This is a genomic window from Rhodococcus sp. 008 (assembly GCF_001682295.1).
GTDB classification, from domain to species: Bacteria; Actinomycetota; Actinomycetes; order Mycobacteriales; family Mycobacteriaceae; genus Rhodococcus_F; species Rhodococcus_F qingshengii.
This window is the reverse complement of record NZ_CP012749.1, coordinates 2,636,724-2,694,394: the sequence shown is the minus strand read 5'-3', so window position 1 is coordinate 2,694,394 and position 57,671 is coordinate 2,636,724. Positions and strand designations below refer to the sequence as shown.

Annotated in this window: 51 protein-coding genes, 1 tRNA gene and 1 other RNA gene (1 of these 53 only partly in view); 22 read left to right on the top strand and 31 right to left on the bottom strand. The window is 61.4% G+C overall.

Going from position 1 to position 57,671, the window contains the following annotated elements; translation table 11 throughout:
* Positions 1–48: 48 nt before the first annotated feature.
* The 4 genes from AOT96_RS12610 to AOT96_RS12600 all read right to left on the bottom strand — a co-directional run bounded on the left by AOT96_RS12610 (position 49) and on the right by AOT96_RS12600 (position 10,604).
* Complete coding sequence (locus AOT96_RS12610) at positions 49–1,605, bottom strand: hypothetical protein (protein ID WP_042922793.1); 1,557 nt, start codon at positions 1,603–1,605, stop codon at positions 49–51.
* The gene (locus AOT96_RS36025) at positions 1,602–4,277 is read right to left on the bottom strand and encodes an SDR family NAD(P)-dependent oxidoreductase (RefSeq protein ID WP_231917438.1); all 2,676 of its coding nucleotides are present in this window, start codon (positions 4,275–4,277) and stop codon (positions 1,602–1,604) included. The genes AOT96_RS12610 and AOT96_RS36025 overlap by 4 nt, the downstream gene beginning before the upstream one ends.
* A complete protein-coding gene (locus AOT96_RS36020) occupies positions 4,168–7,713 on the bottom strand; it encodes a beta-ketoacyl synthase N-terminal-like domain-containing protein (protein WP_231917437.1) in 3,546 nt (1,181 codons plus the stop codon). Before AOT96_RS36020 ends, AOT96_RS36025 begins: the two co-directional genes overlap by 110 nt.
* A 677-nt stretch (positions 7,714–8,390) precedes the next feature.
* Complete coding sequence (locus AOT96_RS12600; RefSeq protein WP_064073540.1) at positions 8,391–10,604, bottom strand: DNA polymerase III subunit gamma and tau; 2,214 nt, start codon at positions 10,602–10,604, stop codon at positions 8,391–8,393.
* 162 nt (positions 10,605–10,766) lie between these two features.
* On the opposite strand from AOT96_RS12600, the gene AOT96_RS12595 reads away from it, so the two are divergent.
* Positions 10,767–12,080: an ammonium transporter gene (locus AOT96_RS12595; protein ID WP_003943791.1), complete on the top strand. Its 1,314-nt coding sequence runs from the start codon at positions 10,767–10,769 to the stop codon at positions 12,078–12,080.
* A gap of 6 nt (positions 12,081–12,086) precedes the next feature.
* Here the strand turns inward: AOT96_RS12595 and AOT96_RS12590 are convergent, their stop codons facing one another.
* The 7 genes from AOT96_RS12590 to AOT96_RS12560 all read right to left on the bottom strand — a co-directional run bounded on the left by AOT96_RS12590 (position 12,087) and on the right by AOT96_RS12560 (position 19,140).
* Positions 12,087–12,458 carry a carboxymuconolactone decarboxylase family protein gene (locus AOT96_RS12590; RefSeq protein ID WP_003943892.1) on the bottom strand — a complete coding sequence of 124 codons (372 nt, stop codon included), beginning with the start codon at positions 12,456–12,458 and terminating at the stop codon, positions 12,087–12,089.
* An 8-nt stretch (positions 12,459–12,466) separates the two neighbouring features.
* On the bottom strand, positions 12,467–14,056 hold the full coding sequence (locus AOT96_RS12585) for a long-chain-fatty-acid--CoA ligase (protein WP_065351812.1): 1,590 nt from the start codon (positions 14,054–14,056) through the stop codon (positions 12,467–12,469).
* Positions 14,049–14,672, bottom strand: coding sequence for an RBBP9/YdeN family alpha/beta hydrolase (locus AOT96_RS12580; protein ID WP_065352836.1), 624 nt, complete (start codon positions 14,670–14,672; stop codon positions 14,049–14,051). The genes AOT96_RS12585 and AOT96_RS12580 overlap by 8 nt, the downstream gene beginning before the upstream one ends.
* Entirely contained in the window at positions 14,672–16,033 is a 1,362-nt protein-coding gene (locus AOT96_RS12575; protein WP_030535728.1) for an MFS transporter, read from the bottom strand. The genes AOT96_RS12580 and AOT96_RS12575 overlap by 1 nt, the downstream gene beginning before the upstream one ends.
* A gap of 97 nt (positions 16,034–16,130) precedes the next feature.
* On the bottom strand, positions 16,131–17,183 hold the full coding sequence (locus AOT96_RS12570; RefSeq protein ID WP_003943988.1) for a 3-keto-5-aminohexanoate cleavage protein: 1,053 nt from the start codon (positions 17,181–17,183) through the stop codon (positions 16,131–16,133).
* Between the two features lie 52 nt (positions 17,184–17,235).
* A complete protein-coding gene (locus tag AOT96_RS12565; protein ID WP_007731564.1) occupies positions 17,236–18,135 on the bottom strand; it encodes a TauD/TfdA dioxygenase family protein in 900 nt (299 codons plus the stop codon).
* A 30-nt stretch (positions 18,136–18,165) separates the two neighbouring features.
* Positions 18,166–19,140: a quinone oxidoreductase family protein gene (locus AOT96_RS12560; protein WP_058227143.1), complete on the bottom strand. Its 975-nt coding sequence runs from the start codon at positions 19,138–19,140 to the stop codon at positions 18,166–18,168.
* A 200-nt stretch (positions 19,141–19,340) separates the two neighbouring features.
* On the opposite strand from AOT96_RS12560, the gene AOT96_RS12555 reads away from it, so the two are divergent.
* Positions 19,341–20,345, top strand: coding sequence for an AraC family transcriptional regulator (locus AOT96_RS12555; RefSeq protein WP_007731570.1), 1,005 nt, complete (start codon positions 19,341–19,343; stop codon positions 20,343–20,345).
* Here the strand turns inward: AOT96_RS12555 and AOT96_RS12550 are convergent.
* Complete coding sequence (locus AOT96_RS12550; protein ID WP_081305321.1) at positions 20,338–21,384, bottom strand: YeiH family protein; 1,047 nt, start codon at positions 21,382–21,384, stop codon at positions 20,338–20,340. The two genes, AOT96_RS12555 and AOT96_RS12550, sit on opposite strands and share 8 nt — an antisense overlap.
* Before the next feature lie 101 nt (positions 21,385–21,485).
* Here AOT96_RS12550 and AOT96_RS12545 point away from each other — a divergent pair, with 101 nt between their 5' ends.
* Positions 21,486–22,394 carry a LysR family transcriptional regulator gene (locus AOT96_RS12545; protein ID WP_003943906.1) on the top strand — a complete coding sequence of 303 codons (909 nt, stop codon included), beginning with the start codon at positions 21,486–21,488 and terminating at the stop codon, positions 22,392–22,394.
* Positions 22,395–22,401: 7 nt separating this feature from the next.
* Here AOT96_RS12545 and AOT96_RS12540 read toward each other — a convergent pair whose 3' ends face one another.
* From AOT96_RS12540 to ffs, 4 genes are all read right to left on the bottom strand, one after another.
* Positions 22,402–22,983, bottom strand: coding sequence for an HhH-GPD-type base excision DNA repair protein (locus AOT96_RS12540; RefSeq protein ID WP_003943868.1), 582 nt, complete (start codon positions 22,981–22,983; stop codon positions 22,402–22,404).
* 18 nt (positions 22,984–23,001) lie between these two features.
* Positions 23,002–24,357 carry a glycosyltransferase 87 family protein gene (locus AOT96_RS12535; protein ID WP_064073546.1) on the bottom strand — a complete coding sequence of 452 codons (1,356 nt, stop codon included), beginning with the start codon at positions 24,355–24,357 and terminating at the stop codon, positions 23,002–23,004.
* 98 nt (positions 24,358–24,455) lie between these two features.
* Positions 24,456–25,748, bottom strand: a complete 1,293-nt coding sequence (locus AOT96_RS12530; RefSeq protein WP_003943985.1) for an aminotransferase class I/II-fold pyridoxal phosphate-dependent enzyme — start codon at positions 25,746–25,748, stop codon at positions 24,456–24,458.
* A 41-nt stretch (positions 25,749–25,789) separates the two neighbouring features.
* Positions 25,790–25,889: signal recognition particle sRNA small type (ffs, locus tag AOT96_RS12525), an RNA gene on the bottom strand.
* A gap of 136 nt (positions 25,890–26,025) precedes the next feature.
* Here ffs and AOT96_RS12520 point away from each other — a divergent pair.
* From AOT96_RS12520 to AOT96_RS12505, 4 genes are all read left to right on the top strand, one after another.
* Positions 26,026–26,113: transfer RNA gene (locus AOT96_RS12520), tRNA-Ser, on the top strand.
* Positions 26,114–26,471: 358 nt separating this feature from the next.
* Entirely contained in the window at positions 26,472–27,737 is a 1,266-nt protein-coding gene (locus AOT96_RS12515; protein WP_064073547.1) for a Fic family protein, read from the top strand.
* A gap of 26 nt (positions 27,738–27,763) precedes the next feature.
* The gene (locus AOT96_RS12510; protein WP_054800548.1) at positions 27,764–28,036 is read left to right on the top strand and encodes a hypothetical protein; all 273 of its coding nucleotides are present in this window, start codon (positions 27,764–27,766) and stop codon (positions 28,034–28,036) included.
* A gap of 56 nt (positions 28,037–28,092) precedes the next feature.
* Positions 28,093–28,911 (top strand): pentapeptide repeat-containing protein, encoded by an 819-nt coding sequence (locus AOT96_RS12505; RefSeq protein WP_065351811.1) that lies wholly within the window; start codon positions 28,093–28,095, stop codon positions 28,909–28,911.
* 61 nt (positions 28,912–28,972) lie between these two features.
* On the opposite strand, the gene AOT96_RS12500 is transcribed toward AOT96_RS12505, so the two are convergent.
* Positions 28,973–29,281 (bottom strand): DUF6191 domain-containing protein, encoded by a 309-nt coding sequence (locus tag AOT96_RS12500; protein ID WP_007731580.1) that lies wholly within the window; start codon positions 29,279–29,281, stop codon positions 28,973–28,975.
* Between the two features lie 134 nt (positions 29,282–29,415).
* Here AOT96_RS12500 and AOT96_RS12495 point away from each other — a divergent pair, with 134 nt between their 5' ends.
* Both AOT96_RS12495 and AOT96_RS12490 read left to right on the top strand, forming a co-directional pair.
* A complete protein-coding gene (locus AOT96_RS12495; RefSeq protein WP_007731581.1) occupies positions 29,416–30,087 on the top strand; it encodes a response regulator transcription factor in 672 nt (223 codons plus the stop codon).
* Positions 30,088–30,126: 39 nt separating this feature from the next.
* The gene (locus AOT96_RS12490; protein WP_003943809.1) at positions 30,127–30,906 is read left to right on the top strand and encodes a helix-turn-helix domain-containing protein; all 780 of its coding nucleotides are present in this window, start codon (positions 30,127–30,129) and stop codon (positions 30,904–30,906) included.
* Positions 30,907–30,928: 22 nt separating this feature from the next.
* Here AOT96_RS12490 and AOT96_RS12485 read toward each other — a convergent pair whose 3' ends face one another.
* Positions 30,929–32,218, bottom strand: coding sequence for an MFS transporter (locus tag AOT96_RS12485; RefSeq protein WP_054188622.1), 1,290 nt, complete (start codon positions 32,216–32,218; stop codon positions 30,929–30,931).
* Positions 32,219–32,244: 26 nt separating this feature from the next.
* Positions 32,245–33,432 carry an acetylornithine deacetylase gene (argE, locus tag AOT96_RS12480; protein WP_065351810.1) on the bottom strand — a complete coding sequence of 396 codons (1,188 nt, stop codon included), beginning with the start codon at positions 33,430–33,432 and terminating at the stop codon, positions 32,245–32,247.
* 111 nt (positions 33,433–33,543) lie between these two features.
* Between argE and AOT96_RS12475 the strand changes: the two genes are divergently transcribed.
* The 5 genes from AOT96_RS12475 (at position 33,544) to AOT96_RS12455 (ending at position 37,777) form a co-directional block, all read left to right on the top strand.
* Positions 33,544–34,611, top strand: a complete 1,068-nt coding sequence (locus AOT96_RS12475; RefSeq protein WP_231917436.1) for an Lrp/AsnC family transcriptional regulator — start codon at positions 33,544–33,546, stop codon at positions 34,609–34,611.
* 51 nt (positions 34,612–34,662) lie between these two features.
* Entirely contained in the window at positions 34,663–35,223 is a 561-nt protein-coding gene (locus AOT96_RS12470) for a TIGR03086 family metal-binding protein (RefSeq protein WP_065352834.1), read from the top strand.
* Positions 35,224–35,274: 51 nt separating this feature from the next.
* Positions 35,275–35,883, top strand: a complete 609-nt coding sequence (locus tag AOT96_RS12465) for a TetR/AcrR family transcriptional regulator (protein ID WP_019746515.1) — start codon at positions 35,275–35,277, stop codon at positions 35,881–35,883.
* Position 35,884: 1 nt separating this feature from the next.
* Positions 35,885–36,781 (top strand): tRNA glutamyl-Q(34) synthetase GluQRS, encoded by an 897-nt coding sequence (gluQRS, locus tag AOT96_RS12460; protein WP_065351808.1) that lies wholly within the window; start codon positions 35,885–35,887, stop codon positions 36,779–36,781.
* A gap of 255 nt (positions 36,782–37,036) precedes the next feature.
* Positions 37,037–37,777, top strand: a complete 741-nt coding sequence (locus AOT96_RS12455; RefSeq protein WP_003943863.1) for an EAL domain-containing protein — start codon at positions 37,037–37,039, stop codon at positions 37,775–37,777.
* A gap of 28 nt (positions 37,778–37,805) precedes the next feature.
* On the opposite strand, the gene AOT96_RS12450 is transcribed toward AOT96_RS12455, so the two are convergent.
* Entirely contained in the window at positions 37,806–38,474 is a 669-nt protein-coding gene (locus tag AOT96_RS12450) for a DUF4190 domain-containing protein (RefSeq protein ID WP_065351807.1), read from the bottom strand.
* Between the two features lie 130 nt (positions 38,475–38,604).
* Here AOT96_RS12450 and AOT96_RS12445 point away from each other — a divergent pair, with 130 nt between their 5' ends.
* The 3 genes from AOT96_RS12445 (at position 38,605) to AOT96_RS12435 (ending at position 41,084) form a co-directional block, all read left to right on the top strand.
* A complete protein-coding gene (locus AOT96_RS12445; protein WP_065351806.1) occupies positions 38,605–39,258 on the top strand; it encodes an RDD family protein in 654 nt (217 codons plus the stop codon).
* Between the two features lie 8 nt (positions 39,259–39,266).
* Complete coding sequence (locus AOT96_RS36015; RefSeq protein WP_223304518.1) at positions 39,267–40,232, top strand: hypothetical protein; 966 nt, start codon at positions 39,267–39,269, stop codon at positions 40,230–40,232.
* Positions 40,233–40,349: 117 nt separating this feature from the next.
* On the top strand, positions 40,350–41,084 hold the full coding sequence (locus AOT96_RS12435) for a queuosine precursor transporter (protein WP_030535741.1): 735 nt from the start codon (positions 40,350–40,352) through the stop codon (positions 41,082–41,084).
* Here the strand turns inward: AOT96_RS12435 and tgt are convergent.
* Complete coding sequence (tgt, locus tag AOT96_RS12430; RefSeq protein WP_007731594.1) at positions 41,075–42,364, bottom strand: tRNA guanosine(34) transglycosylase Tgt; 1,290 nt, start codon at positions 42,362–42,364, stop codon at positions 41,075–41,077. The two genes, AOT96_RS12435 and tgt, sit on opposite strands and share 10 nt — an antisense overlap.
* Positions 42,365–42,555: 191 nt before the next feature.
* Here tgt and AOT96_RS12425 point away from each other — a divergent pair, with 191 nt between their 5' ends.
* The 5 genes from AOT96_RS12425 to AOT96_RS12405 all read left to right on the top strand — a co-directional run bounded on the left by AOT96_RS12425 (position 42,556) and on the right by AOT96_RS12405 (position 49,338).
* Positions 42,556–43,347, top strand: coding sequence for an enoyl-CoA hydratase/isomerase family protein (locus AOT96_RS12425; RefSeq protein WP_064443463.1), 792 nt, complete (start codon positions 42,556–42,558; stop codon positions 43,345–43,347).
* 26 nt (positions 43,348–43,373) lie between these two features.
* Positions 43,374–44,345, top strand: coding sequence for an ABC transporter substrate-binding protein (locus tag AOT96_RS12420; RefSeq protein ID WP_007731596.1), 972 nt, complete (start codon positions 43,374–43,376; stop codon positions 44,343–44,345).
* A gap of 119 nt (positions 44,346–44,464) precedes the next feature.
* Entirely contained in the window at positions 44,465–46,801 is a 2,337-nt protein-coding gene (locus tag AOT96_RS12415) for a CaiB/BaiF CoA-transferase family protein (protein ID WP_231917435.1), read from the top strand.
* Positions 46,802–46,851: 50 nt separating this feature from the next.
* Positions 46,852–47,799, top strand: coding sequence for a quinone oxidoreductase family protein (locus AOT96_RS12410; protein ID WP_007731598.1), 948 nt, complete (start codon positions 46,852–46,854; stop codon positions 47,797–47,799).
* A gap of 15 nt (positions 47,800–47,814) precedes the next feature.
* Positions 47,815–49,338 (top strand): AMP-binding protein, encoded by a 1,524-nt coding sequence (locus AOT96_RS12405; protein WP_065351804.1) that lies wholly within the window; start codon positions 47,815–47,817, stop codon positions 49,336–49,338.
* Between the two features lie 11 nt (positions 49,339–49,349).
* Here the strand turns inward: AOT96_RS12405 and AOT96_RS12400 are convergent, their stop codons facing one another.
* The 10 genes from AOT96_RS12400 to AOT96_RS12355 form a co-directional block, all read right to left on the bottom strand.
* The gene (locus tag AOT96_RS12400; RefSeq protein WP_007731601.1) at positions 49,350–50,252 is read right to left on the bottom strand and encodes an IclR family transcriptional regulator; all 903 of its coding nucleotides are present in this window, start codon (positions 50,250–50,252) and stop codon (positions 49,350–49,352) included.
* Between the two features lie 167 nt (positions 50,253–50,419).
* Entirely contained in the window at positions 50,420–51,244 is an 825-nt protein-coding gene (locus AOT96_RS12395) for an alpha/beta fold hydrolase (protein WP_007731603.1), read from the bottom strand.
* The gene (locus AOT96_RS12390; protein ID WP_007731605.1) at positions 51,244–51,564 is read right to left on the bottom strand and encodes a DUF362 domain-containing protein; all 321 of its coding nucleotides are present in this window, start codon (positions 51,562–51,564) and stop codon (positions 51,244–51,246) included. The genes AOT96_RS12395 and AOT96_RS12390 overlap by 1 nt, the downstream gene beginning before the upstream one ends.
* A gap of 3 nt (positions 51,565–51,567) precedes the next feature.
* A complete protein-coding gene (locus AOT96_RS12385; protein ID WP_065351803.1) occupies positions 51,568–52,578 on the bottom strand; it encodes an NAD(P)/FAD-dependent oxidoreductase in 1,011 nt (336 codons plus the stop codon).
* Between the two features lie 150 nt (positions 52,579–52,728).
* Entirely contained in the window at positions 52,729–53,514 is a 786-nt protein-coding gene (locus tag AOT96_RS12380) for a class II aldolase/adducin family protein (protein ID WP_054188628.1), read from the bottom strand.
* Positions 53,515–53,527: 13 nt separating this feature from the next.
* The gene (locus AOT96_RS12375) at positions 53,528–54,364 is read right to left on the bottom strand and encodes an ABC transporter permease (RefSeq protein ID WP_019746502.1); all 837 of its coding nucleotides are present in this window, start codon (positions 54,362–54,364) and stop codon (positions 53,528–53,530) included.
* Positions 54,361–55,224: an ABC transporter ATP-binding protein gene (locus AOT96_RS12370; RefSeq protein WP_007731623.1), complete on the bottom strand. Its 864-nt coding sequence runs from the start codon at positions 55,222–55,224 to the stop codon at positions 54,361–54,363. The genes AOT96_RS12375 and AOT96_RS12370 overlap by 4 nt, the downstream gene beginning before the upstream one ends.
* Entirely contained in the window at positions 55,221–56,204 is a 984-nt protein-coding gene (locus AOT96_RS12365; protein WP_065351802.1) for an ABC transporter substrate-binding protein, read from the bottom strand. The genes AOT96_RS12370 and AOT96_RS12365 overlap by 4 nt, the downstream gene beginning before the upstream one ends.
* Positions 56,205–56,408: 204 nt before the next feature.
* Positions 56,409–57,365 (bottom strand): NAD(P)-dependent oxidoreductase, encoded by a 957-nt coding sequence (locus tag AOT96_RS12360; protein WP_019746501.1) that lies wholly within the window; start codon positions 57,363–57,365, stop codon positions 56,409–56,411.
* A 109-nt stretch (positions 57,366–57,474) separates the two neighbouring features.
* Positions 57,475–57,671 carry the final stretch of an alpha/beta fold hydrolase gene (locus AOT96_RS12355; protein WP_065351801.1) on the bottom strand. It continues 676 nt past the right edge of the window, so 197 of the gene's 873 nt are visible here — the last part of the coding sequence; its start codon lies beyond the right edge, outside the window; the stop codon is at positions 57,475–57,477.

Below are 57,671 nucleotides of genomic sequence, written 5' to 3'. Positions count from 1 at the left end.
AGGAAAACGCAACCCGTCTCTCCACTTCGATCTCGGAAAATCCCCCGCCTACTTTCCGTCGATCGCCTCCAGCACCGAATCGATCAGCGACTGTGGAAGTTTCGACGGCGGAGAGATTTCCAGTTCTCCCGGAGCGCCCGGCATCGTCCAGACAGTTCTGTGCCGAGCGATCGCGAGCTTCTCCCGTGATCCGTCCTCATTGACCTTGAAGTACTCGAACTCGAGGTCGATCCCCCTCTCGTAGAGGGCAGACAAGGACATCGTGACCAGGACGTCGTCGAACGGCATGACCTCGCGCAGATGCTCAACCCTGGTGTGCACACAACGAAGTTCCCCGAGAGCGCCTCTGGCCGCCATGGCCTCACGCTGAGAACGGACCAGGAACTTGTCCCGAACCCTCGACTGCCAGATGTAATAGTTGCCGAAGTAGATGTTGCCCACGACGTTTCCGTCCTGCAACGTCGTCGAGAACACCTCGGATTCGAGCAGGTACGGATTGCGCGGCACCATCGGAGCCGAGCGGATCACGGAACCACGATCGACGTTCTTCGGTTCGGTGGGAACAGCGATGTTCTTCGTCCCCGTCGGAATCGTCATCGGCTCGATGAAATCGTGGAAGTACTGCGGCATCGGCCGTGCCGCCACCACACCGTGGGAGAGGATTTCCACCCACGTCGTCTGCATCGCACTCCACCCGATGTGAGTGCGCGTCTCGCCGTCGACCCGGCACCATTCGACATGCAGATTGGTGGTTGCCCGATCCGGACCGGTGAGCTCGGTGATCCAGATCGTCCCCTCGACAATGTCGTCGGTGTACAGGTTCGCATCGATGAACACCTCGGAGTTGTTGGTCACCATGCCCCAACGACCCGTCGCCATGTCCTCCACGATCTGCTTCGAGATCGGTCCGGTTCCCCTCTCTCGCAAAGCGCCCAACCACAGCGCGAAGCTCGCGAACCCCACTGATCCACCGACGTTGCACGCGTCCCGGAACCCGACGGGGAACCGGATCGACACCGCCGGATAGCCGCTCCGGGCCACCACATGCACGTCGGAGCCGTAGGCCATCGGATCGAACTGCGCGAGAGACTTCGCCGACAACGGTCCGGAGTCGAACTGCGGTGCCGGGTCCTGCGCCGGTTCCTCCGCATCCTCCTCATGAGTCACAAACGCGAGAATCCGCTCCTCGTTGTCCGTCAACAGAGCTGGAAAAGTCAGAACCACCACGCTTCCCTCTGCGCCGCCGCGGAAGGTCACTGCGTCGTCCTCCCTGGCGCCCATCGCCAGAGAAACCGACATCTGCCCCGTGGCCTTTCGGATCGCCTCGGCCGCCGCCCACAGCCTGGTTCCCGCACGATCGAGTGATTCGCCGCCTGCGATCAACTCGTCCAGCAGCGGAATCCGCGCCGAACCCAGAAGCGCCTTCCACTGCACGGCGGTTCGGGAGCGAATCGGTTCGATGTCACACCCCTGAGGCCAGTCGCCGGCCGAACTGAGTGACTTGCTGCCGTCGTGCGAGAGCGAGACATCCACAGAGGGCGGAATATCACCGACGACGACGGGCTTTCCGGTTTCCTGCCATTCGATGGCAAAGGCATTACTCATTTGATCACCACATCCTCATCGAGATGAATGTTCACGGCCGCCTCGGCGATCGGTTTCTCCTGCTCGTGGCGTTCCGACTTGGTCAACTCGTGAATCCCCGGGGTATGCGCGACCACAACCCGCGGGCTCTTCACTCCCAACGCCCGGCTGTGTTGCGCGAGCTTGTCGAGAATGATCTGTGCGTCGCGCGCAGTCGGATCCGCGATTTCCTCAGCCGTAGGACGGCTTTCGTCGTGGGAGAGAATCTGGGAGCGATATCCCTCGAGCTGCATCACCACTCGTCCGTCCTTCACCACCGCCACGTCGGCTTGCATGTGGGTCTCTGTCTGCACCTTGTCGTAGGCGTACGCGGTGAACGAACGAGCCTCGAATCGTCCGTCGTACATGTCGATTCGCGCAATGTTGACCGGAAGGCAGATCTCCCGCGGAACCATGATCTGACCCGATTGGAGCAGGGAATCGAGGAAGTAGGGATCACCGAGGAGGTGCTGCTTACGGTCGGCTCGCGAAATAGCGCTGAAGAGAATGTGCTCGGAATCGAGGCTCGAGATCTCTTCGAGTCGGCGGAAATCGCCCTCCTGGAACAGCAACCACGAGTAGAGATCGTCCAACGGATCGATGTCGAGCACCGGTCGCGGCAACTCCTTCTCGAACTCCGGCAGTGTTTCGTCCAGCCCGAAGATGAAGTCGGCCGAGAAATGGGGCCGTCCGTACCCGGTCCGTTCGGTGCCGATCGTGACATGCACCCGCGTTCCTGCAGCATCACGATCCTGCTCCACGACGCTTGCCTTGATCTCGACTCTGGTGCCCTCGACCGTGTCGACGACGATCGGTCGATCCAGCTTGATGTCGTCGATGCGGACGCGGCCCAGAGTCACGCGTCCGGTGACATAGGCCGCCGCCTGCGACATCGCCTCGAGCCCGAACACCGTCGGAAGCAGCGCCGATCCCTTCCAGACATGATCGAGGACAAAGGGATCCGCCGAGGTGGACAACGTCGTCCGGGTCACCAGTTCTACCTGCGGCTCGAATGTCACCACTTGGTCGATGTAGCGCGACACCGCCGGCAGAGCCGGTGCTGCCGGCGCCCAGGTGTCGAGACCGCCGAGTCGACTGGTCACGACGATACGACTCGCCTCGGGTCCGCTGTCGACCAGGCGAAGGAAATGATCCACTCCCGCAGCCGTGGAAATCGGCATGACACCCATCTTCGCGAGGTGGTTGACACTGCCCATGCGGGCGCCCATGCCGGTCTCCCCCCACACGCTGTACGCGAGCGAGAACGTCCGAGTCTTCGGGTGCCCGGCGGCATACCGCACCACCATTTCGTCGAGAAGCTCGTTTCCGTATGCATACCAACTGTTTCCGGGCATACCTGTGAATCCGATGATGGAAGAGAAGCCCACGAACAGCTTCAGGTCACGATCAGCGAGCGCTTCGACGAAGTTGGCTGCGCCCAGGACCTTAGGTGCAACCTCCTTGAAAGCCGCAGCGCTGTCGACTCTCTCGAACCGCCGCGGAACATTCGCCCCCGCACCGTGGACAAACCCGGTGATCGGCCCAACCTCGACCTCGATCTGGGCGACGACGCCGGCCACCGCCGCAGCATCCGTGACGTTGCAGCGATAGTAGTGAGCGCTCAAACCGGCAGACGTGAAGTCCGCAAGAGTGGAAGCGATTTCGTCACCCGCTTGTCGCTGAGAGCTTCCGATCAGCACTAGTTCGGCGCCTGTCTTTCGGCCGAGAGCCAGAGCGCATTGCGCCATGATGCCTTTCGCGCCACCGGTCACGACCACTACATCCGAACTCCCCAACCCGCTCTCGCGGACGGTGTAGTCGCTCGAGGCGAGAACCCGCGGTTGCAGTGCCGTGCGTCCCATCTCGGTGTCGTAAGTCGCGAACACATAGGATGCAACCGAATCCAACTCGGAGACGACGGTGGTTGCCACCACCGCGTCCGCAGTCGAGCCGTCGAATCCTATGACGCGGACATCCAGTTCGGGGCGCTCGTGATGCACCGAAGCGGCAAAAGCCGCCGCACTCGATACCGGCGCCGGATTGCCCAACTCGACATCGGTGAACTGAATCACTGCCAATGTGGTTCGTGCGCCTCCACTTTGCTGCGCCGGAACCATCTTGTACATGTGTTCGATCCCACGGCGCAAGCCGATTTCGGTGACGGAATCATCGGTCACACGCGGCATTACGGCAACCACGTGCTGTGCATTCGCAGGAGCGCCGTCGGAGAATGTGCGAATGTCGACCTGAGCACCACGCCCTCGCAGTTCGGATTCCAACCTTCCGACCAAACCGGCGTCGTCACCGATGACGACAAACGTCGTGTCCGTGAGGTCTCGGACTCCGTGCAACGCTGTCTCGCTCCGAACCTTTTCCAGGGTGTAATCGCGAACCCAGGTGAAGCTGTCGGCTGATAGACCCTTTGCCTTCACCGGCAGCGCCCGCGCAACCGGCTGCTGCTGCCCCGACTTCTCTTTCGCGGATCGATCGAGCACTTCGATCAGTTCACCCAGGCTGACGTTGACGAGTTCGGCCGGATCCAGATCACCCTGAACACCCAATCGCGTTGCCACAGTTGCTATCGCATCGGCAGCCTTGATCGAGTCCATGTTCAGGTCGTCGAGCAGGTGGAGATCCACATCGAGAGACTCCACCGGAAAATCCGGTGTCCTCCGCGATTACCTCGAGCAGTATTCGCGACACGTCCGACTGCACCGAACTCGCTGCTGGAACGGCAGAACCGAGATTCGGTGATGCCGCAAGGATCAGCGATGCTGCTTCTCCGATCGTGGCATTGGCCAACTCGGCAGGGTCGAGGTCGACAACCTCGAACTGATGCGCAACCTTCGAAATAGCCTCTGCCGCACTGATCGAGTCGAGATTCAGATCATCGAGCAGACGCAGATCCGTCGTGATCGACTCGGCGGGGAATCCCGTCGTATCGGCGAGGATCCTGATCAGCTCACTTTCCACGGACCCAGCGCCCGCGTCAGCCGGCTCTTCGACTACCGGAGCCGAAACCGGCGAAGGAGCTTTCGCTGCCACGGATTCGTGGCCGTTGGTGACTGCCCGCGAAGTCGGAGCAGATGGAGAAGACGGAGAAGTCGCTCCAGTGCCTACATCAGCACGAATCACGTCGACGAGGAAGGTCCCGCGTCGGCTCAGGTAATCGGCCAGCGCCGCAGCCGGATCCCCGCCGGACGTACCAAGTGCGAGCGGTTCGGGAGCAGAGGTAACCGTCAGCTTCGCCTCGGCCAGGTTCTCGATGAACACCTTCTGATCGGCAGGAACGAATTCGCGCACGAACCGGCCGTCGAAAAGTTCGTTCCATCGGACCTGAGCGCCGTGTACGTACATCGCGGCCAGTGCGACATTGAAGTCCTCGTCGCGTCCGGACTTGGACGCAACGGGGAAGCAGCGCACGCCGTCGGTCCCATTGATCGCCTTGGTGAGCCCGGTCAGCACACGGCCGGGTCCGACCTCGACGAGCAGGTCCACGTCCTGCGAGATTCCACTTACCGTCTTGACCCAGTCGACCGGTGAGACAACCTGTTTGGTGACCAATTCGCGAAGTGCCAGTGGCGTCTGTACGCGTTTCCCTTCGACGCAGGAATACACGGGGCAAGTCAGCGAATCGACTTGCTCGTCAACGGGCGCAGTGGACTTCAGCTCCCGCTCGGCCTCGTTCATCATCTCGGAGTGGAAAGCATTCGACACGGCAAGCGCCTGAGCCGACACTCCGCGCGTCTTCGCGATGGCAACCACATCGTCGACCGCGTCTTTGGTGCCCGAAACCACGGTCTGTGTAGGCGTATTCAGATTCGCGACGGTCGCGTAACCCTTTGTTTCCGCGATGATCGCCTCAGCCGTCGATCGGTCGCAGGTCAGGCTCGCCATCGCGCCGTTTCCACCACCACTGACAGCCATGGCCGCACCCTTCGCCGCAGCCAAGGTGATCAGCGTCTTCTGGTCGTAAGCTCCTGCCGCGTAGAGCGCGGTCAACTCGCCGAGACTGTGGCCGGCGACAGCACTGGGTGTGACACCCAATCGGCGGAGGTACTCGAACCAGAGCAGCGAAGCCAAAGCGACGGCAGGCTGGGTGAACTGCGTCTGGGCGAGATCCCGCTTCCACTTCGCCAATTCCGCAGCGTCAGCGCTCTTGACCGGGTTCCGCAGAATTCGAGGCGTGATCGCCTCCGCTCCAACTCCCTCCAACCAGCCGTCCGCCTCGGTCGCCAGTTCGCGTGCCCACTCGAAGCGCTCGATCAGCACGCGCGCCATCTCTAGTTGTTGGGATCCCTGTCCCGGGAACAGGAATCCGATGTCGTGGTGGACGGCGTTCGAGATCGAGATCTCGTTGCTCACGACCTTCACCTGACCGGATGCAGGAGCGGAGTTCTCGCAGATCACGGCAAGCTGACGCATGCGTTCGGCCAACTGCGCGGGACGTCCGGCCACCACTGCGGCACGGAAGGGCGCGGTCGGCGAGATCACTCGAGAGAGTTTCGCCGAAAAGTCCAGCAGCTCGGCAACACTCAACGGAACCGCCAGATCTGCAACATCCCGCGCTCGGGTCGCCAAGTCCACCGCGGAATCTGCAGAAAGTACGAAAACCTCGGTGTCCTGATACGACGCCATCATCGTGCGGACGTCTTGCGAGGGTGTCAGCTTGCTGGATGGTGCATCAGCCGATTCGATCGCGACGTGGCAGTTGATACCGCCGAAACCCATGGCTTGCGCACCGGCACGCATCTTCTCGGACGGATCTCTGATCTCACCGTTGACGAGCGGAAAGAGTGCCGGCGCTTCGGTTCCGAACGCCGGGTTCGGGTCGGTGCAACCGGCGAGCGGCGGAAGGATTCGTTGATTGACGGCCATGGTCGCCTTGATCAGCGCAAGGATGCCCGACGCCGCCTTCGTATGCCCGATCAACGACTTCAGTGACGTCATGCCGATGCTACGAGCCTCGACCGGCCCGTCCGTCTGAGCGGCCTGCTGGACGCCGGCCAGTTCGACGGGGTCTCCGACGGGAGTACCAGTTCCGTGTCCTTCGACAAAGGCAACCTCGCTGGCCGCGAATCCCGCTCGCGAGTATGCGCGACGGATCATCTCGGCCTGAGTTTCGGCGCGGGGCTTGGTGATTCCCCCCTTGCCATCGGTGGAGATACCCCAGCCGCGAATCGTCGCGTACACGTAGTCGCCGTCCGCCCTGGCGTCCTCGAGTCGTTTCAAGGCCACGAATCCGCAACCTTCACCCGGGATGAATCCGCTTCGGCTTGCGTCGTACACGTTCATGTCGCCACGGGTCAGTGCACCCAAACGGGCGAATCCCACCAGTTCCAAAGGATCCAAGCTGACGTCGACTCCCCCTGCCAAGACGAAGTCGGCCGCGCCGGACGCCAGCTTTTCGGCTGCAGTCGCCACCGCGAGCATTCCGGACGCGCACGCACCGTCCACGACGTACCCGCCGCCGTTGAAGTCGAGATAATTGCAGATCCGGCCGGCAATCGTATTCGACAACATGCCGGCGAGAGTGTCTTCACTCGGCTCCACCAATGGGCCCTTGTAGACCTCTTCCATCGTCTCGGCGAGAGCATCAGCGACGGAACTGTCCAACTGGCGCGCTTCGGCTGCCACAGCGAGTGCGCGCTTGACGTAAGGCCAACGCAAACGCATCGACCACATCCGGGATTCTTCACCGGTGAGGGAGTTGCCGACGATTGCGGCGCTGCGTCCAGTGGGTACCGATCCTCGGCTGTAGCCCGCGTCGGTCAAAGCCCCGAGTGCTGTTTCCAGAGCCAACCAGTGTGTGAGATCTGTCGACTTGAAGGTCCGCTCCGGTATCCGGCGACCGACCCAGTCGAATTCGAAACCATCCATGAACGCGCCGCGATCGGCGTATGTCTTGTCGACGTCGTCAGGGCTCGCGCTCCAGTAGTCGTCGAGGGACATCCGTGACTCCGGAAACTTTCGGAATTGCATCCGACGCGCGAGGACGTTCTCCCAAAATCCTTGCAGATCATGTGCACCGGGGGACCACATGCTCATCCCGACTATCGCAATCGCAGGATTAGTTGAATCTTCAGTCATCTTACACTTCCTATTTTCGCGCGCATCCACGGGAGACTCAATCGACCGAAGACTAACCACGCCCTCATCGGTGTGTAAAACGCAGATCCACCTCAAGGCATAAACAAATAACAAAGGTTGTTCAGCGCAATGAACGCGTTTCAGCAATTTGACAGCAATCGAGAGTTAGCTGTAACTCGAAGTTACTTATTTGCTTCGTAACCGGTCATGCTCCTGCTTGAACATCCGTACCGGATCCCGGTTTCACGGCCGCCATTTTCTCGCGATCGGCAAATATTCAGTCCAATATGCACCGAAATGCCGCAATGCCGAATATGTGGCCAATTCGCCGAATGTCCCAAATTGGTCGATCCCCGCAAATCAAACATCCGACAACTATCAATCTGAACATTCGTGACACACCGAAATTTAACAGCAGCACTCGAATGCCCATCAGACAACGAGAAATTCCAGATATTCTTCGGCGACCATCGTCCGAATCGACGTTTCGTTACACCGGAACTGAGCGAACGAATGTGCCAGCAAACCAGCCACATACAATTCAGCTTTGCGAGGCCGAGCCGGTGCGCTTTCGAGACGCGCGCACACAAAGGGAACGGCACTTATAACAATTCGATCACACAGTGGTGCAGCTGGATTCCGACAGCTGTTTCACGCACACGGACCGACTCGGCAACTCAGCTTTCGAGGCGGCGAGCTCCGAGGACGTCCTTGAGGAGTTCCTTTGCAACATCTTCGGGATCACGTCTGGCAGTCGGATCAGCGGGCTCCGCCGCCTCCGCAAACATCTCGTCCTCGTCCTCCGGCGTTGCAGGCGGAGGAGTTGCCTCGTAGTCGACCTCAGGAGCAGGGGCCGGTCCAGGGTCTTCCGGATAGTCGGGGGCCTCGGGCGGCGGAATGTCGTCCGAATCGCCGCGCTGGGGCTGCGGGGCCTTGGGCTGCTGCGCTGCGCGCTCCTGACTGGGCCGCGAGAAGCGGGGCGCAGCGGCAGGGCGGCTCGGAGCTTCTGTCGCCTTGGTTGCGCTCGATACTGTCGGCGCTGTAGGCGCACCTTCTTGATACTCGACTTGCCAAGTGCCACCGAACATTTCGGCAAGGACCTCGCAAATGACCGCCGCGTTGTGCGGTTGCGTCACACGAGCACCCAGGACCGGTGAGCCGTGAGCGATGACAACGACATGTCCACGCACGTCGTGAACCGTCGCAGCGGACAGCATGGCCGGAAGAACCTTGTTTCGTTCACCGACCTTGTTGCGCAAGGTGTTCCACGATTCACGGAGAGTCTCGACTGTGGGGCCTGCCGAGACCGGCGCAGCTTCGGCAACCGCCGGCTCGTCGAACTCGGGCTCGGGCTCGTAGTCGGGTTCCGGCTCGGCAAGCCCGATCAGCTCTTCCGCCTCGACAGAAGCAGTAACCGGTGGTTCAACCACAGGAGCTTCAACTATTGGAGCTTCGGCAACCGGAGCTTCAACCACCGGAGCTTCGGCAACCGGCGGTTCCACGATCTCGACAGTGGGAGTCTCGACGACGGGAACTGCCGCTACCGGAGGTTCGACGACAGGAGCCTCCACAACCGGCGGCGCCGCAGCTGGAGCAGGCGCGGCTGGTTCCGGCCGTGCCTCAGGCTCGGCCTTGCGTTGAGAGGGCCGTTGGAACTTGGAAGCAATCTCCGGTTCGAGCGGCGGCACGGTGGGTGCCGGCGTTGCTGCCGCGCGAGGAGCAGCCGCGACTCCGGCAGCCGGAATACCTTGTTCCAGGCGCTCCAGCCGCTGCAATACAGCTGACTCGGTGTCGGAGGCCGACGGCAGCAGCATTCGCGCGCACATCACTTCGAGCAGCAGCCGCGGCGCCGTCGCACCACGCATTTCGCTGAGTCCGGCATGGACAGTCTCGGCGAAGCGGGTGAGCGTGGCCGGGCCGACTCGTTGAATCTGCTCACGCATCGTGACCAGCTCCGCTTCCGGAGCGTCGACCAATCCTCGTTCGCTGGCGTCGGAAACAGCCTGCATCAAGATGAGATCACGCAGGCGCTCGAGAAGATCGAGCGCGAATCGGCGTGGATCGTGACCGGCGTCCATCACGCGATCGACAGTGCCGAACAACGCGGCCCCGTCACTGGCAGACAGGGCGTCTACTGCTTCGTCGATGAGCGCGACGTCGGTGACTCCGAGAAGAGAGAGCGCGCGCGGATACGTGACACCTTCTTCTCCTGCGCCCGCGAGCAGCTGATCGAGGACACTCAACGAGTCACGAGGGGAACCGCCGCCGGCCTTGATGACCAGTGGATACACCGCAGGCTCGACCGGTACGCCCTCCTGGGCGCAGATCTTTTCCAGGAGTCCGCGCATGGTCGACGGCGCCAACAGGCGGAACGGGTAATGGTGTGTACGCGAACGGATGGTCGGGAGAACCTTTTCCGGTTCCGTCGTCGCAAAGATGAAGATGAGGTGTTCCGGCGGCTCTTCGACGATCTTGAGCAGCGCATTGAAACCCGCCGCCGTCACCATGTGTGCCTCGTCGATGATGAAGACGCGGTAGCGAGAAGCAGCGGGTGCGTGGAACGCCTTGTCCCGGAGTTCTCGGGTGTCGTCGACGCCACCGTGACTTGCGGCGTCGAGTTCCGTCACATCCAGGTTGCCTGTGCCGCCCGGGCCCAGCGAAACGCACGAGTCGCACACGTTGCACGGCGTCGACGTCGGTCCCTGCTCACAGTTCAGCGAACGCGCCAGGATTCGCGCCGACGACGTCTTTCCGCAGCCGCGCGGGCCGGAAAACAGGTAGGCATGGTTGATGCGTCCGGTGTCGAGGGCCGTGCTGAGCGGTGCGGTGACATGCTCCTGCCCCACCACCTCGGCGAAGGACGCGGGTCGATACTTCCGGTACAGGGCCACGCGCAAAGACTACCGGCGACCCACGACAGGTGGTCCGGTGCGGGTGCAACGCCGACTTCTCCCGAAACATGTTCGCAACACAATCGCAGTGCGGAGGAAACCGCACGCACTCATCGTGGGTTCCGTGCACGCGGGCTGGTCCGCGTGCGTGAGGAGAAAACTGTGCCCGCCACCATCGATGCCGGAGCGACTGCCTGGTTGCTCGTCAGTACTGCACTCGTACTTCTGATGACGCCAGGACTCGCACTGTTCTACGGCGGCATGGTCCGCTCGACGGGCGTACTCAACATGATCATGATGAGTTTCGTCTCCATCGCACTCGTCACGGTCGCGTGGTTGTTCGTGGGCTACAGCCTCGTGTTCGGCGACGATCACGGTGGCATCATCGGCGGACTCGAACACATCGGCATGGCGGGCATCGACCCGTCGACCGTGCACGGGAATGTCCCGGAAGTGTTGTTCGCAACCTTCCAATTGACGTTCGCAATCCTTACTGCAGCACTCATCAGTGGTGCGATCGCCGACCGCGCGAAGTTCTCCGCCTGGATGATCTTCGTCCCCATCTGGTCCTTGCTCGTCTATGTCCCCGTCGCTCACTGGGTGTGGAATCCGCAGGGATGGCTCGCCCAGATGGGCGCACTCGACTACGCCGGTGGCCTCGTGGTCGAAATCGTGTCCGGAGCGTCGGGTCTGGCATTGGCACTGGTCCTCGGCCAGCGGATGGGTTTCAAGGCCGAGTCGATGCGTCCGCACAATCTGCCGTTCGTCCTGCTCGGCGTAGGCCTGCTCTGGTTCGGTTGGTTCGGATTCAACGCCGGCTCGGCCCTTGCGGCCGACGGTATGGCCTCGCAGATCTTCCTCAACACACTCGTCGCCGGTTGCACCGGACTACTCGGCTGGCTGTTCGTCGAGCAGAATCGTGACGGACACCCCACGACGTTCGGCGCAGCTTCGGGCGTCGTCGCCGGTCTGGTCGCGATCACCCCGTCGTGCGGAACGGTGAACATGTTCGGTGCGCTCGTCATCGGTCTGATCGCCGGCATCGTCTGCTCGTACGCCGTGGGATGGAAGCACAAGCTCGGCTACGACGACTCCCTCGACGTCGTCGGCGTGCACCTCGTCGGTGGAATCGTCGGCTCGTTGCTGATCGGACTCCTCGCGACGGCCGTGATGACGGGCGGTCCGGAAGGTTTGTTCTTCGGCGGTGGATTCGCGCAGTTGGGCAAGCAGTTCGTCGGCGTCGTCGTGGTCGCGCTCTATGCCTTCGGTGTGACCTACGGTCTCGGAAAGCTCATCGACAAGACCTTCGGCTTCCGCATTTCGCGTGAAGACGAGGCCCGCGGAATCGACGTTGCCCTGCACGCGGAGTCGGCCTACGAGCACGGAGTCCTCGGCCACGGTCCGATCGGCGGACAGAACCCGAGCCCGTTCCTCCAGCGTCAGCGGGAGGAACGGGAGAACCGCGAGCGGGACTGACCGCCCTCACCGGTTTGCTATTTCCTCCATCAGGATCGGAACGCCGACATTGCAGGAATGAATTCCGACGACGGTGGTCAGTTTCAGCACCTCGAGAATCTCCTTCGGGGTCACTCCCATGTCGAGCGCGGCGCGAATATGGCGTCGTACGCCGGGTGCGTACATGTGTGTGCTCGCCGCATCGACGGCTATGCACAGCAACTGGATCACCTGAGGTGACAGCACCCCGCTGTTCCAGGGCTGCATCGCTGTCTTCATGTACAGCTCGGTCCACTCGGGATCCAGCTCCGAAAGTCCGTCCCACAACGGATTCCAGCCACCCGAATCCTTCATGGCCTGGGTGACGGGAAATGCTTCATTTGCTCGAACGTCAGTCATCGATCTCCTCAGACCATCGAAAATGCTTGATTCAGTTCACGTTTGAGAATCTTTCCGGTTGCCGTCATCGGCAGCGACGGCACGAACTCGATGCGACGCGGATATTTGTAGGCGGCCATCTGTTCCCGCGACCATTCCACGAGATCCGATTCGGAGATCTCTTCACTCGGCTCTCGGATCACGAACGCGACAACTTCTTCGCCGAGGCTCGTGTCCGGCACCCCGACGACGGCGACGAGTGAGACGGCTGGGTGAGTGAGCAGAACCTCTTCGATTTCGCGTGGGTAGACGTTGAATCCGCCCCGCACGATCATGTCCTTCGCGCGATCGACGATGTAGTAATTTCCGTCGGTATCGACCCGTGCCAAATCCCCGGTGCGAAACCATCCGTCGCACATGACTTCCGCCGTCGCCTCTGGTCGGTTGAAATAGCCCTTCATGACGTTGTGCCCGCGAATGGCCAACTCTCCCACTTCATCGGGGCCGGCGATCGTGTGCCAAGAGTCGTCGACAAGCCGCGCTTCGACGCCCCAGATCGGCACGCCGATCGAACCGGGCCGGGGGTCGCTCTCCGGGTCACTGAACAAGGCCAGCGGAGAGGTCTCGGACAACCCGTACCCTTCGAGGATCTGAACACCGAAGCGTTCCCTGAACTGTGTCAATATTTCCACGGGAAGCGCTGCGCCACCGGAGATCGCGCACCGCATGTTCTGTGCAACGGTCTCGATATCCACCCCGGATTTCACTACCTCCTCCAGCACGCCGAGCAGTCCCCAATACATGGTCGGGACGCCCGCGAAGACCGAGATCTTTTCGCGTTCCATGATCTCGAGTGCCGCGGTCGCATCGAAGCGCGGCATCAACACCAAGGTGGCACCGACGCAGATTCCCGCATTCATGGTCACTGTCTGGCCGAACGAGTGGAACAACGGCAAAGTCAGGAGATAACGCTCATGCATGGACGGAACGCTCTCGAACAACCGGTTGGTCGACAGTGCATTCAAGACCATGTTGCAGTGAGTGAGTTCGGCACCCTTGGGCTTTCCGGTCGTGCCGCTGGTGTAGAGAATGACCGCGGTGTCCGTCGGTTCACGAACAACCGCGACTGCAGGCGTTTCCGTGCCGGACACGGATGCCAGTGCTTCGCCTAGAGTCTCGACTCCGAGGATCGACGACGGTGCACCCGACTCGGCGCTGATCACGATCAGGGCCGAACAGGTCTCGCTCTGCTCGAACCCGGCGATGGCGTACTCAGCGATCGGCAATTCGGGACTTCCCTCGAAACAGAAGTACAGCTTTGCTTCCGAATCAGCCAGGTGATAGGCGATTTCGCGCCCTTTGAGCAGAATGTTCAGAGGAACGACGACGCCGCCGGCCTTGAGAATGCCGTAGTAGACGATCGGGAACTCGAGAACGTTCGGGCAGGACAACGCCACCTTGTCACCTGGCTCGACACCCCGCGAGACGAGCAGATGGGCGATGCGATTCGCGTAGGCGTCGAACTGCGCATACGTCAGCCTCGCTTCCCCGAGAACCAGCGCATCCCGTTCCGGGTACCGCCGGGCCGAGTCTTCCAGCAGAGCAGCAAGATCAAGCACGACTGTGTTCCTCCTGCGCATCGGAATCCGTGGCATGAGACGAGGCAGCGCGCGACACCGACTCGAGCAGTTCCCGCACCAACGACTCCGCCCGCGGCCAATACCCGTATCCGGACGCCGGATTGAGGTGTCCGACCTCGCCCAGATCCAGCAACCGACTCCCCCATCCTTCAGCCAAACCCACAACTCGGCGATACCCGGCCAGCGGATCGTTCCGACTCGCCGCGACCGTGCTCGGAAACGGCAGACGCTGACGCGGTATCGGTAGCCACCCGTGTCGGTCGAGATCTTCGAGAGACGGATAAGACTCGGGCAGCGGAAGTTCGAGATCCGCCGGCGTGACCAGAAGTGCGCCCGCAACCTCTCGATGATTCGCCCTCGCCCAGTGAGCAACTGTCATGACTCCGGCGCTGTGCCCGACCAGGACCACCGGCCCGCAGACACTTGTCAGCACCTCGTTCAATGCCGCAACCCGCGCATCGCGGCTGAGCTTGTCGGTCTCGAGGGGAGGAACCGTCAGAACGTTGTCGAGCCTGCGCGCGAGGTGAGTCTGCCAATGATCTTCGACATGATCCCGCAGACCGGGAACCATTACTACCGTAGTTGATTCATTCATCATGAGCTCCGAACGTCTGTTACTTCAGTGGCGCCGAGGATCTCGGGCCGATTCTGCAACGTCGCCAGCCGCCTCATCCCGGCGGGATAGGCACGCTTGCCGGCTACCAACGCGAGGGCCGCGACGACATAGACGAAGGGCGAAAGCTGTAGAGCGCCGAGAAGACCCAGGTGATCGGCGAGGATGCCGACAACGAAGGGACCGAGCGCCAGCCCGAGAAGGTTGTTGGCGACGGTGAGCGTTCCCATGGCCGACGCTCGAATCGAGTGATGGGTAAGGTTCGCGACCATCGCTGCCGTCGGCCCCGACGAACCGGCGGAGAAGAATGCACCGATACCGAGCAACACGAGTTGTGCTGTCCCCGTGCCCAACCGGAGCCCGACGCTCAGCGTCACCAACGAGATGGCGCAGTAGACAATGGCGGTGGTCCATTTTCGCGCCGAATCGTCGCGGCTGAATCTATCTGTGATGAAACCGCAGACCACCATCCCGCTTCCGACCAGGAGGACGAACACGGAAGCCGTGACGCCGGCCTTGTCCGGGGCCAAATCGTAGTAACGATTGAAGAAGCTCGGCAACCACGCCAGAAGTACAGCGGCGGTGAACATCTGGAGACCACCACCGATGTAGGCGAACAACACGGCGGGATTGGTGAACAGCGAGGACACCGGCGCACGAAAACCGTCGTGTCTCACCGCTTCCCCGGCGGCATCCGGCGCGGCCTCGACGGCGTAAGCGGTGAGCTTCTTCTCGGTGACGAGGGCACGGAAGAGCGCGACCAGAATCAGACCGAAGATCGCCATGGCGGCAAAAGACCACCGCCAACTGAACTGGACTGCGATGAACCCACCGATTGCCACACCGATGACCGAACCGAACGATCCACCGGCCATGAAGGCACCGGCAAGAGCTGCGTGCACGCGGGGCGCAAACACACTGAGGACCACGGCGATACCCACGCTGCCGTACGCCGCTTCACCGACACCGACCAGGAACCGGGCGCCCAACATCTGTTCGTAGGTCTGAGCGATTGCGCACAGCAACGTCGCGACACTCCACAACACCGCCATCAAGATCAAGCTCTTGACGCGGCCCCAGCGGTCCGCGAGCAGCGACAACGGGAACGTCAACAGCCCGACCATCAATGCCACCACGCTGCTCAGGGAGGCGAGGTGCGAATCGGAGAGATCCCAGTCCGCTTTCAGGATCGGGAAGACTGCACTGAGCACCTGCCTCGACATGTAGTCCGAGAGCAGAAGACCGAAAGCCAGGGCGAAAACGATCCACGGGTATAACTTTCGTCGTCCGCCGATTCCGAGCGCGGTGTCCACACGTGGCGTGGCGGGAGCTTGCAGTCCCATGACTCTCCTAGGAAGTACTCGAGGTAGACGGGGGGATTCGGGGGTACGAACCGTCGCGGTTCGTACCCCCGGAACTGTTGTACGAGAGGGTGTGAACTCAGGCGTGCTGCGTGAATCCCAGCTGGCCGATACGGCGGTTGGGCGCGTAACCCAGCTTCGCCAACGTCTCGTCGGTGTCGGCATACGTCTCGCCGATCCGGTAGATGTCCCGAGCTTCCTTCGCGGTAGCCACCTCGCGGCCCAATTCGCCTGCAATGCGCACCAACTGCTCGATCTGCTGCACCGACGTCATCTTCTCGCCCTTGCGGCCCCAGATGGTGTCCTCGTTGCCGCAACGAGCGTGCAAGCCCATCGCGATGGCCATCGTGTTCACCGGCAGGACGCTACGCATCAGCGTTTCCAGCGTCAGGCACGCACCGTCGGGAACACGCTGGACGAAGTTCATCATGTTGTACGGGTTGGGGCCGTCGAAGCCGCCGCCGATTGCGACCCACGTGAGGTTGACCGGACCCGTGTAGATGCCGCGTCGGATCAACCGCTCCACCGTTTCGAGCTGCGGAATACTGGACAACTGGAAATGCGGCTGGATTCCAGCGGCCTGCAACCGGCGCAGGTGCTCTGCCACCCACTCCGGACCGGCGGGCACAGTCATTTCCCGATACGTATCGGCCAATTCCGGACGCTGCATCGACGTACCCGCGATGTCGTCGTCGGTCATCAGTTCCATGATGTTCATCTGGCTGGTGTTGATCGCGATCGTCACCTGATCGGGAGCCGGCTCCAATTCCGCCAGCATGTGACGCACGTCGTCGGACAACCACTTCGCATCGGCACCTTCCCCCTCCGGGGCAAACGAAATCGACCCGCCGACCTGCAGAATCATCTCGGGAACGGCCTCACGCAAGCGACCGAGAAGCTCGTTGAACTTCGACAGACGCTTCGAGCCCTTGCCGTCGAGTTCACGCACGTGGATGTGGAGAACTGTGGCACCGGCGTTGAAACAGTCGACGGCTTGCTGGACGTGCTCGTCCATCGACAGAGGGAGGTCTTCTGCAAAATCGTCCGGCTCCCACTCCGGTCCGTAGGGAGCAACGGTGATGACAAGCTTGTCCTGGGTTTCGGGGAACAGTGAATCGTCGTGGAAATGCATAGCGTGACTCCGATCGAGTGAATGAATTTATCTTCGGGGCTGGGAAGAGAGATCAGAACGGTGCGTCGCCGATGATTCCGGCGCGCTCCATCTTTCGAACCGCGGGCCAGTAGTCCTGCACCGCGTAATGCTGTGTCGAACGGTTGTCCCAGATCGCGACGCTGTTTTCGGTCCAACGCCACCGAACCTGGTACTCGGGAATCTGAGCCTGGCTCGCCAGGTAAGTGAGCAGATTCCCGGCGCCGGGGGCGTAATCGATTCCATAGCGGACGTTCTCGGGCGTGTGATAGTTCACGAGGTGTGTGGCGAACGAATTGACGAAGAGAATCTTCTCGCCGGTCTCCGGATGTGTTCGTACCACGGGATGTTCGGCGTCGGGAAAGCGTTCCTTCAGCTGGTGCCGCTGTTCGATCGGCATCCGAGCGCCGAAGGTCGACTCGATACTGTGCCTGGCACGCAGATCCTTGATCTGCTCCTTGACCCGCGCCGGCAGATTCTCGTAGGCGAGTGCCATGTTCACCCAAATCGTGTCGCCGCCGACAGGAGGTGTTTCCACACAACGCAATACACATCCCATGGGCGGGTTAACGCGCCAGGTGGCGTCGCAGTGATATGCATTCTCGAAATGCTCCGGCGGGCTGTCCAGATCCTTGTAGATGCGGACCAGGCCCGGGTGGTCGGGGTCGCTGCCCAGAGCCGGATGATCCTCGAGTTCACCGAATCGCTGGGCAAGTTCTACGTGCTCGGCTTTGGAGAAGGTCTGGTCGCGAAAGAACAGAACCTTGTGTTCGAGCAACAATGCCTTGATTTCGGCGAAGAGTGCATCATCTCGCGCGACCTCGCCGAGATCCACCCCGGACAACTCTGCCCCGATCGAACAGGTCAATTTCTCGACGCGGATCGTATTCCTCGACGAGGGAAGGTTTTCTGTGAGCGTTGCGGTGTTGGTCATGACAATTCCTCTGGGAAGTGCTGTTTCGGTTCAGACGGAGAAGACGGAGGAACCGATACTGCGACCGGACTCCATGTCGTGGTGCGCACGCACCGCATCTTCGAGGGGGTACCGCTGGTTGATCTCGATCTTGATTCGCCCGGACTCGACGTGTGAGAACAGTTCGCCCGCCAGTTCGGCACGTTCTTCGGGATCCGCGATGTAATCGGCGAGAGCCGGACGTGTGAGGAAGAGTGATCCCTTGACTGCCAACTGCATTGCCTGAATCGGCGGAGTCGGTCCGGACGCCGTTCCGAAGCACACCAGCAGCCCCCGCCTGGCAAGGCAATCGAGAGAGATGTCGAACGTGGATTGCCCGATACTGTCGTAGACAACCGGCACGCCGACGCCCCCGGTGATCTCCTTGACACGCGCGACGACGTCCTCGCGGGTGTAGATGACGACTTCATCGCAACCGTGAGCTCGGGCAACGCTCGCCTTCTCGTCGCTCGACACCGTTCCGATCACATTGATTCCCAACAGTTTTGCCCACTGGGTGAAGATCAGTCCAACCCCGCCCGCCGCAGCATGTAGCAACACGGTGTCTCCCGCTTTCAATGGGTAGATGCGACGTAGAAGGTAGGCGGCAGTCAGTCCTCGCATGGTCATGGCGGCCGCGGTGTCGAAGGCGATGCCGTCGGGTAGCGCGATCAGGTCGGACGACGCCATGATCCGCTCGGTGGCGTACGCACCCAGCGGACTGCCGGTGTAGGTCACACGGTCCCCCACTGCAAAATCGACTACTCCCTCGCCGATCTCTTCGACCACACCCGCGCCCTCGACGCCCATCCCGGCAGGCAATTGCGCAGGATAGAGGCCACTTCGAAAGTAGGTGTCGGCGAAGTTCAACCCCACCGCTTCATGACGAACCCGAACCTCTCCGGCGCCCGGTCGTCCTACCTCGATCTCTTCCCAACGCATGACGGACGGTGTGCCGATCTCGTGGAACCGAATGGCGTTTGCCATCATTGCTCTCCAATTCTGTGGGCGGGCTCGACTCGATTACGGTCGAGCAGTATTCGCACGCAACAACTTCCAGAAGTCGGTGCTCGGCTTCGTGGTCGTGCCGAACTGATGTGGACAAAACTATGTGAGATCCGGCTCACATGCTTAACTTGACGAGACACACAACACAACATTTCGGGACATCGAGTAAAGGGGGACCTATGAAGCCACTCGCCCGCTACGCGTCACTGAACCGATACGTCGACCTGTGCCGAACAGTGGACGTGGACGCTGTGGCCCTCATGAGAAGTGTCGGCCTGAGCCCGGCAAGCCTGGCGAACCCCGACCAATGGGTACCGGCCGCCTCCATCGCATCGCTCCTGGAGCGATCGGCAGCGGAGTCCGGACACGAAGACTTCGGGCTTCTACTCGCCGGCCTGCGTCGACTGTCCAATCTCGGCCCCCTCAGCTTGGTCATCAGGGAAGAGCCAGACGTCAGGAGCGCACTCGACGTATTGATGCGATACGAGCACACGTACAACGAGTCATTACGCATTCGATTGAACGAGGTCAACGGACTCGCCACCCTGCGAATCTCGCTCGAGGTCGGCGAACCGGTCGACACCAGACAGAGCGTCGAACTCGCAGTCGGCGCGACACTGCAGATCCTGCGGAGTTTCCTGGGTTCTCGATGGCAACCGGTCAGCGTGGGATTCACGCACAATGCCCCGAAAGACACGAGCACGCATCGGCGAATCCTCGGCGAGACGGTGGAATTCGATCACGAGTTCACCGGTATCGTTTTCTTCGCCGCCGACCTGGATGCGGCTAACCAACTTTCCGACGAGTTACTCCGGCCGTACGCTCGCCAGTTCCTCGACTCGCTTCCCGCCTCGGAAACCTCCGATACCCTCAGCCGCACCAAGGAATTGATCGAAGTTCTGCTTCCGACCGGCCGCTGCTCTGTCGAGCAGGTGGCACGCAGTCTCGGATTCGACCGGCGGACACTGCACCGTCATCTCGCCGAATCCGGAGATACGTTCACGGCCGTTCTCAATTCGGTTCGAAGCTCCCTCGCGGAACGATTTGTCTCCAACCCTCGCTATTCGTTGACCGAAGTGGCTGTGCACCTCGGGTTTTCGACGCAGGGTAGTTTCTCGCGCTGGTTTCGCACTCAGTTCTCGATGAGCCCGAGCGCGTGGCGGACTCAGCGCTCGATCAGCTGACCAGCACGACTCCGACGTAGGCGATCGTTGCCACCCACACAGTGGAAATCGCGGCCAGCACGAATGGCCGGGCGCCAACTCCACGAATGACGCTCAACCGCACCCCCAGCCCGAGTGCGAACATCGCGGCCGCCAACAGCGCCGTCTGCACCGTCTTCGCCAGCCCCAGAAGCTCATCCGGCAAGATGCCCGTGGAGCGCAAGCCCATGCAGCCGATGAATGCCACGACGAACAACGGAATCAGCGGGGGACGCTTGGCGGCAGTGCTGTCGACCATCCTGCGTTGCCGGATACTCAGAAATGCCATGACCGGCGCCAACATCAACACGCGCGCAAGTTTCACCACGGTCGCGACACCCAACGCGGTGGCGCCGAGAGCGCTGCCGGCAGCCACCACTTGCGCCACTTCGTGGATCGACCCACCGGCCCACATGCCTGCACCGACCTCGTTCATACCGAAAGCGTTGGCCAACAGTGGGATTGTCGGAATCATCAGAGTTCCGAAGATCACCACCAACGCAACAGCGGTGAGCAACTCTTCCTCTCGCGCATTCACCACACCGTCCGCAGCAGCCACGGCGGCAGCGCCACAGATCGAGAAGCCGCAGGCAATCAGAATTCTCTGCGACCAACTCAATCCGAGAAGTTTTCCGGCATACATGGTCCCGGCGATACCGAGGAACACAATCGCCACCACTACGGCGATCACTCCCCAGCCCAAACCGACGATGTCGGAGAATATCAATTGCAGCCCGAGCAGAGCGATACCCACCCGAAGTAGCCGTTTCGCCGAGAATGCCAGGCCAGGTTGGAATTTCGCCGGCAAAGAGACGGTATTCGCCAACACCGCACCCGCCACGATCGCAATCAGCAACGGACTCACGGCGGAGGTGAACTGACCGGCTATCAGCGCGACCGTGGCCCCCAAGGCGCACAACGCAACTCCGGGCACCAATGCAGCCACACTGGACCACCGTCGTACTTCTGACGAAGGTGCGACTGCGGGTTTCTCGGCCACGGACTTCACATCACGGTTCACTCATCCAGCGTCCTTGAGCCACCATCGCTCCGGTAGGGCGATTTCTACCATCACGGCATATCAAATCGATATGAACGTGAAGTTCGGTATAGCCTGTTTGCATGACCAGACGGTGGCCCGACCTCACCACTCTCGAGCTACTCATCGGCATCGATGATCACGGAAGTCTCAGTGCGGCAAGCCGTTCAGCAAACATTGCGCAGCCGAATGCCAGCCGCGCCGTCAAAGCCCTCGAGCGGCAGCTCGGGATGCCACTCATACACCGAAGGTCGACGGGGGCGACTTTGACTCCGCAGGGGACCGTCATCGTCCACTGGGCGCGCCGCGTCCTCGCCAACTCGAGGCAGCTTCTCGACGTCGCCGAAGGGATGCGGACCGAACGATCCGCGGAATTGACCGTGTGTGCCAGCATGACCGTCGCCGAACATCTGATTCCGGCCTGGCTCGGTATCTTTCGGTCACTACATCCTGGTGTCACCGTCCACCTTCAGGTCTACAACTCGACCCGCGTCCTCGAGGCTGTCGAGGTGGGAATGTGCGACCTCGGATTCGTCGAGTCACCGACCGTTCCGAAGAGCCTGTCCAGCGTCACCGTCGCGCGTGACTCGCTGGTCGTGGTCGTTCATCCGGATCATCCATGGGCGCGTCGACGAAAGCCGCTGACCGTCGCCGAACTGGCAGCGACGCCGCTGCTGGTGCGCGAGCCCGGATCGGGAACCAGAACGACTCTCGACCTGGCGTTACACGAATACGAGCGCGGTGCACCGTTGTTGGAACTGGGTAGTTCGGCCGCGATTCGAACCAGCGTGCTCGGTGGCGTCGGCCCGGCGGTACTGAGCACGCTGGCCGTCGAGGACCAGGTGAAGCAGGGAGAACTTCGGGTGGTAGCCGTCGAAGGCTTGGAACTCGACCGATCCCTGCGCGCAGTGTGGCGTCCCCCGCGTCAGCTCGAGGGTCCCGCAGGAGACCTGATGAAAGTAGTGCGTGCGAGCGGGTCCCGGAAATCCTGAAAGCGGCTTACTTCTTGTCGGCCTTCGCTGCTGCCTTTGCGGCCTTCTTGAACTCGCGGACCTCGAGCAAAGACTGTTCGTCGACCACGTCTGCAATCGAGCGCCTCGAACCTTCGAGCCCGTAGTCGCCGGCCGCTTGGCGCCAACCTTTCGGCTCGACGCCGATCTGTTTTCCGAGCAACGCCAGGAAGATCCGGGCTTTCTGATCCCCGTAACCGGGTAGGGCTTTGAGCCGCTTCAGCACTTCCTTGCCGTCGGGATTTCCCGAAGTCCAGATCGCCGCGGTGTCGCCGTCGTAGTTCTCGACGATGAACTGGCACATGAGCTGGATACGCTCGCCCATCGACTTGGGGAATCGGTGCACAGCCGGAGGCTCGGCACAGACGGCGATGAACTCGTCGGTGTCCATGTCGGCGATACGCCTGACGTCGATACCGCTGAGCCGATCCGCCAGCTTCTTCGGACCGAGGAAGGCCGTTTCCATCGGAACCTGTTGATCGAGAAGCATTCCGATCAACAACGCCAACGGGTCCTCGGCGAGGAGAGCATCAGCTTCGGGGTCACCGACAAGGTTCAGTTGAAGTGCCATGAGTCCGATACTGCCACGTCAGGCGGCAGTTGTGACCGGCGCCGACGCATCCGGGGCCGGAATCTTCCACTTCTTCCAGCCGAACAGAACCACCGTCGAGACCGCGGCAAGCGTGAAGACCCAGAGGTAGACGCCGACGGTCGGAATCCGCAGATACTCGGGCGGCACGAACATGAACAGGCCCATTCCGATGAAGCGATCCGTACCCGGAATGACCGACGGGTCCCACCAGGTGTGAGACCAGTTCAAGACCGGGAGCAGGAAAACGAACGGCGCCACCCACGCCCAGCGCTTCTTCGACACCATCGCGTAGTGCGCGGCGAGGACGACCAGCGGGACGAACCACACCCAGTGATGGCCCCACGAGAACGGCGAGACAGTGGTCGCAGTCAACCCCGTCATGGTGAGGCCGAGCAATTTCTGGCCGTGCCGGTGAGCAATCCACGCGGCACCGAGTCCGAGGCATACCGCCAGCGCACTGAAGACTAGGACCAGGACCCGCGACGGCGTCGGAGTGTGAGTGAGCTGAGCGATCAGACCGGACACGGACTGGTTGCTCGGAGCATCCGTCGGTCCGACGCGTTCGCTGTCGACAAGAGTGCCGGTCCAGTACTTGTACGCATCGTTGTAGATCACGACGAAGCCGATCGCAACGGTCGCAGCGAACGTCACGACGGCCGTCACCAACGCACGCCATTGACGAGTGATGAAGAGGTACGCCCAGAAGAAGGCCGGAGTGAGCTTCACGCCGGCGGCGATGCCTGCCCCGATTCCTCGGAGCCGACTCTTCTCGTCCCGACCGAGGTCCCACACGATCAAGAGCAGCAGGAAGATGTTGATCTGCCCGAGCCAGAGCGTCGTACGTATCGGTTCCATGAACAGAAAGATCGTCGTCGCCAACGCACTCACGGCGTACGCCTTCACGTCGAGCCGATAACCGAGGTACTTCCAGCACAACAAGATCACTGCGAACAACGCAGCGATGTTCAAACCCGTCCACACAACAATCGCCTGTTTGAACGAGAGCACCGCCCACACCGTGAACAGCAAAGCCGCAAACGGGGTGTACGTGAACATCATTCCGTCCAGGACTGGCCCGTCGTACAACGGAAGGCCCTGAACCACAACGCTGCCGCCGTGGCGGTAGACGTCGAGATCGAGGAAATTTTCGAAGATCCCCCAGTACCGCGTATTCATCGGCACGGCGAAAAGAACCATCAGCACGGACGCGACTGCCAGAACACCGAGTACAGAGAATCCGAGAACACCGACACGGAGGGTGCGTCGCGGTATGTCAGCTTCGATGACCGACTCTGATTTCGCGGTGTGCGCCTCGAAAGAAGGCCCATCCGAAGCGTTGATCGCGCCCGTCACTACAACCTCCGGGATTTACACCCTATGTCGGGAATTGATGCTCCGAACGGTACAAGACAAGACCGAAAAGTACCGACCGGGCACGCCGCTTCGAGAACTCAGATCTCGGAGAGACGCGATTCGGTAGCTGCGAGCAGAACACACGTAGCCACGCCGTCCATGGCAACTTCGAGTTCAGCCTTGGACGGGAAGCTCGGGGCCAACCGGATGTTCCGGTCATCCGGATCCGTGCTGTACGGGAAAGCCGACCCGGCAGCGGTGAGCGCGATACCCGCGTTCTTCGCCAGTTCGATGACCCGCTTGGCCGTGCCGTCGACCACGTCGAGGCTGATGAAGTATCCGCCCTTCGGCTCGGTCCAAGACGCGACCTTCGATGCACCGAGACGATCCTCGAGGATCCGCAGTACGAGCTCGAACTTGGGCGCGAGGAACGCGCGATGCTTCTCCATGTGCGCACGAACGCCGTCGGCATTGCCGAAGAAACGCAGGTGGCGAAGCTGATTGACCTTGTCCGGTCCGATGCTCTTCTTGCCCAGGAACTTCTGGTACCAGGCAAGGTTTTCCGCCGAGCTACCGAAGAAGCTCACACCAGCGCCGGCGAAAGTGATCTTGGACGTCGACGCGAACACGAGCGGACGGTTGGGGTGTCCGGCCTCGGCTGCCATCGAGAGAATGTCGTAGGAAGGCGCAGTCTCGCCGACAAGCGGATGTACGGCGTACGCGTTGTCCCAGTACAGGCGGAAGTCGGGCGCGGCCGTCGGCATCGACGCGAGCGTACGGACAATTTCTTCGGAGTACACGGCACCGGTGGGGTTCGCGTAAACCGGAACCGCCCACATGCCCTTGATCTGCGGATCTGACGCAACAAGTTCGGCGATCTTGACGACATCCGGGCCGTCGTGGTTCATCGGCACCGCGATCATCTCGATGCCGAGGGACTCGGTGATCGCGAAGTGGCGGTCGTAGCCCGGTGCCGGGCAGAGAAACTTGATCTTCTCTTCCTGTGCCCACGGCCGGGCCGAATCCGGTGTGCCATGAAGCAGTGAGAACACGACGTTGTCGTGCATGATCTCGAGGCTCGCGTTGTTTCCGGCGAGAAGGTTCGCAACGGGGATACCCAGCAGCTCGCCGAAGATGGCGCGCAGTTCCGGCAGACCGGTGAGTCCGCCGTAGTTACGGCAGTCGGTGCCGCTTCCGTCACGGAAATCACCGTCGCCGGGCAGCGTCAGCAGCTCTGCGGAAAGGTCGAGTTGTTCCGGGGAAGGCTTACCGCGGGTCAGATCGAGTGCGAGCTTCTGCGCCTGGAGCTGCGTGTACTTCGCGCTCTGGCTCTCATGCTCGGAGGTGAGTTCTTCATGGCTCATCAACCCGATCTGGGTTTGGATAGGCATCCGGAGCGGCCTTTCACCGACGAGGCGGGGTCGGGTATGTGAAAAAATAGAGGACCCCGCGCACCCGGCAGAGCCCGTTGACCCTTGCTGCCTTCCGGCCCTGGGGGAGTTCACAGGATGCGCGCCGCGCGGGATCCAATGAACAGTGTAGACGGCTTTCTCCGGCCGCTGCACACCACCTACCGGGGCCGAGATGCAAACCTCGAGTTCCACCGGTTCTTCGCAGGTCAGGTACCCGTTTAACGCTTCGCGCCCGCAATTGGGTATGCTGCTCCACGGAGGATTCGCCTAGTGGCCTATGGCGCTCGCCTGGAACGCGGGTTGGGTTAACGCCCTCAGGGGTTCAAATCCCCTATCCTCCGCCAAAGGAACCCCTGTGAACTGCCGAGAAGCGGTTCACAGGGGTTCTTTTCTGTCCTCATGCAACGAGTAATGCAACAGGGCCTCGGTTCAGCTCGATGTTCTGCGAGCTCAGACGGTCTGCCGACTCGTGGTGGTTTCGATCCCGCAGCGCGCCGAATCGGAATGCTGCTGCGTGATTTCGAGTGGCCCGCCGATGGCCCGAACCCGATTCGGGAAGCTATGGCCACATCTGCTCCTGCAGCCCGCGTTGGTCATGAAATGACACCCGCGCCGCAAGTCTTATTTATCCAGATCCCATTCTGGATAAGATAGGCATGGAAAGCAAGGCGGCAATATAGCGTGGATACAGGGAGAGACCAGATGGCGTACAGGACGTTGAAATCGATCTTTCACCAACGAGATCGTGCTGGTGCCGATGCTGAGGAGCGAGCGCGACGCGATTCTCCCGCCGCCGTCCACTGGGACCTACTGATCGGCGAACACTCGACGTTCGCACTGATGACACCCGAAGTCGCAGCGCTGATCGAACGGATCATGAGCTTCGAGCCGAAGATCCGGGCTGAGTGGAACGGGCTGCCGGCCCTCGCGCGCACCCACTACCTGCATCGCATGGTGATCGACGAGATCCAGGCAACGAACGAGATCGAACAGGTCCGCTCAACCCGGAAGGAGATCAGCGAGGCAATCGAGATGGTGTGGGCGGAGCAACCCCTCGCGAACAAGCGGTTCGCCGAGATGGCGCGGCTCTATCTCAATATCGGCAACGACCAGGCCGAGAGTCCGCAGACGCTCGACGACATCCGAGACGTCTACGACGCGGTAACTCGGGGCGAGATTCGCGACGAGGACGCCCCCGATGGGAAGCGGTTCCGGCAAGGGCCAGTATCGATCACGTCAGGAATCAAGGTCGTGCACACCGGTGTGGTACCCGAGTCAGCGATCGACGACGCGCTGACCCTCATGCTGAGCCAGGGGGGCGACGACTCGATTCCACGACTGATCAGGGCAGTGGTCGCGCACTTCATCTTCGAGTACACGCACCCGTTCTACGACGGCAACGGCCGAACCGGACGCTACCTTCTCGCGCTGGACCTTCGACAGGTGTTGGCTCCGTATGCGAGCCTGGCATTGTCGGCGACCGTCGCCGACAACAAGGATCGTTACTACAAAGCATTCTCTGACGCGGAGAATCCATTGAACCGCGGAGATCTGACGCCCTACCTGATCGATATGCTGGAGATCATCGCCGAGGCGCAACATCGACTGCTGCTCGACCTCTCCGAGAGGCGGCATAAGATCGACACACTCGAGGCGCGTATCCGCGTTCTGGTGGAGGATGAGGAATTTCCGCTGAACTTGGGACTCGATCGCGAGTCGACGCCGCCGGTTGATAGCAACCACATCGGCGCAGTCCTGTTCACCCTGGGTCAGACCCACTGCTTCGAGGCGAACCGCGCCATCAAGTTGAACACCCTGGTCGAGGTGGTGGGTCGATCCAGCCAGTTCGCCCGCCCGCGACTTCAGCGCCTGGACGATGCCGGGATCATTGAGACGGTTACGAAGAGACCGCTGCGCTTCCGGCTCACGGCACGGGGGGTATCGCTCCTCGATCTGGATGGGGAGTGATTTTCGCCAGGTCGCAGATGGGCTAGGTGGCGATTGGGCGCACGATCGACGTTTCCATTCCCACTCGCGAATGGAGTGCAGAGGCCGCAACATTTGTGGTCTTCGTCGGCGCACTGGTTCTGCCGCCGGGTACCGCACGGCGATTGGTTGCAGCGAGCTGGGCCGTCCACCCGATTTTCGACCTACTTCACGAGCGTGGTCCAGAATCACGTCTGCCGGATTGGTACCCCGCAATTTGCGCGGGATACGACCTCGGAACCGCTGGACTTCTTGCTGCCGAACCACGCAATTTCGTTTGACAGACTCACAAACCCGAGGACAGACTTTCCGTCCAACCCAACCATCGGGAGTACGCGTGATTGCCGGCCAGACCAATCTGCTCGCAGATTGCAGCAGTTGCTTCGGTCTGTGCTGCGTCGCACTCCCCTTTTCCAAGTCCTCCGACTTCGCGACCAACAAGAATGCCGGCGACCCCTGCAAGAACCTGCAGCAGGATTTCCGTTGCGGCATTCACACCGGATTGCGAAAGAAGGGCTTCACCGGTTGCACCGTCTACGACTGTTTCGGTGCGGGACAGAAGGTTTCACAGCAGACCTACGACGGCGTCAGCTGGCGTGATGCCCCGGAGACCGCGTCGGACATGTTCGAAACCTTCCCTGTCATACGCCAGTTGCACGAACTGCTCTGGTATCTCGCCGAAGCCCGCTCGCTGAAGCAAACCCACTCGATACGAAAGGAACTCGACGCTGCACTCGCGGAGACGGAAAGCCTGACCAACGGCACACCTTCGCAGATTCGAGCCGTCGACGTCTCAGCACACCGAGCGGCAGTCAACACACTGCTCTTGCAGACGAGTAACCTTGTGCGCTCACCGATCTCAACCAAGAAGGGCCGAAAACTCGACCACCGCGGCGCAGACCTCATCGGCGCCAAATTTCGTGGTTCCGATCTACGTGGGGCCAACTTTCGCGGGAGTTACCTGATCGGTGCAGACCTCCGCGACTGCGAACTCGATCGAGCCGATCTGATCGGTGCAGACTTACGCGGCACCGACATTCGCGGCACAAAACTCCGCGGCAGTATCTTTCTCACTCAGTTCCAGATCAACGCGGCGATCGGCGATTCGGCTACCACGCTGCCCGATTCACTGACCCGCCCCGGCCACTGGGCCTGAACCCGACTGTCAACTCCGTCGACTGTCGGCGACTGTCAACTCCGTCGACTGTTGACGACTGTCAACTCCGTCGACGGAGAACGACCTTGTTAGCTTCCGGATCGACAGACACCCACGGCGGGTCACCGTCCGTTCCGTCCTCACGATGCATCAATGCGCTCTGACGCTGTTCGAATTCATGATGCTTGGACCCCTGAAACAGGGCAGCAACCTCTTCGAAGCCCGCGGCCGAGACCGGACGAGTCGTACGTCCCCGAGTCCACGGCAGTGCCCGGCCGCCGGTGAGCCGGTTCCAGAGAGTCTCGGCGAAAGCGAACAGGACCAGCAGCACGAGCAAGCCTGGCAGCGTCAACGCGAACAGAGTGCCCATGAAAGAAGTCTAGCGACGAACGCCCCCGGTCCCCTCGACTTCCGATCGGCCGCCCTATGTCTGGTCCCGCGGTCGATGATCTGCCAGAATGCAAGCTGTTACGACTAGTAACACCTTCGGGGGGAGGATTTCACATGAGCTTGATACTTGCAGCTACCGACCGTTCGGAGCTTGCCCAGACACTCGGTACCGAATTAATACATTTCGGGCACCAGATACAGCTCGTCCGCACCGGGCGCCGCCTACTCGATGACCTGGACACCGACAGTTTCGATATCGCCGTGATCGATCTCCTGTTGCCGGACATCGACGGCTACGAGATCGCACGGCAGATCCGCTTGCGCAGTTCGATGCCGATCATGATGCTGGTGGATACCTACGAGGACATCGACGAAGCACCACATCGCGCTGTCTCGGACTTTGTGCTGAACCCGATCGATTCTCACGCGCTCGATCTTCGGGTCACCGCAATCCTTCGTGAAACCGCACATCCCGCCCCCGGCAAACACCAACGTCACGGTGACCTGCTCCTCGATCGACGTGCGATGACGGCGACGATGGGCGGAAAGCTGCTGGTCCTCAGCCGAACAGAATGGCGGGTGCTCCTGGAGCTGTCGACCGAGCCTGGGCGCGTGTACTCACGTGATCACCTGATCCGAAACGTGTGGGGTTCCGACCACGAAAGGACGCGTGTAGTCGATGCAACCATTCTCAGCCTGCGGTCCAAACTCGAATCCGATCCCGCGAAACCGAAGTACATCAAAACCATCAGGGGATTCGGATACCGCTTCGGCCCGGTCGACTGAAGTCGCCTTCGTGTCGGTGCCGCTCGATAAGCTCTTGTCATGGGTTGGTACACACCACAATCGGTCGCCCCGGATCTCTCCGACATCCTGGTGTGTGGCTGGACGGCGTGCGCAGAAGGAGAACACCTCCTCGTGCCCGATGCTTGCATGGACGTGCTGTGGATACGCGGCGTCGGCATACGCGTCTGTGGCCCCGAAACCGCTGCATGGTCATTCACTCTTCCGCCCGGAACACGCTCCGTGGGTGTTCGATTCCGCCCTGGATCGGCATCGCCGATGTTGCGAACCTCGGCGTCCGAGCTTCGGGATTCTCGCGCCGATCTCAGCGATGTAACCGACGCACGCACGGAACGAATACTGTTGAACCGCTTGGAAAATTCCGAAGACCACGAACAGGTCTCCATCCTCGAAAGCGCTGTTCGGAGTTGGGTAAGTTCGAGTTTCCGTCACGATCCGGTGATCAACCACGTTCGCACCGCACTGTCCGAACATTCGTGGAATGTCAGCTCTCTCGCCGACGCGGCGGCACTGACTTCGCGCCAACTCCAACGTCGATGCAACGACGCCTTCGGATACGGCCCGGCAACGCTGCGCTCGATCCTGCGCCTCCAGCGCTTCATGGCGCTCGCTCGCAGTCGACCCGCGCTGGGACTCGCTGAATCCGCAGCGCACTGCGGATTCAGCGATCAGGCCCACTTGACCCGTGAATGCCGCCGGATCTCGTCGCTGACCCCGGCGGCTCTACTCCGCACCCAAGCCCCCGACTGGCACGGGTCGGATACCGTTGTCGCGCTGGCGGAGGGAGACGCGGTCGCGTAATCCCGACCGCGCTCCCCCGCCGTCACTTCTGGCTGAAAAGCGTCCTTGCCGACCACAGCCCACCGAGGGAAAGAACTGCGACGGTCATGTAGTAGTAACTCGGGGCGTCGAGCGAGCCTGTTGTACTGATCAACCAGGTCAAGACCAACGGCGCGATTCCGCCGAGCAAAGTCACTCCGAGGTTGTACGACAATGACATTCCGGTAGCCCGGATCTCTGCCGGGAACAGCGAACTCATCAGGGCGGGCAAGGGACCGAAGGCAAACGCCATGATGACACCCAGGACCGAAACAACCAGGACGAGGGTCAGAGTCGACGGGTGATCGACCATCAATTTGAAAAGCGGCCAGGCCAAGACGATTGCCGCAACGGCGGCCCAGGTCATAACTCTCGCCGGTCCGACCCGGTCTGCTAGATGACCGATCAACGGCACGGTGAACAAGGTGACCAGTCCGGCGACGATGCCGCCGAGATAGCCGGCCGAGGCGGATACTCCGAGGTTCTTCACGGCAAACGTCGGCATGTACAAGATGAGATAGATCGAGATCGTCGCGACGCCCACTACGGCGGCCCCGGTCAGCACCCGGCCGAGATGCCTGGTCAGCGTCGTCTTCAGCGGAGCCTTTTCCGGGACGCTCGTCTTGAAATCGTCCGTTTCGTCAAGCTTGGCACGGATGTAGAGTCCGACCGGCCCGACGATGATGCCGAAGAAGAACGGAACGCGCCAGCCCCACGAGTAGAGCGCTTCATGCGAAAGGTGGGTGTTGAGCACGTATCCGAACAGCGATGCCAGGAAAACCGAGGCACCCTGGCTGGCAACTTGCCAGGAAGAGTAGAACGCCTTCTTGTGTGGCGCAGTCTCCACGAGGAAGGTTGTAGCAGTACCGAATTCACCGCCGGCGGAGAATCCTTGAATGAGACGCGAAACAAGGATGACGACGCCGGCCCACGGTCCGATCATCGAGGTCGTCGGCGCCACGGCCATGATGAGCGTGCCGATCATCATCAGCATCATCGTCAACGTCAAGGCGTTCTTGCGCCCGCGACGATCGGCGTAGCTACCGAGAACCATCCCGCCAAGCGGCCGGATGACGTACGAGATCGCAAACGTCGCGAACGTCAGTATCAAACCGAGCGTGTTGTCGCCGCCGGGAAAGAAATTATGGGCGATCACCACTGCGAATGATGCGTAGACGATGACGTCGAACCATTCGAGCGCAGCGCCGAGCGAACTGCTGATCACCGCCTTGCGAGCAGCGGCCAGGCGTTCCGGGGTGACTGTTCCGGAGGTTGGCGTAGTTGCCGTGGACATGGTTTTCCTTAGGGGGTCAGGGTGGGTCAGGCGCGGGCGTGAGCGATGACGTTCCGAACGAACTGCTCGCACTGTGCCAATTGGTCAAGTGTCACGTACTCGTCAGGTGCATGCGCCTGAGTGATGCTTCCCGGCCCACACACGACAGTGGGGATACCGATAGTCGCGAACATCCCGGCCTCGGTGGCGTACGCGACCTTTTCGTCCGAGGCCCGACCACCCCATTGTTCGACCAGTGCGGCCGCCGAAGCATTCGCATCCGTCTCCAGGGGAGGAACCGAGGCCGACACGTGCATCGTCACGGAGGCTGACGGGTTTTCTTCCTGCATCAGGTTTTCGATCCGATTCGCCTCGGCGGCAAAGCGTTCGAGCAAATCTGCGGCGCCAGCTGAGCTGATGCTCCTGAATTCGAAAGTGATGGAGCAATCCTCGGGGACAGTGTTCACTGCGATCCCGCCGGATACGAGATTGACCGAACACGTCGTCCAGGCCACGTCGAATGCGTCGTCGTACGGGCCGGACGCACGGAGCTCGTCGGCCGCGCTTCTGACGAATCGAATCAACTCCGCGCCGTATTCGATCGCGTTGACTCCTTGCGGAGTAAGCGACGAGTGCGCCGAAACACCATGCAGATCAACACGTATGACGTTCATCGACTTGTGTGCGCGAATGACCCGCATCTCCGACGGCTCTCCGACGACGCACACATCAGGGCACAGGTTCCGGGAAACAACCTCCTCGACCAACCCGGCCGCACCGATGCAGCCGACTTCCTCGTCGTAGGAGAATGCAAAGTGAATAGGCTTCGCCAGCGGCCGCGCGACGATGTCGGGGATCGCAGCGACGACGATCCCGATGAACGACTTCATGTCGCACGTGCCACGTCCGTACAGGCTTCCGTCGCGAACGTCGGGCGTGAAAGGGTCGCTACTCCAGTCTTGATCGTCGACCGGCACCACGTCTGTATGGCCGGAGAACATCACACCGCCGGCAGTACTTCCGTCAGGAGGAGTGAACGTTGCCAACAAGTTGAGCTTCGTTCCCTCGTCATCGGCAACAAGTACCGGCTCGACCCCATGGCGACGTAGTTCCGCCGCAATGAGATCGATCAACGGTCGATTGCTCACGGCACTCGTCGTATCGATTCCGATGAGGCGTTGCACCCACTCGAGGCTTCTCTCGGTCGGAACAGCGGGCAACGTGGTCGATGACATCTGGTTTCTCCTTTCACAGCATGAACGCGGTGGGCACTCGCCACCGCGTTCTGCCCTTCGAGCATGAATGAAGTGATCCCAGACACAATGAAGATGCACGATACTTGCACCATGATCGAAGAAACGCAGGATTCCGCCGTACTGGACGACGTCGACCTCGCCCTGATCAATTGCCTGCAACTCGACCCGCGAGCGTCGTGGCGCACGGTTGGCGACGCGCTCAAAGTAGATCCGGTTACCGCGGCTCGCCGCTGGCAGCGGTTACAGGATTCCGGCACCGCTTGGGTCTCTGCCAGGGCAACCGGCCATGGCCGTCCGGAATCGTGTCTGGCTTTTGTCGAAGTCGACTGCACGACTTCGAACGCGTTGACGATTGCAGAACGACTTGCCCGCTGGCCGCACGTGCTGAGCGTCGAACACACAAGCGGCCCAGGCGACTTGACACTTCTCGTCGAGGTCAGAGACATGGCTTTCCTGTCGCGCTTCCTGCTTCGGTCGCTCGCGTCGGTACCCGGGATCGTCAGTTCGCGTGCACACCTCGTCACCGAGGTCTTCGCGATCGGAGACGATTGGAAATTGCAGGTACTCGATGCCGCGCAGCGGGCGACGATGACAGACCGGCCTGTGCGATACAAATACGCGCCGACGGATCAGCGCCATCACGGGAAGACGTTCGACGCTGTCGACCGACAATTGATATTGAAGCTGGGCGAGGACGGTCGATCCTCGATTGCCGAGCTCACGGTCGGTACCGGCCTCAGCGAAAGTACGGTCAGGCGGCGACTTGCCGAATTGACGTCGCGCAACCAGATCGTGTTCCGCTGCGACGTGTCTCTGCCACTGTCCGGCTGGCCCCTCGTGACCTGGGTGTGGGGATATGTCGATCCCACGGACCGGTCGACGATTCGTGCCCTGGTGGAGCGAGTGCCGGGAACGCGGGTGTGCATGCGGATATCCGGTGGACGCGCCAACACACTGCTCGCGATCGCCGCACACTCCCTTCGCGAAACTCCCATTACCGAAGTACAACTCGCACAAGAGGCACCGGGCCTGGTGGTGCTGAACAGGTCAGTGGTGCTGCGATCGATGAAGAGGGTGGGCCGACTTCTCGACGACGAGGGCAAGAGTGCCGGGGTCGTACCGATGGACATCTGGGCGGAGGCCCCGGAGATCGAGTGAATGTCCGAAATAATCAATCATGACGCGCCGCGGTGGAGAAGGATTGCTGTCATGACTTCAACAGAGATCTCCCCCGCCCAGCGTTATCGGGATCTGGCCGCCGGATTCACGGCGCGGATCGATGCCGTACCCGCCGACCGCTGGGACGACGATTCCCCCTGCGAGGGCTGGACCGCCCGCGACGTGGTGAGACACGTACTCGACAGCGAACGAGACATGGTCAAGGTAGTCGGCCTGGAATTGGCACCCGGTCCGTCGGTCGACGACGACCCGTCGGCAGCCTGGGCGACCGTCCGCAATTCGATGCAGGAAATTCTGGACGATCCGGCAAAGTCCACCCTGGAATACGACGGACACTTCGGCAGGACCAACCTCGGGGCCACGGTCGAGGGGTTCTTGTGTTTCGATCTGGTCATCCACGGTTGGGACCTCGCGGCCGCAACCGGCACCGATACGACGATGCGAGACGCGGACGTGGAGTGGGTGTCGGAGATCGCCGCGGGCCTGGGCGAGTCGATCCGCATGAGCGGTGTGTGCGGCCCGGAAATACAGGTTCCGGACAACGCTGACAAAGCGACGAAACTCCTTGCCTTCCTCGGCCGGAAGGCGTGAAAAAGCACCCCTGACGTGGGCATTACTTCCATACGCATGTAATGTCGCGGTATGCCGGAACGCCGAAAATCCTCCACGAGTCCAGACCTGCTTGCGGCGGCATTGTTCGATGTCGCCGCGGAATCCGGACTGGAAAATGCCAGCGTTCGCGAGGTCGCAAAACGGGCGGGTGTCTCGATCGGCGCAGTGCAACATCATTTCTCGACCAAGGACGAGATGTTCGCATTCGCACTGCGAACACTCGTCGATCGATTGTTGACGCGACTGGCCGAATCGTCCGCCGACGCAGACCCGCATACCGCCCTGTTCCAGGCGCTCTCGCAACTCCTGCCCCTCGACGAGCAACGCACGCGTGAGGCGCATGTGCTCGCCGCGTTTGCCGTGCGCGCCGCAACCAGTGAGTCACTCTCCGAAATTCGCCGGACAACCCTGTTCACAATCCGCACCGGCATCTCGACAGTTCTGATCGGCATCGGAACTCCGGAAGCGGAAACCAGAGCGGCACTTCTGCTTTCAACCGTCAATGGATTGGCACTCGACGCACTCGGAAGCCCCGCCATGTATCCGCCGCAGTACCTCGATCACGCTTTGGAAACCCAGATCCGCCTCACCCTGCACGACGCCGAGAACCCGCTCGCCTCCGTCGGGCTCGCCAGCTGACGTGGAAGGAGCAGGACGCTTCGCGCCGAGTCCGTCCGGCGATCTCCATCTGGGAAACCTCCGGACTGCCCTCCTGGCCTGGCTGTTCGCCCGCACCAGCGGGCGCGACTTCCTCATTCGGGTAGAGGATCTCGACCGTGTCCGCCCCGGCGCGATGGAACGACAACTCGACGATCTGCGCAGGCTCGGCCTCACGTGGGACGGCCCAGTCGTATTGCAGTCACGCCGTCTTCCCTTGTACCACAAGGCTATCGACCAATTGCGCGAGCGTGACCTGACCTATCCCTGCTTCTGCACACGCAAGGAGATCCTGCAGGCACCGTCAGCGCCCCATGCTCCAGACGGCGCCTACCCCGGCACGTGTCGGAACCTTTCGGAGGCCGAACGCGCCGAGAAATCGGCAAGTGGCCGATCTCCCGCGCTGAGGCTACGGGCCGGCATCGACTCGTTCACCGTCCATGACGAACTGTTCGGCGAGGTGACGGGACCAGTCGACGACGTCGTCCTGCTCCGCGGAGACGGGGTGCCCGCTTACAACCTTGCCGTTGTCGTCGACGACGGTGCACAGAACATCGACCAGGTGGTTCGCGGCGACGACCTCCTGACCTCGGCTCCGCGTCAGGCATACCTTGCCCAGCTGCTCGACATCGAACCACCGTCGTACGCCCACGTTCCTCTTGCCTTGAACAGTGAAGGCAAGCGACTCGCGAAGCGCGACGGCGCAGTGACTCTGGCAGATCAACTCGAGGCCGGACGCAGTACCGAGCAGGTTCTGACGATGATCGCGTCGAGCATCGGTCTCGCCGAACCCGGCGAGGTTGTCACACCACCCCAATTGGCGGATCGATTCGACTCTCGCAAGATCCCCCGGACCCCGTGGATTTTCCCGGCGAAGTAAGTGACGTATCAATCGGTGCCTCGTCGGAACAAAACTACGATTGTCCGATATGACAAAGCCGTCCGCAATAGCTATTCGTTGGCAATTCTCGAATAGTGAAGTACGGTCGAGACTGGCGAAGGAAATTCAGGGCGAGTTGTTCCTGCAAAACCACGCCCGGGATCTGAACCTGGAATCCGACCACAGTACCCACTTGCAGCATCCACGCTGACACGCACGTGCGGCACGGGCGACTCAGGACGAAAAGGAATACGCATGGTCCGCGAGCTTCGCGAGGCACTCGACGACCATCAATTCGAGGTGTTGTATCAACCCCAGGTCAATCTGAACTCGTCAGCAATTATCAGCTATGAAGCTCTTTTGCGTTGGCGCCATCCGCTGCGAGGGTTGATCGAACCTCAAGATTTCATGCGCTCCGCCGAATCCTCTGGGCTCATCATTCCCATCGGGCTACAAGCTCTGGAAATGATTTGTGCCCAAACAGCGTCGTGGCCTGAGCACATGATGGTCGCGGTCAACTTTTCGCCTCGCCAACTCGCTACCCCGCACGCCGCTCACGAGATCCTCGGAGCGCTCGACAGTTCACAAACGCCACTGAGCAGAATAATCGTGGAAGTCACCGAACTCGGCGTCGTAGGCCGGCATGCCGCCGAGACTCTTCACGTCTTGCACAACGAGGGAATTCGAATCGCGCTGGATGATTTCGGGGCGGGCTTCGCGTCCTTCTCCGCATTGTCGGAATTGCCGCTCGACATTCTCAAGATCGACCAATCCTTGACCTGGGCTGTCAGCGCAGCGGGTCGTGCTGGAGACCGCGCCTTCATGGTCATGGAGTCCATCGCCGACATCGCTCGGAAGCTAGGGCTTGATTCGATCGCAGAGGGCGTCGAAACCGCGGAACACGCAGCCAACGTCTTGCGGGCCGGCTGCGACATGGGCCAGGGCTATTACTTCGGCAAGCCACTTCCTGCGTCGTCCGTCGTCACTCCCGTGTGAGCGCTCGCCACTTCAGCACGACGGCACTTCAGTACGACGACGATGCACTCGCTATGAGTGCGACCACGAGAATCACGGCAAAAATTGCCAAGAAGGCCGCGCCGACCGCAATTCCGGCTATCGCAAGCCCGCGCCCCTGTTGACCTGTCTGCTTGATCTGATTGAGCGCGACAATTCCCAGAATGATTCCGACGATTCCGCCGAGACTGTAGAAGCAACCACCCGCAAGCGATACAACCAGCGATGCAATTGCGAGACCATTGGTGCCGACCGGCTGCATCGGCGGTGCGTACCCACCCGCGAATTGATTCGGTTGACCGTACGGGTTCGGAGGTTGGCCGTACTGAGGCTGTCCGTATTGAGCCTGTCCGTATTGAGCCTGTCCGTATTGTCCGGGTTGCTGATATTGATTCTGCTGATATTGATTCTGCGGTCCGAAATTCTGCGGCGGCAGGTACGGGTTCGGTTCACCGATTCCGCCCGGCTGGGGGTTATTACCGGGCGGGTTGTACGACGGCGGTGGATAACCCGGGTACTGCTCGTTGGGAGTGGTATATCCGGGAACTTCAGGTGAAGACTGCGTTTCGGACGGGGACACGCCGTACCCCTCAGGAGGCAGGCTCGGAAATTCTCCGTACCCAGGTTTTGCCTGGTAATCGCTCGAAGAATCGTCGTTGTTGCCCCCGGAACTCGTCATACAACGCAGCCTAAACCACAGGTGACCTCCGAATCCAAGTGAGCAGATGTCATCCACATCGCTCTTTGATCCCAGTAGGGTCATATCCACTGTCACACTCGAGCGCGATATTTACGACTGAGGGGAACACATGACAACCGGTGGGTACGACCCCAACCAGAATCCAGAAGGCGGGAAGCAATTCCCACCCCAGGATCCATATGGCCAGCAGGGAACACCTCCTCCCGGAAGTTACCCACCACCCGCAGGCCCCCCGCAGGGCGGTAGCTACCCGCCGCCGCCCCAGGGCGGAAACTTCCCGCCGCCTCCGCAGTTCAACGACCAAGGTGCGTACGGCGGAGGAAACCGGCTGCCTTCGGGTGCTCAGCCGGGCGATCTGTGGATTCGACTCGGTGCCCGCATCATCGACGGCATCATCGTCGGCGTCATCGCCGCGATTCTGGCTCTATTGGTCAGTGACTCCGACAGCTTGATTCTGGTCTCGGGACTGTTCTCGGGAATTCTGACCTTCGCTTACTTCATCGCAATGGAAGTAACGCAGGGTCGGACTTTGGGAAAGATGATTCTGGGCCTTTCAGTACACGGTCCGGGTGGCGCACCTCGCCCCTCCGTCCAGCAGTCTGCGATTCGCAACGCCTTCACGTTGCTCTCGATCATTCCGATCATCGGCGGAATCCTCGCGTTGGTCGCCTACATCGTCATCGCGGTCACGATCAACAACAGCCCCACCAAGCAGGGCAAGCATGACGAGCTCGCTGGTGGAACTCAGGTAGTCAAGGGTTAGGTGCGCATATGACAACCGGTGGGCACGACCCCAACCAGAATCCCGAGGACGGAAAGCAATTCCCGCCCCAGGATCCCTACGGCCAGCAGGGAACGCCTCCTCCTGGGAGCTATCCCCCGCCGGCGGGGCCTCCGCAGGGCGGAAGCTACCCGCCGCCTGGTGGATACCCCCCACCTCCTCAAGGTGGCAATTACCCGCCGCCAGGTGGATATCCGCCGCCTCCGCAGGGTGGAAGCTATCCCCCTCCCGGAGGCAACTACCCACCGCCCGGTGGATACCCGCCACCTCCCGGAGGCGGTAACTTCCCACCGCCGCCCGCCAACGACTACGGCGCAGGATTCGGTGGACCGCAGCTTTCTGTGGGTGCGGCAATTACCTACGGCTGGAACAAGTTCAAAGACAACGCATTGGTTTGGATCGGAATCTCGATCATCGCGTTCTTGATCGCCGGACTGATCCAGGGCGCTTTCAACGGTTTCGACTACACCAATACCGAATTCAGCGCGCTGTCGATCGTGGGTGGATTGGTCACCGCTATCGTCGGCTACATCATCCAAGCCGCATTCCTTCGTGGAGCGTTGAGCGAATTGGATGGAATCAAGCCGGCTTTCGGCACCTTCTTCCAATTCACCAACATCGGCGCAGTTGTTCTCGGCGGTTTCCTGGTAGCAGTGGCAACTTACGTCGGTTTGGCTCTCTGCATCATTCCCGGCATCATCGCGGCGTTCCTGCTCTACTACACGCTGACCTTCATCGTGGACAAGAATCAGGATGCGATTTCGGGCATCAAATCGAGTTACGCGTTGACCTCGTCGAACGTCGGAACGTTGGTCCTGCTGGCGCTCGCTCTGATCGGTATCAACATCGTCGGTGCGCTGCTGTGTGGAATCGGTCTTCTGGTGACGGCGCCCGTCGCACTGATCGCCAGCACCTACGCATACCGCGTGCTGACCGGCGGTCATGTAGCTGCCTGATCAGTTCGTTTGCATCACCGAAGGCCCTGCGGTTCCACGTGAAACCGCAGGGCCTTCGGTGTGTTCTGCGCAACTGGACGGTCGCCAACTCGCATCCGAGCGCCTTGTGGTGCTTGGATGACGGACGTGACAGCTCAGGATCAGCAAGACGAATCGACCCACGAAACCAAATTTGCGCACGTCAGCCGGGGTTATTACCCGACGATCGTCGCGCTCTTCACCGCAACGCTGCTGATCTCGAACGTGGCGGCGACCAAGGGGGTCGCCTTCTTTGCGGATTCCGACTTCTCGCTCGGTCCCTTGCAGATTCTGCCCATCATCACCGATGGTGGATTCTTCTTGTTCCCGCTCGCCTACGTCCTCGGTGACGTGCTCAGCGAGGTCTACGGCTTCAAAGCGACCCGACGCGCGATCTACCTGGGCTTCGGCGCACTGATTCTTGCCGCTGCGTGCTTCTGGATTGCAGTGCAACTCCCGTCGGCAGAGTTCTACGAGAACCAGGCCGCCCTCGAAACCGTGGTCGGTGTCATTCCCCGGCTACTGGTCGCGGGCTTGGCCGCCTACCTCGTCGGACAGCTACTGAACTCACTGGTTCTGGTCATGATGAAAAAGCGCATGCAGGAGAAGCATCTGTGGGCGCGACTGATCGGCTCGACCGTCGTCGGCGAATTCGCCGATACCCTCATCTTCTGTTCCATCGCGGCCGGTGTCATCGGCATCAGCACATGGGAAGACTTCATCAACTACGTGCTGGTCGGCTTCCTGTGGAAGACGCTTGTCGAGGTTCTGGTCATGCCGATCACCTACCGCGTCATCGCATACGTGAAGAAGCGCGAACCGACCTACGCCTGAGGTGCAGGCGTCTTCGCCGCGTAGAACTTTCCGAGCATGTCTGCCTTGAAGTCGTGGAAATACCCACCTTCGATGCTGGCTCGGATGTCGTCGACCAACTTCACGGTGAATCGCTCGTTGTGGATGGTGCAAAGCGTCGACGCGAGCATTTCCTTCGCCTTGAAGAGGTGATGGATGTACGCGCGGGTGTAATTGGCGCACGTGTAGCAGTCGCACTCGTCGTCGATAGGCGTGAAGTCACGACGGAATCGGCTGGTGTTGATGTTGAACCTGCCGGAGCGGACGTAAATCGCAGCATTGCGAGCAACACGCGACGGGTTGACGCAGTCGAAAGTGTCCGCGCCGTTCTCGATTGCGACGAAGAAGTCGTCCGGTTCACTGATGCCGAGCATATGACGCGGCTTGTTCTCGGGTAGTTCCTCGTTACACCAACGCACGATCGTTCCGAGGTTCTGCTTCTCGAGGGCGCCGCCGATGCCGTAGCCGTCGAAGCCGTATCCGTTCTCGCCTTCGATCGACTCGAGTCCGCGGCAGGCTTGACGTCGCAGATCTTCGTACTGCGCGCCTTGGATCACGCCGAAGAGAGCCTGATAGGGCTTGTCAGCGCGTTCGGCGGTGAGCTTCTCGTGTTCATTGATACAGCGGATCGCCCACGCCTGCGTGCGCTCGACCGATCGCTCCTGGTAGCCGCGGGTGTTGAGCAGCGTTGTGAGCTCGTCGAACGCGAACATGATGTCGGCGCCGAGCTGATGCTGGATCTGCATCGACACCTCGGGGGTGAAGCGATGCTTACTGCCGTCGAGGTGCGATTTGAACGTCACGCCCTCGTCGTCGACTGTCGCGAGACGCTCCTTGCCCTTCGCGATGACGTCGTCGGACTGCACACCGACGGCCTCCATCGCGAGCACCTTCTTGAACCCGACGCCAAGAGACATCACCTGGAAGCCACCGCTGTCGGTGAAGGTGGGCCCGTCCCAGTTCATGAACTTGCCCAGCCCGCCGGCCTCGTCGACGATGTCGGGGCCCGGCTGCAGGTACAGGTGGTACGCATTGGCGAGCAACGACTGCGCACCGAGTTCCTTCATGGACTCGGGCAGCACGGCCTTGACCGTGGCCTTGGTTCCGACAGCCACGAACGACGGCGTCGCGATATCGCCGTGCGGTGTGTGGATGGTTCCGGTTCGTCCGAGCCGGTCCTCGAGCCTGGTCCCTATCGTGAAAATCGACTCGGGACGCTTGTCGACGGAGGGCGCGGGCGGTGTCGGTACTGCAGAAGTCACGGGCTCAATCCTGTCACAGGAGCAAATATCGCCGTGATCACAGCGAAGAAAGTTCCTACGCGATCAGCATCCGCATTGGTCTACTGACCGAACCCGAGCGGTACCGCCGCGTGAGGGTCCCCACCATACTTCCCACTACACATCCCCCGGCTCGACCGGTTTACCCCGCCAACCCGCTGACAGGAGCTCACTTGACGAGACAGCCCGGCCAGACCTACAACTTCGTCACCGTCGACGTCACAGACTCGATTGCCACCGTGACTATCGACAAACCTCCAGCCAACGCATTCAACCCCAGCATGATCGCCGAGCTTCTGGAGATACTGCCGGTACTCGCGTCGGACCAGACCGTCCGCGTCATTGTCGTGACGGGCACTGGACGGTTCTTCGTCGCCGGTGCGGACATCACCGTGATGCGCGAGCTGACGGAAGAAACTCAGCGCGCGATGCGCCCGTGGGTCGACGTACAGCGGATCCTCGAGTCGGCTCCCAAACCTGTCGTCGCGAAGATCAACGGGCACGCACTCGGCGGCGGAGCAGAACTGACGTTGGCCTGCGACTTCCGCATCATGGCGCAGTCGGCGACCATCGGCTTCCCCGAGATCGGACTTGGGCTTTTTCCGGGTGCCGGTGGCAGCCAGCGACTTCCACGCCTCATCGGGGCTCACCGAGCCAAAGTGCTCATGATCGAAGGCAAGCGCCTCAGCGCCGAGCATGCACTCGATATCGGCCTGGTCGACACCGTCGTTGCGGACGCCGACCTCGATGCGCATTGCGCTGACCTCGCACGCGAACTCGCGACGAAACCCACTGCCACCATCGGAATGATCAAACGCATTGTCGACGAGGGCATGTCGTTGCCGCTCGATCAAGCGCTGGATCTCGAATTCGAGGCAGTGCTCGACCTGATCAAGACGGACGACGCTGCTGAGGGACTTCAGTCATTCCTCGACAAGCGGTCCCCCACCTTCACGGGACGCTGACAGCTCCCATTTACCGAGAGGCCATCATGCTCAACAAATTTCAGAAGAAATGGGTGGGCGCAGTCGCTTCTCTCGCCGCCCTGACGATCGCGGTCAGCGGATGCACCCGGCCCGCTACCGACAACTCCGCGGAAAGTGGTGGCCTGGTACGGATCGCGGTGGGTGTAGACCCGTCGTACGCCCCGATTTTCCTGGCCGACCACGAGGGCATGTTCGAGGCCGCCGGCCTCGACGTCCAGGTCATCCAGACGGAAGGCGGGGCGGCGGGCGCCCAGAACGTCGTAGCCGGAACTTCGGAACTCTCCGGCAATGCCGACTCGACGGCACTGTCCGTCATGGCCGCCAATCCGAGCCTGCGGGCGCTGGGCGTATTTCAGGAATCCGACCGATACTTCCAGGTTGTACTGAGGAATGGCGTCGAGCCGAAGTCGATCAAGACCATGGGCGTCTTCCCCGGCATCGGCCTCTACTTCACGAACCAGTACCTGGCCAGTCTCGGCATCGACCCCACGACGGTCACACTCGTGAGCACAAGCCCGCCCGAACAGCCTGCTTTGCTGGCGCGCGGTGACATCGACGGCTTCCTGTCCTTCGACCCCTGGGTGACGCAGAGTGTCAATACCGGCGGGCGCGTTGTTGCCACGACCGGCGACTTCGGCGCCAAGTACGCCCAATGGATCATCGCTTCGGACAACTGGTTGTCCGCGAACGAAGAAACCGCAGGCAAGGTGTTCAAGGTGATCTCGGAAGCGTCGGCAATCGTGAACTCGGATCCGGATCGGGCTGCAACCGCAATTGCCGCGTCTATCCAGATGGACCCGGCCGAGGCCGCAGACCGGGTGACCCAAATCGATTTCGGTGGACGCGGATTCACCGAGGACGACGTGGAGCGCGCAAACGAACTTGTTGCATTCTTCCGCGAGCAGGGCAAGATCTCCGCGGACATCGATCCGTCCGCTGTCCTCCTCTCGGGATGGTTCGAGCAGAACGCCGCCTGAGCGGAGAGTGAGAACGGGTCCGGTGGGCAGACCGAAATCATGTCGCCCACCGGCCCGCAGAACTACGTTCGACTCCAGTCGGTTCGGCGATATCTTTCGATTGAAACGGAGTAGTTGTGGTGCATCCCCCGGTACGGGTCGTAGAGATTTCCAGTCCGTTTGCGCGATTCGCCGGGCGCATCCTGGTCGGGCTGGGTTTCGAGGTCATTCTGGTAGAACCACCCACCGGTGACCCCAGTCGCACCGAGTCCCAGGGTGATTCGTACTTGCATTGGCATGCGGGCAAGAAGTCCGTTGTCCTCGATATCGACGACAGCAACGATCGCCTCGCTTTCGAAGCACTGCTGCGCAGTGCCGACGTCCTGCTCGACGGCAGCGCGACCGGCGCTCTACGCGACAACCGAGGATCTCTCGTCCACGTACGAGTGACACCCTTCGGCACAACCGGACCGCGAAGTGACTGGAAGGCAACAAATCTGACCGTCGCGGCACTCGGCGGGATGATGGCCCAGGTCGGCGATCCCGAGCACCCTCCACTGCTGCTCCCCGAACTCCAGGCTGAGCAGCTCGCCGGAATCAATGCCGCAATCGGCGTGCTTCTCGGACTGCGTTCGCGATCCAAGGGCCACAACCCGTTGCTGGAGATCAGCGCTCAGGAATGTGTTGCCGCCGCGCTGGAAGCGGGCACTCTTGCCTACATTCACGAGGACCGCGTACCACCGCGTCCGGGCCGGGTACATCCGCTCGTTCCGCACGGACTGTTCCAGGCCGCCGACGGTTATGTCGGTGGCGGCCTCGGCGGTAGCCCCCGCATGTGGGACGGCATGTTGGCCTGGCTGATCGACAACGATGCTCAGGACGATCTCGATCAACCGGAGTGGTCCGACGCGGTCTACCGAAAGACGCATCAGGAACACATTTTCGACGTTCTGTCCGCCTTCATCGCGAAGTGGCCGAAGGAAGAATTCGCGGTCAGCGCGCAGTCACGCAAGTTGCCGTGGGCAGCGGTCGACCGGCCCGAAGAACTGCTGCGTAACCCGCAACTCAACGACCGGGACTTCTTCACCGACGTGACCGGAGATCACGGTACCTACCGCGATCTCGGGTTCGGCTTCGCTTTCCCCGAAGGCCGGCGCATCGGAACGCTCGAGGCTGCCCGGTTGGGCCAGCATCAGGAACTCTTGAAGGCCACCTCGCCTGTGGCAGTGAACGAAACCCACGAGTTCAGCGGTGGCAGCACGCCCAGCCTCGAAGGTGTCCGCGTCCTGGATCTCACGTGGGTGTTGGCGGGCCCGTACGGCACCAGAATCCTTGCCGACCACGGTGCCGATGTCATCAAGGTCGAATCGATCGGACGCCCGGACCCGACTCGCTTTGCACCGTTCATGCATCTCTCGCGAGGACCGCACGACAATCCGAACACCAGCGGGTACTTCAACGACGTCAACCGCAACAAGCGCAGCATCACACTCGATACCCGATCCGCAGAGGGCCTTTCGGTACTGCGCGACCTGATCAGGAACTCCGACGTCGTGGTCGAGAATTTCAGCTCGTCGGTCATGGACAAGATGGGGCTCGGCTACGAACAACTCCGGGAGCTCAACCCGGACATCATCTACGTGTCGATGTCCGGGATGGGTCACACCGGTCCTCGCAAGGACTGGGTGTCGTATGCCGACATCGTTTCGGCAAGTACCGGTTTGACCGCACTGACCGGCTGGAACGCCGATGACGTTGTCGGAGTCATCTACGGCCATGGCGACATCGTCGCCGGACTGCAAGCCGGCGTCGCGATGCTGGCAGCCCTCGACTACCGCGACCGGACCGGCCGGGGACAGCACGTAGACCTGTCACAACTCGAAGCCATGGCAGCGCACATGGGTACCAGCGTTCTCCGAGCCGCCCGGTCACAGTCCCCCGATCCGATCGGCAACAGCCATCACGAACTGGCACCACACGGCGTGTACCCGTGCCTCGGCAGCGACCGGTGGTGCTCGATTGCCATTCGCGATACCACGGAATGGAATGCATTGTGCCGCATCATCGAAGCAGAGAAATGGATCGGCAATCCTGACTTCGCGAGTGCAGAAAGCCGCCAAGCCGATCACGAACGTATCGACGACGCCATCGCCGACTGGACCAGGACTCTGTCACCCGAAACCGTCATGGAACGCTTGCAATCGGCGGGTATCGCGGCCGGCACCGTCCAGGACGGACGCGACCTGGTCGAGAGCGATCCACATCTTCGGGCACGCAGTTTCTATTCGGCACAGGAACATCCCCTCGCCGGAACATTCCTCCACGAAGGCATCCCCGTTCGCCGGAACTCCGAACCCGGCTCGATCCGACGCGCTGCGCCGGTGCTGGGCGCGGACACCGACGACGTCCTCGAGTCGGTGCTCGGATACAGCGACGAACTGATCGCCGGACTTCGCGACCAGTCGATCCTGTCCTGACCGCACTCATATTCAGTACATCCATTCACAGATCGCTACTAGGAGACACAATGCGCGCGGCCCGACTCCATCAGTTCGGCACTTCACCGGTCATCGACGACATCGACATTCCCACACGTGAATCCGGTCAGACGCTCGTGCGCATCGACGCTGCCGCGCTCGGCCATCTCGACATCACCGTCGCGAGCGGAAACTTCGGAGTCAAGCCGAACCTGCCACATATCGGTGGAACAGACGGAGCGGCGACGGTAATCGAATCCGACACCTATGAGCCTGGCACCCGCCTTCTGGTCCGAGGCGGCGGAGTCGGCCTGTTCAAGAACGGTTGCTGGGCTGAGTATCTGGTAGCGGCAGACAAGGCGTTCACACCCTTTGATCCCGCACTGTCGCCGGCCGTCGCCGCAACCTTCTTCCTGCCCAGCACAACCGGCTATGTTGCCGTCAACGACATTGCAGCCGTCGCTCCCGGCGAACGAGTTGTTGTCGCCGGAGCATCCGGCGCTGTCGGATCGATGGCAGCACAGTTCGCTCTGCTTGCCGGAGCGTCCGAGGTAATCGGTGTTGTACCGCGCGAAGATCAGGCTGCCTTGCTTCCGGAGGGTGTGCGTCCCGTCGTCGGGCAAGGCGACGAACTTGCCGGAGTGGTGGGATCCGAGCCTTCCGTCGACGCCGTGATCGACACGCTTGGCGGCGACGGCTTGCCGCACCTTCTGGCGAGTGTTGTCCCCGGTGGCCGGGCTGCCCTGATCGGATATACCTTGGGTAAGAGCCTCACCCTGGACTTACCGAACTGGTTGCTCAGCGATGTCCGGATCCTGCCCGTCAACATGATTCGCAAGACTGCCCGGCAAGCCGAACTGGCACCTGAAATGATCCGGCTGCTCATCGAAGGCAAGATTTCCGTTGCAGTGCAGGAGTTTCCGCTGGATGACATCGCAACGGCACTGCAGTTGATGGGTGAGGGCAAGGTTGCCGGCCGGGCCGTCGTCGTACCCTGAGGGATACAATTACCCATGCACCACGACGCACATGCCATTCCGCGCTCGCTTCCGGATTTGATCCGGAGGCGAGCTTTGGAGCGTCCGGAGCACCCGGCGCTCGTCGTCGACGGGATCACGGTCACCTACCGCGAATTGCGGGATCGTGCAGCGTCGATGGGGGCGGATCTCCGTAATCACGGTGTCGGCCGTGGGGAGCGCGTGGCGGCACTGTCCGGCAACAGGATCGAACTGGCAGACCTTGTTCTCGGATGCGCGTGGATCGGTGCGGTTGTCGTCCCACTCAATACGGCCCTCCGAGCCGACAGTGTTGCCAGCGCACTCGAACAGGCTGGTGTACAACGGATCCTGGTTTCACCCGAATACTCAGACGCTGTAGCCGGATTCGACGGCACCGTGTGGGTCATGGGTGAACAGTGCGTCCCCACTGCCGGTTCGCATCCGGGCTGTGAGCCCGAGACCCTCGATCCGCTCGACCTGGCCGCGATACTCTTCACCTCCGGCACCACCGGTCTGCCCCGAGGCGTCCGATGCCCGCACGCGCAGTTCCTGCAGTGGGGCAAAGGCGTCGGCGCCTCACTCGGGCTCACCGGGGACGATGTGCTGTACAACTGCCTGCCGCTGTTTCACACCAATGCTCTCAATGCCTTTGTTCAGTCCCTTTGGGCCGGGTCTACTTTTTTCCTGGGACAACGCTTTTCGGTCCGCAATCATTGGCGCGAAGTTCGCGAGATCGGCGCAACTGTCGACTACCTGCTGGGTGCGATGGTGGCCATGTTGATGAACGCGGACCCATCGCCGCAAGACCGACAGCACAGCGTCCACGTGGCACTTGCCCCCGCAACGCCGGCTCATCTGATCGAACCGTTTGCCCAGAGATTCGGTGTAGAACTCGTGGACGGATTCGGAAGTACCGAAACCAATCTCGTGATCGGCACACTTCCGGGAGATCGGCGGGCCGGGTACATGGGGCGGGTGATGAGTGGCTACGACGCCGCAGTCGTCAACGACGGTACTGCTGCCGCAGACGGGGAGCCCGGCGAACTGGTGGTCCGCAGCACGATCCCCGGCGCCTGTTCACTGGGCTATCTGGGCGAGGAGATTCCGGCGACGGAGAGTTGGATACAGACCGGTGACAGGGTGATTCGGGAAGCAGACGGCTGGTTCCGATTTGTCGATCGCATCAAAGACGTGATTCGGCGCCGCGGTGAAAATATTTCCGGGGCCGAAGTGGAAACCGTTCTGGCGTTGCATCCGTCGGTCGGTCAGGTTGCCGTCTTCCCGGTACCGTCGGATCTGGCCGAGGACGACGTCATGGCAACTGTAATACTGCGCCCCGGAGTATCTTTCGACCCCATTTCGATTCTGGAGTTCTCCCAGCAACAGCTGCCGTACTTTGCACTTCCCCGGTACATCGACGTCGTGGACACGTTGCCACTCACCGAAACCGGCAAGGTACAGAAAGCAGTGCTACGTGAGAGGGGCGTCGGCCCACACACCTGGGACTGCGAGAAGAGCGTGTTCCGCGCCCGGCGATAGACCGCGCCTCGCTACTTGCCGCAACCGTTGAACGAACACATCACCGGACTGCAGATCGTGCGCAGAGCCAGCGGGTCGCTCGGCGAATGTGTGCACTTCATGGCATGAAGTTTTCGGGTGATTCCGGCGCCGGCAGTGCGCAGGGCCCCGGTGATGCGGCTGACGTTGAGGCGAGCCGTCGGCGCTGTCACAGACAACGCGCCGGCCAGAGTGCGCGGGCCGCTGAACACCGGCACTGCGACGCTCATGTACCCGAGCCGTGTCTCCTCGACCTCCACCGCGAGTTGTTCCTTACGCATCCGCTCGGTTTGCTGGCGCAGCACGCTGACGGACATCGTCGTTCGACTGGTCAAGGCGGTGAAACCCTGCTCGACTACCTCGTCGAAGACCGATTGCGGGGAGAAGGCAAGGATGATCTTGCCGGTGGCGGTGCAGTACAGCGGGAGCCGACCGGCCACCCGCGACTGCTGATTGAGCCCGCGGTGTCCGATGATCTTCTCGATGTAGAGGACGTCGATGCCGTCACGAACCGCAAAGTGAACCGTCTCCTGCGTCGCCAGCAGTAGGTCCTCCATGTACGGCAGCGCCGCGTCGCGCAGAATCCGCTGACGCGGCACCAATTGGCCCAGCTCGAACAATCGCAGGCCGAGCCGGTACTTGGTACCCGCGCGCTCGAGCAATCCCCACTCGACCAGCTCGCCGGCCAACCGGTGAACCGTCGCTTTCGCGACCCCACTGCGCCGGGTGAGCTCCGTCAGAGACAGGTCACTGTGGTCGGTGTCGAAAGCGTCCAAGATCATTCGAGCCTTGCCCAGGACCGAGGACAGTTCACCTGCAGGCTGCGATGCAGCGGTCGTTTCCGACGCGATGGGTAGTACGGATCCGAACCCGACGGATTGTTGTGGAGCGGCCATGAGTGTCCTCCTGAACGATCTGTGACAGCCTGCCGAGACCGAGTGCCACAACGACCGAGATCGGTCGGGGTCCTCGTTAGGTGCAGGTGCTTCGAGACTGACACTATGGTGACGACACGATGAGACGCACGCCACACGGTCCGCTCAGTGAACCCGTCCCGCAGAGTTTACACGGGGCGCCTACCTGCGTAATTCTCCAGAAACATGCGGACGGCGGATGCAATCTGCGGCGCGTGCTCCTCGACGAGTGCGACGGTCCCCGATTCGACGATCTCCGTTTCCACCACTGCCGCACCCGTCAGGTGTGCACGTAACGGCGCAATGTTAGGCATCGAGAAGGGATCCTTCTGCGCGCCGATCAGCAAAACCGGCGCAGTCACCGAACCGACTCTCGCCTCCATGACGTAGCGGGCGCAGGCTTTGTGCCCCTCCGCCGGATCTACCCGGTAGGCAAGCGCGTCTCGGATGAACCTGTCGAGCAGTGCGGTGCCTGGTTCGGGGTAGTAGGGGCGACGCATCTCCCACAGCCTGGTCAGATGGCTACCGTCTGCGGCCCGGTCGACGCAGTCGATCCCACCGGGTCCCGAGTGCCCCTCGCGGTAGTTGCGGTCGGTCCACGGGCACGACGAGAGCACGGCAGCGTGCACCCTCTCGGGGCGTGATGCCGCCATCTCGAGCGCCACTGCCGCACCGGTGTGGTGACCGATGACCGTGACTCGATCGACGCCCAGGGTGTCGAGCAATTCCCACGCGCCTCGCGCATAGGTCTCGATGGTCTGCGGGCCGGGCACCGGAGCACTGTTGCCGTACCCCGGCATGTCCATCGCGACAACGCGGAAGTCGTCGGCAAGGAGTGGAATGAACTCGCGGAACTCGTCCCACGACCGGGGCGCCTGATGAAGCAGGAGAATCGCCTCACCCGAACCTTGCTGCGCGTAATGCAATTGCCCGAAAGACGAATCAACGTATCCGAGTTGCAGGCCGCCAGCCATCAGAACGCCGCAACCATCGGGGTATCGACGCCGACGATGTCGATCTTTGCCGAACCACCCGGATTTCCGACGGGCTCGCTACGGGTAGGCAAGACCTCGAGGAAGAAGCGCTTGTTGTCTTCCTTGAAATCCGGGTCTGCTTTCCGGTCGACGGTGATCGCCTCCACCGGGCAGGCCAATTCGCAAGCGCCGCAATCGATGCATTCGTTCGGGTTGATGTAGAGCTTGCGATCACCCTCGTAGATGCAATCCACGGGGCATTCTTCCATGCATGATCGGTCCGTGTAGTCGATGCATGCTTCACCGATGACAAATGCCATTGCCTAGCTCTCCTGTTCGGTGGAGTGTCCAGGGAAGATTTCTGCTTCCGGATCCAGCACTGCCGCAGCGTTGTTCACCGCAGTCGCGGCCTCGCCGAAACCGACGGCGATCAAGCGGACCTTGCCGGGATAGTCCGTGATGTCCCCGGCGGCATACACACGCGGAACATTCGTCTCCATCCGTGTGTTCACCGCGATGTGGCGATTGTCGATCTCGATTCCCCACTCCGTCATCGGACCGAGGTCGGCCGTGAATCCCAATGCAGCGATGACGGATTGAGCGAGCAGCGTGGACGTGCTCTTGTCTTGTTTGTGGGTGATGTCGACCTCGCCGATCCACCCGTTTCCACGTACCGCCGAGACATCTGCGTTGACGAGAACCTGGACACTGCTTTCCTGCACCTTGGCGACTGTGGATTTGTGCGCGCGGAAACGATCTCGCCGGTGAACCAGGGTGACGGACTTGGCAATCGGTTCCAGGTGAACGGCCCAGTCGAACGCGCTGTCGCCGCCACCGACGATGACAACGTCTTTCCCGGTGTGCGCCGACAAATCCGGGACGAAGTAACTCAGCCCCCGATCCATGAACTCCGAACCCTTCGCCAACGGACGCGGGGTGAAGGTTCCGATGCCGCCGGTGATGACAACCGCGCCGGCCGCCACGACCTGGCCCGTGCTGGTGGTGATCCGCACCCGGCCGTCGTCGTCATGCGACAGCTCACGAGCCTGCATGCCCAGAAGGTACACCGGATCGAACGGGGCAGCCTGCGCCATCAAACCCTCGATGAGGTTGCGTCCCTTGACCGAAGGGAATCCCGCGATGTCGAGGATCGCCTTCTCCGGGTACATCGCACTGACCTGTCCCCCCGGTTCCGCAAGGGCATCGATCACGGCAACCGAGAGGCCGCGGAAGCCTGCGTAGTACGCGCCGTACAGCCCGGCGGGGCCGGCACCAATGATCAGAATATCGACGCCGATCTCGTTGTCGGTCGCCGTGGAAGACGTTTTGTTCACACTCGATACGGTATTGCGCCGACGGACTCACGCAAATGAAACCGGTCCGCTCAACAGACCTCGGTAACAGTTGCGGGACAACACGAAAAGGGCCCGCCGACCTCTCGGTCGACGGGCCCAATGCTCGCAGGAATTCAGTGCGCGAAGAATTCAGTGCGCGAATACCTCGGGTTCGTCTGCTGCGATCTTCTGGATGATGGTCGAGTACGCAAACCACCCCACCTTCTCGGTGCCGACTGCTTCGTAGGTCTGCGCCGCGATCTTCTCGTGCAGGACAACCGGATCACCGGCGGCTCGCGCCGTCAACTCCGCCTGCATCGACCGCTCCATCGACACATACCACCACACTGCGCTCTCCACGGAAGTTCCGACGGTCAGATGACCGTGGTTGGTGAGGATCACGGCCTTGTTCGATCCGAGGGCATCCGCGATGCGAATCCCCTCCTCTTCGTCCAGCGCCACCCCGTGATACTCCTCGTAGATCGAGTGATCCTCGTGAAAGGCGCACGCGTCCTGAGTGATCGGCGTGAGGCGGGTGTGCAGCGAGGAGAACGCCTTACCGTTCAAACCGTGAGCGTGAACAGCTCCGATGACGTCGGGACGAGCCTCGTGAACCTTGCTGTGGATGACAAACGCTGCTCGGTTGAGCGGTCCGTCTCCGGAAATGACCGCGCCGTCCGACGCCACATGCAGCAATTCCTCCGGCTGAACCTGGGAGAAGTGCCGCCCGAACGGCGCAGTCCAGAAAGTCTCCGGATCTTCTGGGTCTCGGGCGGTGATATGTCCCGAGATTCCCTCGTCCAAACCGAATTTCGACAAAATCCGATACCCGCCGATGACAGCGGTCTTGCGACGACGCCGCTCACTCTCGATATCGGTGAACTCGGGCGGTCCCGGAATTCCGGCCTGCTCGGCAATGCTCAGCGGGTGATTCATGCTGCGCTCCTGACTATTTGACGCCGTAACGGGCGAGGTACCGCGAGGACAGAATGCGGAGAATCCGGTCGAAGATGAAGCCCATGATGCCCAGGACGATGATGCCGACGAACGTCCAGTCGATCCGGCCGTAGTTTCGAGCCTGCCAGATCATCGAACCGATACCCTGGTCGGCGGCGACGATCTCCGCCGACACGATGGTGAGGAAGCTGTTGCCCATCGCCAGGCGAGCGCCCGTGACGATGCCGGGGATCGACGACGGCAAGACCACCGTCTTCATGATCTGAAGTTTGTTGGCACCAAGATTTGCCGCTGCCTGCAGTTTGTTCTCGCTGATCGCTACAGTCGCGGCAATCGTGCTGACCGTGACGATGAATACCGAGGTGTAGAAGATCAGAACAACCTTCGACGTCTCACCGATGCCGAACCAGACGACGGCGAGAGTGACAAACGCAATAGGCGGAATGAACCGGAAGAACTCGATGTACGGATCGAGGAGCTGTCGCACGATGGAAATGCGGCCCATCAGAATTCCGACGGGAGCACCGATCACGACACCCAGGAACCAGCCGATGAGAATTCGCTGACCCGATGCGGTGATCGACGACCACAGAACGCCGCTCTCCCACAGTTCCTGTGCCGCCGACCATACTTCGGCCGGTGATGCAATGGTGGTCGGCCCGTACCACCACGCCAGGAACGACCAGATGCCCAAACCGATTGCCGCTGAGGCTGCATACATCAGCGTCGCTTTGACAATCTTGGATCGCCGCGCCGACGAACGCTTTTTTGTCTCCGCCACCTTCGCTGTTCTCACACCGGCTGAACCACCGGTCACTACAGCCGTCACAGCTCGTCCTCCTCAATGCCTTGGTTCCGCAGCGACGCAACCACTTCTGCCCGAATGTCGTCCCGCAGCTTCTCGTAGAGCTCGATCACCTCGGGATCGTTGCGGTCTCGCGGACGAGCCGCATTGACCTCGTAGACGCTCTTGATCCGGGCCCGCGGGCCGGCCGACATCACGATCACACGGTCAGCCAACGTCAGTGCCTCGTCGATATCGTGAGTCACGAATACCACGGTGCAGCGGGTGTGCCGCCAGATACGGTCGAGTTCGGTCTGCAGAACCTGACGAGTCTGAGCGTCCAACGCACCGAACGGCTCGTCCATGAGAACCAACGACGGCTGGTTGGCAAGAACTCGTGCGATCTGAACACGTTGCCGCATACCGCCGGACAGCTGCGAGGGGAACTTCGCACCCGCGTGGGGCAAGCCGACCATCGCGAGGTACTCGGCCGCGATACTCGCTTGCTCGCTGCGGTTCGCTCCACGCATCCTGGGGCCGTAGGCCACGTTCTGGCTCACGGTCATCCATTCGAACAACGCTTCGGAGCTCTGAAACACCATGCCGGCGTGGCGGTTACTGCCGGCGACGACATCTCCGTCGCACACGATCTCGCCGGCGCTGGGTTCCACGAAGCCGGCCATGGACGACAGCAGCGTCGACTTGCCGCAGCCACTCGGACCGAGCAGACAGACGAATTCACCTGGCTGCACGTGCATGTCGATTCCGGCGACGATCTCCGCCGCGCCGAAGCTGATTCCGAGGTCGACCACGTCGATGGCAACACCGGTGTTCTTCTTGCCGGGGCCGGCTGTCCCCGCGCTATTCGTCGAGCTGGTCGTTGAACCACTTGTTGCGATACTCACTGTGCACCATCCTTGTACCAATCCAGAAGCATTGCCGATTCGAGATCCGGCTGGTCGCTGAGAACACCGATCGACTTGTAGAAATCTACGATCGACTGAGCCGACTCGACATCCGCAGCTTCGAGATTCACCACGGCGAAGTCGATCTCGTCCACCGCGGCAATAGTCTGATCCTCGCTGACGTTCACAGCCGCCTTGGTCGCGGACGCTGCCACGCCCGGATCCGACTCGACCTTGCGCGTTGCCTCGTCGAGCACCTTCGCGACGGTTCGCGCTGTCTCTTCGTTGGCCGACAACCACGGAGCCGTCGTGATCGCCCAATGATGATAGAACCAGCCGTAGTCTCCGGTTACTGCCACCACGTGGCCGGTTCCCTGATCCAGGGCGGTGGCCGGCCACGGCTCCCACAGGACAAACCCGTCGATGTCGCCGCGACTGAGCAGTGCGGGCATGTCCGTCGGGGTCGCCGAGATCATCTCGACCGAACCGGGGGTAATGGAATTGGCAGCGAGGTACTTGTCCGTCGAAATCTGGCTGAGACCCGGGACGATGCCCATCTTCTTGATCGCAGCCGGTGAGTCGACACCGTTACGCAGCACGACCTTGATGTAGTCACCCGACGCCTCGTACGAGTACATCGCGCGCAACGACGGATTCTGACGCAACTGGGCGATCGTTGTCGTATCGGAGCTACCGGCGATCTGGACCTGCCCGGTCGAGAGTGCGTCGACGGCCTCGCCACCACGACCGAACTGGACGAGTTCGACGTCCAAACCGGCAGCGTCGAACATGCCTTCCTGATCCGCTACGAAGAACGGAGCGTAGGAAGCATCGATTCCGACTGCGATACGCAGTGGTCCACTTCCGGCAGAATCAGCTGTGCTTTGCGTCGCCGGGCGGCTGCATGCGCCGGTTGCAACGGTCAGCAGCAGCGCAGCCGAAACAAGAGCAGTCCTTCCAAACTTTGACAGCGAGGCCATCTACTCACACCTTTGTTTGTGATCTGTGCCGCAGTTGCGGGTCGTGGAGAGCAAACCTAGCTGTGTGTACCTACACCCGAGAACCAACCGGGTCCACCGTGCGGACCGGGGACAGGAACTTACCTCGGCGAAACACTGCACCTGGAGGAACGTGCGGACCGAAATACTTCGGTAACACGGCCCTCGATCACAATGTCCACCGAATCACAATGTCCACCGAATTGTCTGCGAGCGCAGCGCACTGGCGACATTCTGCGCCGTCATCGAATAGATCGACGCACGCGCTCCGGCGCTGCCGCCGGCGACGTGCGGGCTCAGGAGGGTCGAATCGAATCCACGGAGCGGGCTCGAAATCGGTAGTGGTTCAACGTCGAACACATCGAGGGCAGCGCCGCCGACATGCCTGGAACGCAAGGCACGCGCCAATGCCGCGTCGTCGACGACAGCGCCGCGCGCCACATTGACCACGATCGCTCCGGTGGGCAACTGCGCAACTCGATGGGAATTGATCAGTCCCCGAGTTGATTCCGTAAGCGGGACGGCCAGCACCAGGACATCCGCGAGAGGCAGTAACTCGTCGAGTGACACAAACGTCGCAGCCACAGTGTCACGCGGTCTCGAACGCGCGGTGACGTAGACGTCGCAACCGAAGGCGGCAAACAATTCTGCACACCGGCGGCCGATCGAACCGACACCTACGACGCCGACCCGGCGCTGCGCCAGATCGCGGCAATCGCGCGTCAGGATGGATTCCTGTGGCCATCGACCATCGGTAACCTCGTTGTGCGCCCAGAACATGGAGCGGCACAACACACCTGCCGCGAGCACTGCCCACTCCGCAACCGAATTCGCGTTTGCACCGGGAGTATTCGCCACCGGAACTCCGGCGGCGCGCCAGGCTTCGGCATCGATGAAATTGGTTCCGGCACCAGGCTGTTGGACGAGGAGCACATTCCGGCCGAGCTCTGCTTCCTCCTTGCCCAGTGGCAGATCACCACTCCAGTCCCCCACCACGACGTCGCATGTCGGCAACTCCGCACGGAGCGCCCCCGTGGTGCGCTCAGGTAATCGAACTACCTCCGCCTCACCCCTGACGGCGTCACGGATTGCGGTACCGAGTCCGTTGTCGGCGTCGGCCGTCAGCAGAAGTACTTTCTTCACGAGAACTCCTTCGCTGTAAGACGATGACTGTACCTTCGAAAACGCGGAAGCCGGCCTCCCAATCGAGAGACCGGCTCCATTACGCAGCAGCATATTTGGCAGGAACTTCTCAGATAGCTGCCTTCGCGCTGGCTGATGCCTTTGCCAAGAACTCGAGGCTCAGCGGGTTGTACTTCGCTGCCTGCTCGTGCTGCGGCCAGTGACCGCACTCCGAGTAGAGTTCGAGCTGAGCGCCCGGAATATCCTCGGCCATCTTCTTCGCTTCCGGAACATCACCGAACGGATTTTCCTGACCCCAGACCACAA

Excerpts from the sequence above, each read along its gene's own strand:
- AOT96_RS12610 (WP_042922793.1), bottom strand. The coding sequence starts at position 1,605 with ATGAGTAATGCCTTTGCCATCGAATGGCAGGAAACCGGAAAGCCCGTC.
- AOT96_RS36020 (WP_231917437.1), bottom strand. The coding sequence starts at position 7,713 with ATGACTGAAGATTCAACTAATCCTGCGATTGCGATAGTCGGGATGAGC.
- AOT96_RS12590 (WP_003943892.1), bottom strand. The coding sequence starts at position 12,458 with ATGACTGACGTTCGAGCAAATGAAGCATTTCCCGTCACCCAGGCCATG.
- AOT96_RS12580 (WP_065352836.1), bottom strand. The coding sequence starts at position 14,672 with ATGAATGAATCAACTACGGTAGTAATGGTTCCCGGTCTGCGGGATCAT.
- AOT96_RS12575 (WP_030535728.1), bottom strand. The coding sequence starts at position 16,033 with ATGGGACTGCAAGCTCCCGCCACGCCACGTGTGGACACCGCGCTCGGA.
- AOT96_RS12570 (WP_003943988.1), bottom strand. The coding sequence starts at position 17,183 with ATGCATTTCCACGACGATTCACTGTTCCCCGAAACCCAGGACAAGCTT.
- AOT96_RS12565 (WP_007731564.1), bottom strand. The coding sequence starts at position 18,135 with ATGACCAACACCGCAACGCTCACAGAAAACCTTCCCTCGTCGAGGAAT.
- AOT96_RS12560 (WP_058227143.1), bottom strand. The coding sequence starts at position 19,140 with ATGGCAAACGCCATTCGGTTCCACGAGATCGGCACACCGTCCGTCATG.
- AOT96_RS12555 (WP_007731570.1), top strand. The coding sequence starts at position 19,341 with ATGAAGCCACTCGCCCGCTACGCGTCACTGAACCGATACGTCGACCTG.
- AOT96_RS12545 (WP_003943906.1), top strand. The coding sequence starts at position 21,486 with ATGACCAGACGGTGGCCCGACCTCACCACTCTCGAGCTACTCATCGGC.
- AOT96_RS12540 (WP_003943868.1), bottom strand. The coding sequence starts at position 22,983 with ATGGCACTTCAACTGAACCTTGTCGGTGACCCCGAAGCTGATGCTCTC.
- AOT96_RS12530 (WP_003943985.1), bottom strand. The coding sequence starts at position 25,748 with ATGCCTATCCAAACCCAGATCGGGTTGATGAGCCATGAAGAACTCACC.
- AOT96_RS12515 (WP_064073547.1), top strand. The coding sequence starts at position 26,472 with ATGGCGTACAGGACGTTGAAATCGATCTTTCACCAACGAGATCGTGCT.
- AOT96_RS12500 (WP_007731580.1), bottom strand. The coding sequence starts at position 29,281 with ATGGGCACTCTGTTCGCGTTGACGCTGCCAGGCTTGCTCGTGCTGCTG.
- AOT96_RS12495 (WP_007731581.1), top strand. The coding sequence starts at position 29,416 with ATGAGCTTGATACTTGCAGCTACCGACCGTTCGGAGCTTGCCCAGACA.
- AOT96_RS12490 (WP_003943809.1), top strand. The coding sequence starts at position 30,127 with ATGGGTTGGTACACACCACAATCGGTCGCCCCGGATCTCTCCGACATC.
- AOT96_RS12485 (WP_054188622.1), bottom strand. The coding sequence starts at position 32,218 with ATGTCCACGGCAACTACGCCAACCTCCGGAACAGTCACCCCGGAACGC.
- argE (WP_065351810.1), bottom strand. The coding sequence starts at position 33,432 with ATGTCATCGACCACGTTGCCCGCTGTTCCGACCGAGAGAAGCCTCGAG.
- AOT96_RS12475 (WP_231917436.1), top strand. The coding sequence starts at position 33,544 with ATGATCGAAGAAACGCAGGATTCCGCCGTACTGGACGACGTCGACCTC.
- AOT96_RS12470 (WP_065352834.1), top strand. The coding sequence starts at position 34,663 with ATGACTTCAACAGAGATCTCCCCCGCCCAGCGTTATCGGGATCTGGCC.
- AOT96_RS12465 (WP_019746515.1), top strand. The coding sequence starts at position 35,275 with ATGCCGGAACGCCGAAAATCCTCCACGAGTCCAGACCTGCTTGCGGCG.
- AOT96_RS12455 (WP_003943863.1), top strand. The coding sequence starts at position 37,037 with ATGGTCCGCGAGCTTCGCGAGGCACTCGACGACCATCAATTCGAGGTG.
- AOT96_RS12450 (WP_065351807.1), bottom strand. The coding sequence starts at position 38,474 with ATGACGAGTTCCGGGGGCAACAACGACGATTCTTCGAGCGATTACCAG.
- AOT96_RS12445 (WP_065351806.1), top strand. The coding sequence starts at position 38,605 with ATGACAACCGGTGGGTACGACCCCAACCAGAATCCAGAAGGCGGGAAG.
- AOT96_RS36015 (WP_223304518.1), top strand. The coding sequence starts at position 39,267 with ATGACAACCGGTGGGCACGACCCCAACCAGAATCCCGAGGACGGAAAG.
- AOT96_RS12435 (WP_030535741.1), top strand. The coding sequence starts at position 40,350 with ATGACGGACGTGACAGCTCAGGATCAGCAAGACGAATCGACCCACGAA.
- AOT96_RS12420 (WP_007731596.1), top strand. The coding sequence starts at position 43,374 with ATGCTCAACAAATTTCAGAAGAAATGGGTGGGCGCAGTCGCTTCTCTC.
- AOT96_RS12410 (WP_007731598.1), top strand. The coding sequence starts at position 46,852 with ATGCGCGCGGCCCGACTCCATCAGTTCGGCACTTCACCGGTCATCGAC.
- AOT96_RS12405 (WP_065351804.1), top strand. The coding sequence starts at position 47,815 with ATGCACCACGACGCACATGCCATTCCGCGCTCGCTTCCGGATTTGATC.
- AOT96_RS12400 (WP_007731601.1), bottom strand. The coding sequence starts at position 50,252 with ATGGCCGCTCCACAACAATCCGTCGGGTTCGGATCCGTACTACCCATC.
- AOT96_RS12395 (WP_007731603.1), bottom strand. The coding sequence starts at position 51,244 with ATGGCTGGCGGCCTGCAACTCGGATACGTTGATTCGTCTTTCGGGCAA.
- AOT96_RS12390 (WP_007731605.1), bottom strand. The coding sequence starts at position 51,564 with ATGGCATTTGTCATCGGTGAAGCATGCATCGACTACACGGACCGATCA.
- AOT96_RS12380 (WP_054188628.1), bottom strand. The coding sequence starts at position 53,514 with ATGAATCACCCGCTGAGCATTGCCGAGCAGGCCGGAATTCCGGGACCG.
- AOT96_RS12365 (WP_065351802.1), bottom strand. The coding sequence starts at position 56,204 with ATGGCCTCGCTGTCAAAGTTTGGAAGGACTGCTCTTGTTTCGGCTGCG.